The organism is Pseudomonas sp. (assembly GCF_049590575.1).
In the GTDB taxonomy this organism is placed as follows: domain Bacteria; phylum Pseudomonadota; class Gammaproteobacteria; order Pseudomonadales; family Pseudomonadaceae; genus Aquipseudomonas.
In genome coordinates, this window is record NZ_JBAWDE010000241.1 from 1 (window position 1) to 53,665 (window position 53,665).

The 53,665-nt window shown below is 59.7% G+C and carries 49 protein-coding genes; 24 read left to right on the plus strand and 25 right to left on the minus strand.

The window, feature by feature from the left end; translation table 11 throughout:
- A partial coding sequence (locus WBR57_RS16455; protein ID WP_424084735.1) for a response regulator occupies positions 1-268 on the minus strand: 268 nt, incomplete at its 3' end.
- Positions 265-3,093: an ATP-binding protein gene (locus tag WBR57_RS16460; protein ID WP_424084736.1), complete on the minus strand. Its 2,829-nt coding sequence runs from the start codon at positions 3,091-3,093 to the stop codon at positions 265-267. The genes WBR57_RS16460 and WBR57_RS16455, both read right to left, overlap by 4 nt.
- A gap of 169 nt (positions 3,094-3,262) precedes the next feature.
- Here WBR57_RS16460 and WBR57_RS16465 point away from each other — a divergent pair, with 169 nt between their 5' ends.
- From WBR57_RS16465 to WBR57_RS16475, 3 genes are all read left to right on the plus strand, one after another.
- A complete protein-coding gene (locus WBR57_RS16465; protein ID WP_424084737.1) occupies positions 3,263-4,450 on the plus strand; it encodes an MFS transporter in 1,188 nt (395 codons plus the stop codon).
- A 182-nt stretch (positions 4,451-4,632) separates the two neighbouring features.
- Entirely contained in the window at positions 4,633-5,307 is a 675-nt protein-coding gene (locus WBR57_RS16470) for a Wzz/FepE/Etk N-terminal domain-containing protein (protein WP_424084738.1), read from the plus strand.
- A gap of 343 nt (positions 5,308-5,650) precedes the next feature.
- A complete protein-coding gene (locus WBR57_RS16475; protein ID WP_424084739.1) occupies positions 5,651-6,490 on the plus strand; it encodes a lipopolysaccharide kinase InaA family protein in 840 nt (279 codons plus the stop codon).
- A 37-nt stretch (positions 6,491-6,527) separates the two neighbouring features.
- On the opposite strand, the gene WBR57_RS16480 is transcribed toward WBR57_RS16475, so the two are convergent.
- Both WBR57_RS16480 and WBR57_RS16485 read right to left on the minus strand, forming a co-directional pair.
- The gene (locus WBR57_RS16480; protein WP_424084740.1) at positions 6,528-6,740 is read right to left on the minus strand and encodes a hypothetical protein; all 213 of its coding nucleotides are present in this window, start codon (positions 6,738-6,740) and stop codon (positions 6,528-6,530) included.
- A 145-nt stretch (positions 6,741-6,885) separates the two neighbouring features.
- Positions 6,886-7,239, minus strand: a complete 354-nt coding sequence (locus WBR57_RS16485) for a DUF6124 family protein (RefSeq protein WP_424084741.1) — start codon at positions 7,237-7,239, stop codon at positions 6,886-6,888.
- 817 nt (positions 7,240-8,056) lie between these two features.
- Between WBR57_RS16485 and WBR57_RS16490 the strand changes: the two genes are divergently transcribed.
- The gene (locus WBR57_RS16490; protein WP_424084742.1) at positions 8,057-8,305 is read left to right on the plus strand and encodes a hypothetical protein; all 249 of its coding nucleotides are present in this window, start codon (positions 8,057-8,059) and stop codon (positions 8,303-8,305) included.
- A 298-nt stretch (positions 8,306-8,603) separates the two neighbouring features.
- On the opposite strand, the gene WBR57_RS16495 is transcribed toward WBR57_RS16490, so the two are convergent.
- On the minus strand, positions 8,604-9,230 hold the full coding sequence (locus tag WBR57_RS16495) for a hypothetical protein (protein WP_424084743.1): 627 nt from the start codon (positions 9,228-9,230) through the stop codon (positions 8,604-8,606).
- 385 nt (positions 9,231-9,615) lie between these two features.
- Between WBR57_RS16495 and WBR57_RS16500 the strand changes: the two genes are divergently transcribed.
- The 5 genes from WBR57_RS16500 to tal all read left to right on the plus strand — a co-directional run bounded on the left by WBR57_RS16500 (position 9,616) and on the right by tal (position 13,218).
- Positions 9,616-10,377 carry a hypothetical protein gene (locus tag WBR57_RS16500; RefSeq protein ID WP_424084744.1) on the plus strand — a complete coding sequence of 254 codons (762 nt, stop codon included), beginning with the start codon at positions 9,616-9,618 and terminating at the stop codon, positions 10,375-10,377.
- 150 nt (positions 10,378-10,527) lie between these two features.
- Positions 10,528-10,770, plus strand: coding sequence for a CopG family ribbon-helix-helix protein (locus tag WBR57_RS16505; RefSeq protein WP_424084745.1), 243 nt, complete (start codon positions 10,528-10,530; stop codon positions 10,768-10,770).
- Positions 10,760-11,044, plus strand: a complete 285-nt coding sequence (locus tag WBR57_RS16510; RefSeq protein WP_424084746.1) for a type II toxin-antitoxin system RelE/ParE family toxin — start codon at positions 10,760-10,762, stop codon at positions 11,042-11,044. The genes WBR57_RS16505 and WBR57_RS16510 overlap by 11 nt, the downstream gene beginning before the upstream one ends.
- Positions 11,045-11,129: 85 nt before the next feature.
- On the plus strand, positions 11,130-12,116 hold the full coding sequence (gene dusA / locus WBR57_RS16515; RefSeq protein WP_424084747.1) for a tRNA dihydrouridine(20/20a) synthase DusA: 987 nt from the start codon (positions 11,130-11,132) through the stop codon (positions 12,114-12,116).
- A gap of 175 nt (positions 12,117-12,291) precedes the next feature.
- Entirely contained in the window at positions 12,292-13,218 is a 927-nt protein-coding gene (gene tal / locus WBR57_RS16520; protein ID WP_424084748.1) for a transaldolase, read from the plus strand.
- 105 nt (positions 13,219-13,323) lie between these two features.
- On the opposite strand, the gene rssC is transcribed toward tal, so the two are convergent.
- Together rssC and rssB are read right to left on the minus strand one after the other, a co-directional pair.
- On the minus strand, positions 13,324-13,806 hold the full coding sequence (rssC, locus tag WBR57_RS16525; RefSeq protein WP_003172602.1) for an anti-sigma factor antagonist RssC: 483 nt from the start codon (positions 13,804-13,806) through the stop codon (positions 13,324-13,326).
- Positions 13,806-14,987, minus strand: coding sequence for a two-component system response regulator RssB (rssB, locus tag WBR57_RS16530; protein ID WP_424084749.1), 1,182 nt, complete (start codon positions 14,985-14,987; stop codon positions 13,806-13,808). Before rssB ends, rssC begins: the two co-directional genes overlap by 1 nt.
- A 276-nt stretch (positions 14,988-15,263) precedes the next feature.
- Between rssB and WBR57_RS16535 the strand changes: the two genes are divergently transcribed.
- Entirely contained in the window at positions 15,264-15,560 is a 297-nt protein-coding gene (locus WBR57_RS16535) for a PilZ domain-containing protein (RefSeq protein ID WP_424084750.1), read from the plus strand.
- A 59-nt stretch (positions 15,561-15,619) separates the two neighbouring features.
- Here WBR57_RS16535 and WBR57_RS16540 read toward each other — a convergent pair whose 3' ends face one another.
- A complete protein-coding gene (locus WBR57_RS16540) occupies positions 15,620-16,309 on the minus strand; it encodes an MlaA family lipoprotein (RefSeq protein WP_424084751.1) in 690 nt (229 codons plus the stop codon).
- A gap of 205 nt (positions 16,310-16,514) precedes the next feature.
- On the opposite strand from WBR57_RS16540, the gene WBR57_RS16545 reads away from it, so the two are divergent.
- Together WBR57_RS16545 and WBR57_RS16550 are read left to right on the plus strand one after the other, a co-directional pair.
- Positions 16,515-17,123 (plus strand): HAD family phosphatase, encoded by a 609-nt coding sequence (locus tag WBR57_RS16545; RefSeq protein ID WP_424084752.1) that lies wholly within the window; start codon positions 16,515-16,517, stop codon positions 17,121-17,123.
- Positions 17,124-17,233: 110 nt separating this feature from the next.
- Positions 17,234-17,500, plus strand: a complete 267-nt coding sequence (locus tag WBR57_RS16550) for a DUF4404 family protein (protein ID WP_065901972.1) — start codon at positions 17,234-17,236, stop codon at positions 17,498-17,500.
- 74 nt (positions 17,501-17,574) lie between these two features.
- On the opposite strand, the gene queF is transcribed toward WBR57_RS16550, so the two are convergent.
- Complete coding sequence (gene queF, locus WBR57_RS16555; protein WP_424084753.1) at positions 17,575-18,405, minus strand: NADPH-dependent 7-cyano-7-deazaguanine reductase QueF; 831 nt, start codon at positions 18,403-18,405, stop codon at positions 17,575-17,577.
- Positions 18,406-18,470: 65 nt separating this feature from the next.
- A complete protein-coding gene (locus WBR57_RS16560) occupies positions 18,471-18,989 on the minus strand; it encodes a cupredoxin domain-containing protein (RefSeq protein WP_424084754.1) in 519 nt (172 codons plus the stop codon).
- Positions 18,990-19,145: 156 nt separating this feature from the next.
- Here WBR57_RS16560 and WBR57_RS16565 point away from each other — a divergent pair, with 156 nt between their 5' ends.
- Positions 19,146-19,826 (plus strand): heavy metal response regulator transcription factor, encoded by a 681-nt coding sequence (locus WBR57_RS16565; RefSeq protein ID WP_424084755.1) that lies wholly within the window; start codon positions 19,146-19,148, stop codon positions 19,824-19,826.
- On the plus strand, positions 19,823-21,169 hold the full coding sequence (locus WBR57_RS16570) for a heavy metal sensor histidine kinase (protein WP_424084775.1): 1,347 nt from the start codon (positions 19,823-19,825) through the stop codon (positions 21,167-21,169). Before WBR57_RS16565 ends, WBR57_RS16570 begins: the two co-directional genes overlap by 4 nt.
- Before the next feature lie 101 nt (positions 21,170-21,270).
- Here the strand turns inward: WBR57_RS16570 and WBR57_RS16575 are convergent, their stop codons facing one another.
- Genes WBR57_RS16575 through WBR57_RS16585 form a run of 3 tightly spaced genes read right to left on the minus strand, consistent with a single transcriptional unit; the run spans position 21,271 to position 24,515 of the window.
- Entirely contained in the window at positions 21,271-22,515 is a 1,245-nt protein-coding gene (locus WBR57_RS16575) for a lipoprotein-releasing ABC transporter permease subunit (RefSeq protein WP_424084756.1), read from the minus strand.
- 58 nt (positions 22,516-22,573) lie between these two features.
- Complete coding sequence (gene lolD, locus WBR57_RS16580; protein WP_164487915.1) at positions 22,574-23,257, minus strand: lipoprotein-releasing ABC transporter ATP-binding protein LolD; 684 nt, start codon at positions 23,255-23,257, stop codon at positions 22,574-22,576.
- A 7-nt stretch (positions 23,258-23,264) separates the two neighbouring features.
- Complete coding sequence (locus WBR57_RS16585; RefSeq protein WP_424084757.1) at positions 23,265-24,515, minus strand: lipoprotein-releasing ABC transporter permease subunit; 1,251 nt, start codon at positions 24,513-24,515, stop codon at positions 23,265-23,267.
- A 94-nt stretch (positions 24,516-24,609) separates the two neighbouring features.
- Between WBR57_RS16585 and WBR57_RS16590 the strand changes: the two genes are divergently transcribed.
- A complete protein-coding gene (locus WBR57_RS16590; RefSeq protein WP_424084758.1) occupies positions 24,610-25,194 on the plus strand; it encodes a PilZ domain-containing protein in 585 nt (194 codons plus the stop codon).
- Between the two features lie 43 nt (positions 25,195-25,237).
- Entirely contained in the window at positions 25,238-25,960 is a 723-nt protein-coding gene (locus WBR57_RS16595) for a glycerophosphodiester phosphodiesterase (protein ID WP_424084759.1), read from the plus strand.
- Between the two features lie 42 nt (positions 25,961-26,002).
- On the opposite strand, the gene sthA is transcribed toward WBR57_RS16595, so the two are convergent.
- Positions 26,003-27,397, minus strand: a complete 1,395-nt coding sequence (gene sthA, locus WBR57_RS16600; RefSeq protein ID WP_005786183.1) for a Si-specific NAD(P)(+) transhydrogenase — start codon at positions 27,395-27,397, stop codon at positions 26,003-26,005.
- A 234-nt stretch (positions 27,398-27,631) separates the two neighbouring features.
- Here sthA and WBR57_RS16605 point away from each other — a divergent pair, with 234 nt between their 5' ends.
- Positions 27,632-28,165, plus strand: a complete 534-nt coding sequence (locus tag WBR57_RS16605; protein ID WP_424084760.1) for a chalcone isomerase family protein — start codon at positions 27,632-27,634, stop codon at positions 28,163-28,165.
- Between the two features lie 194 nt (positions 28,166-28,359).
- Here the strand turns inward: WBR57_RS16605 and WBR57_RS16610 are convergent, their stop codons facing one another.
- Entirely contained in the window at positions 28,360-29,823 is a 1,464-nt protein-coding gene (locus WBR57_RS16610; protein ID WP_424084761.1) for a glyceraldehyde-3-phosphate dehydrogenase, read from the minus strand.
- A 340-nt stretch (positions 29,824-30,163) separates the two neighbouring features.
- Here WBR57_RS16610 and mfd point away from each other — a divergent pair, with 340 nt between their 5' ends.
- The 3 genes from mfd to WBR57_RS16625 are packed head-to-tail and all read left to right on the plus strand — an operon-like array spanning position 30,164 to position 36,891.
- Positions 30,164-33,613, plus strand: a complete 3,450-nt coding sequence (gene mfd / locus WBR57_RS16615) for a transcription-repair coupling factor (protein WP_424084762.1) — start codon at positions 30,164-30,166, stop codon at positions 33,611-33,613.
- A gap of 11 nt (positions 33,614-33,624) precedes the next feature.
- A complete protein-coding gene (locus WBR57_RS16620; protein ID WP_424084763.1) occupies positions 33,625-34,191 on the plus strand; it encodes a CsiV family protein in 567 nt (188 codons plus the stop codon).
- Positions 34,192-34,200: 9 nt separating this feature from the next.
- The gene (locus WBR57_RS16625) at positions 34,201-36,891 is read left to right on the plus strand and encodes a DEAD/DEAH box helicase (protein ID WP_424084764.1); all 2,691 of its coding nucleotides are present in this window, start codon (positions 34,201-34,203) and stop codon (positions 36,889-36,891) included.
- A gap of 101 nt (positions 36,892-36,992) precedes the next feature.
- On the opposite strand, the gene nagZ is transcribed toward WBR57_RS16625, so the two are convergent.
- A complete protein-coding gene (gene nagZ / locus WBR57_RS16630; protein WP_424084765.1) occupies positions 36,993-38,003 on the minus strand; it encodes a beta-N-acetylhexosaminidase in 1,011 nt (336 codons plus the stop codon).
- A gap of 147 nt (positions 38,004-38,150) precedes the next feature.
- On the minus strand, positions 38,151-38,858 hold the full coding sequence (locus WBR57_RS16635; RefSeq protein ID WP_424084766.1) for a TetR family transcriptional regulator: 708 nt from the start codon (positions 38,856-38,858) through the stop codon (positions 38,151-38,153).
- A 263-nt stretch (positions 38,859-39,121) separates the two neighbouring features.
- Here WBR57_RS16635 and lexA point away from each other — a divergent pair, with 263 nt between their 5' ends.
- The gene (gene lexA, locus WBR57_RS16640; RefSeq protein ID WP_003172575.1) at positions 39,122-39,730 is read left to right on the plus strand and encodes a transcriptional repressor LexA; all 609 of its coding nucleotides are present in this window, start codon (positions 39,122-39,124) and stop codon (positions 39,728-39,730) included.
- A 10-nt stretch (positions 39,731-39,740) separates the two neighbouring features.
- Positions 39,741-40,214, plus strand: a complete 474-nt coding sequence (gene sulA, locus WBR57_RS16645; RefSeq protein WP_424084767.1) for an SOS-induced cell division inhibitor SulA — start codon at positions 39,741-39,743, stop codon at positions 40,212-40,214.
- Positions 40,215-40,437: 223 nt separating this feature from the next.
- Here the strand turns inward: sulA and WBR57_RS16650 are convergent, their stop codons facing one another.
- The 7 genes from WBR57_RS16650 to WBR57_RS16680 form a co-directional block, all read right to left on the minus strand.
- Positions 40,438-40,671, minus strand: coding sequence for a hypothetical protein (locus WBR57_RS16650; RefSeq protein ID WP_005786160.1), 234 nt, complete (start codon positions 40,669-40,671; stop codon positions 40,438-40,440).
- Positions 40,672-40,789: 118 nt separating this feature from the next.
- Positions 40,790-41,311: a DUF6586 family protein gene (locus tag WBR57_RS16655; protein WP_424084768.1), complete on the minus strand. Its 522-nt coding sequence runs from the start codon at positions 41,309-41,311 to the stop codon at positions 40,790-40,792.
- Positions 41,312-41,437: 126 nt separating this feature from the next.
- The gene (gene topA, locus WBR57_RS16660) at positions 41,438-44,059 is read right to left on the minus strand and encodes a type I DNA topoisomerase (RefSeq protein ID WP_424084769.1); all 2,622 of its coding nucleotides are present in this window, start codon (positions 44,057-44,059) and stop codon (positions 41,438-41,440) included.
- Between the two features lie 114 nt (positions 44,060-44,173).
- Positions 44,174-44,410, minus strand: coding sequence for a DUF1653 domain-containing protein (locus tag WBR57_RS16665; protein ID WP_101267704.1), 237 nt, complete (start codon positions 44,408-44,410; stop codon positions 44,174-44,176).
- A gap of 96 nt (positions 44,411-44,506) precedes the next feature.
- Positions 44,507-45,682, minus strand: coding sequence for an acetyl-CoA C-acyltransferase FadA (fadA, locus tag WBR57_RS16670; protein ID WP_185709378.1), 1,176 nt, complete (start codon positions 45,680-45,682; stop codon positions 44,507-44,509).
- Between the two features lie 29 nt (positions 45,683-45,711).
- Positions 45,712-47,859, minus strand: coding sequence for a fatty acid oxidation complex subunit alpha FadB (gene fadB, locus WBR57_RS16675; protein WP_424084770.1), 2,148 nt, complete (start codon positions 47,857-47,859; stop codon positions 45,712-45,714).
- 494 nt (positions 47,860-48,353) lie between these two features.
- Positions 48,354-48,791, minus strand: a complete 438-nt coding sequence (locus WBR57_RS16680; RefSeq protein ID WP_424084771.1) for a hypothetical protein — start codon at positions 48,789-48,791, stop codon at positions 48,354-48,356.
- Positions 48,792-48,896: 105 nt separating this feature from the next.
- Here WBR57_RS16680 and WBR57_RS16685 point away from each other — a divergent pair, with 105 nt between their 5' ends.
- The gene (locus WBR57_RS16685; RefSeq protein WP_424084772.1) at positions 48,897-49,349 is read left to right on the plus strand and encodes a universal stress protein; all 453 of its coding nucleotides are present in this window, start codon (positions 48,897-48,899) and stop codon (positions 49,347-49,349) included.
- Between the two features lie 186 nt (positions 49,350-49,535).
- On the opposite strand, the gene WBR57_RS16690 is transcribed toward WBR57_RS16685, so the two are convergent.
- Complete coding sequence (locus WBR57_RS16690) at positions 49,536-51,458, minus strand: ATP-binding cassette domain-containing protein (RefSeq protein ID WP_424084773.1); 1,923 nt, start codon at positions 51,456-51,458, stop codon at positions 49,536-49,538.
- Between the two features lie 213 nt (positions 51,459-51,671).
- Between WBR57_RS16690 and WBR57_RS16695 the strand changes: the two genes are divergently transcribed.
- Positions 51,672-53,600 (plus strand): transglycosylase SLT domain-containing protein, encoded by a 1,929-nt coding sequence (locus WBR57_RS16695; protein ID WP_424084774.1) that lies wholly within the window; start codon positions 51,672-51,674, stop codon positions 53,598-53,600.
- Positions 53,601-53,665 lie beyond the last annotated feature (65 nt).

Genomic DNA, 53,665 nt, shown 5'->3' on the forward strand with positions numbered 1-53,665 from the left:
GCATGCGCCGTGACGCCACGCTCATCAGCGCCAGGGCCGGCGGGGCCTGCAGGCGCGCCAGTTGCTGGATCAATTGCACGCCGTCCATCCCCGGCATCATCAGGTCGCTGAGCAACAGGTCATAGCGCTGGCGGGCCAGGCGTTGCAAGGCGCTGGCGCCGTCCCAGACCACGTCGACGTCAAAGCCGCCGATGGCCTGGAACACGTTGATCAAGTACTCATGTTGAAAGGGATGATCCTCCACGATGAGCACGCGGTAGGCACTCACAGCACGCTCCTTTGGTAGCGCTGCAGGCATTGATACAGCGCGCGCAGGGTGAAGGGCTTGACCAGGCAATGGTCCATGCCCGCGCTGAGGCAGCGCTCGGCTTCGTCGAGCATCGCGTTGGCGGTGGCGCCGATGATCGGCAGCGCGCAGCCGAGGCGACGCAGTTGCTCGGTGAGCTCGTAGCCGTTCATGCGCGGCATATTGACGTCGGTGAGGATCATGTCGAACGCGGTTTCGCCCCACAGCGACAGCGCTTCGACCCCATCCCCGGCCAGCACCACGCTGCAGCCGAGTTCTTCAAGTTGATCGCGCAGGATCAGCTGGTTGATCAGGTTGTCTTCAGCCACCAGCAAACGCAGGTTCAGGTTGAGCTTGGCCGGGGCTTCGCTGGGGACCTGCGACAGCGGCTCCTCGACGCCTTGGGCACGGCTGACCGCACGGTTAAGCGCATGCAGGTTGTTCAGGCCGATCTGCCAGCACGCGCCGGGGCCCTGGTAAACGCCATGCTCATCGGCGGCCGCCGTCACCCGTGGGCCACACCAGCGCAGCCGATGGCCGGGCTCGACCTGGCCAGGGTAAAGCTCTACCAGCACCGCGCCAGGGTCGGCCTCGACCGATTCGGGCAGGCCCAATTGCGCCCGCGCGCCCCAGCGCCGCAGCCAGCCGCCGATGCTCTCGGCCAGCTCACGCACCGGCGATACCACGTAGACCCGTTCACCCAGCAGCGGCAGCGCCCAAGGCTCATGCTCATCCTCGTGGGCAGCCACCTGCTCCAACGGCAAGGTGAAGGTAAAACTGCTGCCCAGGCCCGGCTCGCTGACCACCCGCAGCGTACCGTTCATCAAGTGCACCAGGCGCTTGCAAATCGACAGCCCAAGCCCGGTGCCCGCCACCACATTGGCATTGCCGCTGGCCTGGAAGAACGGTTCAAACAGGTACTGCTGGTCCTGCGCCGCAATGCCCTTGCCGGTGTCGACCACTTGCCACTGCAACATCGCGCGCTCGCCTTCGCGGCTCTCCAGGCGCAAGCGCAATACGATCCGCCCGCTCTCGGTGAACTTCAGCGCGTTGTTGAGCAGGTTGTTGAGGATCTGGCGGATACGCGTGACATCGCCGCGCACGCGGTCGGGCAATTGCGGGTCAAGGCAGGCGAACAGCTGCAGGCCCTTGCTCTGCGCAGCCCCGGCGTAGCCCTGAACCACTTCCTGCACCAGCTCCAGCGGCGAAAACACGTTGAGCTCCAGGGAGAGCTGCCCCGCCTCGATCTTGGACACATCCAGCACATCGCAAATCAGTTGCAGCAGGTTGGCCGACGAGCCCTCGATGGCATTCAGGTAGCCGCGCTGCTGGCTGTTGAGGTCGGTGCGCGTGAGCAATTCCAGGGTACCGAGCACGCCGTACAGGGGCGTGCGGATTTCATGGCTCATGGTCGCCAGGAACAGTGTCTTGGCTTCATTGGCCGCGTCCGCCAGCGTGCGCGCCTGCTGCAGCGCCAGCTCCACCTGCTTGCGCTCGCTGATGTCGCTGAACGCGCAGATCAGCACTTCCTCACGCTGATAGCGGGTGGGCGCGAAACTCAGGAACAGGTGGCGACCGTCGGCCATTTGCAGCTCGTCGGTGCTGCTTTGTTCGGCGTCATCAAACGCCCGACGAATCCAGTCATGGCACAGCTTCTGACGCTCGCGGCCATTGCCTAGCCATTGGCACGACAAGGGGTTTTCCAGCACCACCGCGCCGTCACTGCGGCGTAGTACGCACAGGGCGACCGGCGCGATACGGATGACCGCGCTGCTGAACGCCTCGCTTTCCACCAGCGCTTCAATGCGAAGCGCGGCCGGGATGATCAGGCGCTGATCGATGCGCCGCACCAAGCGCAGCATCAGCACACTGGCCAGTGCGCACAACAGCAGGCACACCAGCAACGGCAGCGCCAGGCTGGGCAACAGCGAGCGCAACTCCAGGCTGTAGACGATCTGCCACTGGGAATACCCCAGGTGCTTGCGGATAGCCAGGCGGTCCGGCAACCAGCGGCTGCCCTCCCAGCCGAAACTGGCCGTGGCGTGATACTGGCGCAGCGCCTGCGCGGCGGCCGGCTGATGCGGCGCGCTGCTGAAAATCAACTGGCCGGCGCTGTCGAGCAACATGAAGTCGCCGGCTTTTTCGTGCTGCAAGGCATTGATCAGGTCAGGCGCGTCGACCTCCAGGCCAAGCCAACCCGACGTGGGGCTGCGCTCATCAAGCCGAGTGAAGATATACAGCGGCGAATCCAGGCGGCTCTGTTCGGTCAGCCACAGTTCATCACTGACCGAGACGTTGCCCGTGTCCACCGCCATCAACCGGTGCAACACCGACTCCGGCACCGCGGCAGGCTCAGTCCCCACGGTATACAAGCGCTCCACCGCAGGCTGCGCGCGTTGGGGCACGTAGATCAGGTTGACCCGGTTGGCCTCCAGGTAATCGAGCGTGCGCTTGGTCAGCCACAGGCTCCAGAGGTTGCCCGCCTCGCCCAGGGTGATGTGCACTTCTTCGGTCGGTACCTGATTGAGGTTGCCGACCGGTGGCGCGATGTGGCGCACCGTCGACAGGCCCAGGGTTTTAAGCAGGGTCTGGCGGCTGACAAAAAAGCACTGCGCATCGGAAACCGCCTCATTCATGTAACTGCGCCGCAGCGAGATCTCCTCGCTGAACGCCGCACGCAGGTAACTGTAGGCACCCGCGTACACGCCCAGCACCAGCGCCAGGGCGAACAGGCGCAGCAGCTTGCGGGCAGCCTTGGGCGTCGAGAACGACGAGTCGAGGGGTTGCAGGAAATGTTTGAGTTTCATCGCCGCAAGGGTAAAGAGCCTATGGAGCCAGTTGAATGAGACGAATCTCAAAGGCCGCGGCTCTACGCGCATTGAACTCTGCGGCAAATGGCTGTTCTAGACACCTTCGCCGCGACTTGCGTAGCATCGGCGGCAGTCCTTCGTGTTATCCATCCAAACAGAGCGATCCATGTCTATCCACCAAACTCCCGGGCATGTGCTGCCCGCGCGCAGTGCCGCCAAAATGGAAGCGGCCATGGCCGTGGGCGCTTTCGCTATCGGTACCGGCGAATTCGCCATCATGGGGCTGATGCCCGACATTGCGCAGAACCTGGGTTTAAGCGAACCCCAGGTCGGCCACGCCATCAGCGCCTACGCGTTGGGCGTGATGGTCGGGGCCCCATTGCTGGCCATTCTCGGCGCCAAGCTGTTGCGCAAACACATGTTGCTGCTGTTGATGGGCCTGTATGCCCTGGGCAACCTGGCCACCGCGTTTACCCCAAGCTTTGCTTCGCTGGTGGCTTTCCGCTTTATCAGCGGCTTGCCCCACGGCGCCTACTTCGGGATTGCCGCCGTGGTGGCCTCAAGCATGGTGCCCACCGATAAACGCGCCGGCGCGGTCGCGCGGGTGATGATGGGGCTGACGCTGGCCATGTTGCTGGGCAACCCGATAGCCACTTTCCTCGGCCAATACCTGGGCTGGCGCTCGGCGTTTGCGCTGGTCAGCGCCATCGCCCTGTGCACCCTCGCCCTGGTCTGGCGCTACGTCCCCGACCGCCGTGACGAACCGCGCAGCGATCCACGCAAGGAACTGCGCGCCTTCACCAAACCCCAGGTGTGGATGGCGCTGTCCATCGGCGCCATTGGTTTTGCCGGCATGTTCTGCGTGTTCAGCTACCTCGCCCCGACCATGCTCGAAGTGACCAAAGTCTCGCCACAGTGGATTCCCTTCGGCCTCGCCGCGTTCGGCGCGGGCGGCATTATCGGCAACATCGCCGGCGGCAAACTGTTCGACCGCCTGCAATTTCGCGCGGTGGGCTGGATCCTGGTGTGGTCGATGGCCGTGCTGATTTTCTTCACCTTCGCCGCCAGCTCGCCGTGGGGCGTACTGCTCGGCATTGCCCTGGTCGGCACCATGATCTCGATGGCCGCACCGCTGCAAATCCGCCTGATGGACATCGCCCACGAAGCGCCAAGCCTGGCGGCAGCCTCCAACCACGCGGCGTTCAACCTGGCGAATGCGCTGGGCCCGTGGTTGGGCGGGATGGCGATTACGGCGGGGCTGGGCTGGACGAGCACCGGGTATATCGGCGCGGTGACAGCGTTAGCCGGGCTGGGACTTTACCTGATAGCGCGGCGGATGAAGGGCGGGAATTGAAGGGGGCTGGAAGACCGGTTATTCGATGTGAACGATTGCACACGGAGTGTGCTCTTATGGCGATATCGGAGAATGATCAGCCTGGTTAAAACAGGAATAATTCTCATCTAACGTCATGTCAGAGAACGGATCGCGTTGTGATTTATTCTCTACACTCCAGGAACGTAAATAAGGAATTTTTCGTGAGCACTTCAATGAATTCGAAAACGCGTTCCCCTGATGACGAAATAGATCTGATCCCACTTCTGCAGGCCTTATGGGCCGGCAAAATAATCCTCATCGCCACAGCAGCCGCCGGCGCGGCTGTTGCATTCGCGTTCTACGCTACGACCGCAGAACAATGGACTGCCAGTACCTACCTCACCAAATCATCGCGCTATAACTGGTATAAGGAAGTTAAGCAGGATGATCCGCCAACCAATCCAAATCAGCCGCCAATAGAAAACAGACTGTACGGCGCCATCCAAAATGATGCGTTCTTTACCGCCTTGGGCGTGATGACAGCAAAGTCTATCGACGTTAGAGAAAGCGCTCCAAAAATAGGCGGTGGCGAATCAGCTCTGTATGTAGCCTCGGCGACTGCACCCACTGGGGAACAGGCGCAAACCCGGCTGCAAGCAGCGCTTGAGAGCGCGAATAAGGAGGCAATCGCACTTAATTTGCCAGCGTCGGTCGGCGAGAACAGCATGCGTGCATTTAACACCCTGTCTGATATCAAAGTCGCGAAAATCGAGAACTCGAAAAAATCTATTCCGCTGGGCGGGTTCTTGGGCCTGATAGTGGGAAGTTTGTTTGTCCTTGGCAGATTTCTGATTCTGCAGTACAAACAAAACCAGCGTAAGCAGAATGAATTATAGAAACTCCTGCGCCAATAAAAAAATAACATAGACTAATAATGCAGCCATAAAAACAATAAACATTTTTGCGGGGAAAGTTGTTTTCATTATGAATACTTACGCAGAGTGCAAGGTGATGGCCTGAAGCCATTATTGCACTGCGGCATTTGCTTTTCACCGTAATTTTTTGCAATCCACGATAAAAACCAAAATCACATCCAGGTGACCTTGTCAACGAAAGCAGTCTACAAAACACCCTAAATCAAGGAAATTTCATCTCCAGACAGGTTACGTTCAGGTTGGATCCAAAGGACTCAGCATGTAACATGCCTGTAAGATTTTTCTGATATGACAAGGATGTGTTTTGAGCTTTCCTGATAGAAGTGTGCTTGAGAGTTTCCCAACGACGCTCAACCATCGCAACGCTACAGTGTTCACCACATGCAGCACCGACGACAGCACCCAGCAAGCGATTCAGGATCTGATCGACACTCGCCATCAGCTCAAAGACCGCGTGAGTGCACCGCTAAAGGGAATGGAGAACGACCTGTTCGCCAAATCCCAGCCGCTCGACAGCCTCAAGCCAAAACTGCGCGTCACCTTCGGCCGCGCGAAACGCGATGGCACATTCGACTGGCCGGTAGAAGAAGTCATCAACACCCACCGCGCGCAAAAGCGCGGTGCCCCCGTGGCCGGCTTATATGGGTTCGGCTACAGAAAGTCCGCACTTGGCCTGATCCAGGAATTCTTCATCTTCACCGAGATGCTCGACGGCTACGTCAGCGGCCTGGACTGGCTGCGCCAGGAACGAGACATCCACAGCCTGATCAACGTGTCGTTCAAACTGCTGCGCTCCCTGCACAGCAAGGGCGTGGTGCACATGGACTTCTGGGCCAACAACGTGATGATCGACCCCAGGCAGCCCACACGCGCCAAGGCTATCGACCTGGAAAACTGCTTCCTTACCTCATCTAACTACCTGACCGAGGTGCTGGCATTTCAATTCGGCTTCTACTACCGGCGCGAAGTTTTCCGTTTCGTGATCGAAAAAGAATACGACCGGATGGTGCTGGAGGAACTCGCCAAGTATGAGGGAATTGATCGCGAGCGCTTTGACGAGATGTACGCGGCGAGCAAGCACGAAAACATCAGCCGCCGGGCGCGGCGCGAGATTTTTCATAAGGGCACCGTGGTCACAGGATAACCCCCTCCCCCGTGGCGAGGGCGCTCGCTCCCGCCCGTCAATCGTCGTGCAAAAGCCCCGAACTGTACTGACTGAAGCTGCTACCCAGCGCACCTCCACCGAAATTCACTTTGGTGGCGTTGTTGTTGGTGCTATGGCCGTCGAACGACTGGCACCCCTCTGAAAAGCACGTACTGCTGCTCATGCCTGAACAGGCACTCAACAACAATGTGCCGGTGATCATTACGACTTGGACCAGGTTCGAGATCATTTCAGTGCCCTATGGATTGGAGGTGCAGCGAGCCTCTTCACAGCGAAGATCGTAGACCTCGTGCGCACAGAGGATCATGAAACGTTGCTGAGTGACAGGCCGGGTTCAGGTTGCCGCCTTTTTGGGTAAGGCGGCGAGCAAGTGATCAAATGATCGCAGGTGCCACCTGTTCCTGGGCTCGATCTACGAGTAGCGCGCTTAACTCGATAAGCTGCTGGATACCCAAGGCTATGGCGCGGTGGGGCTCGTCGAGGTCGAACGCCAGGGTTGAAACCATCTGGTTGGCGGAGGCGAGATTTTCGGAGGCGTTGACCAGGAGGGTTTCAGTGTCGATGTTGGGGCTGACGTGGAACAGGTGGGGACTGGGTTGCTCGGGCGGAGTGTCGTCTTCAGATGAAGGCAGGTAATGATGAATTGCTCGCTGGGCGGCGGCTTGAAGCTTGGTATCAATGGGTGCTGCATTTGAGGTACGGGGCGGATTCGGTGTGACCTTGTACATGGCGATGCTCCTTAACTATTCAGGAACTACCAAACTCACTTCCACATGAGGGTGGCAGCTGTACGCAGGTGTGGAAGACCAGGGCTAAGGACCCGGCGCACCGAAGTGCCCCGCGCACAGCCGCCGAAACACATGATACAGGCGTTAAAAACGCCGGTGGGGTGTTTATGGGCGATTGCGTCTTAGCTTGGTACGGACTTCCACATCCGACCGCTGGATTGGCAGCGGCGTGGGGAGGTTAGCTATGGGGGGTCTGAGGGGCAAGCTGAGAAAAGCGTGGGATATTTCCTAGAGGCGCCCCTAAGAAGCATCCCTGATAAACTGCACCATTCGCCCCATCGACCCAGATCCCCCAATGCCCCTACACGCCGCTCCCCTCTCCCGCCGTTTCTCCGTCGCGCCGATGATGGATTGGAAGCATTGTATCTAAGAGCCTTCAAAAACAAGGCCTACAGCTGAATCAGCTTTAGCTCGTACCATTTATGTACCATTGCAGTCCGGCCGCACCGTACCTCCGACTAGAATAGCCACCTTAGACATTAGGCAGTTTAGGCCAGAAGCAGGCATGCAGACCAAACCTGCTGCAGCCAAAAGCTGCCAATAATAACAAATAGTGCTAAGTCAAACTGCCGACGGAACCAGAGTCGATTCATAGTGTATAATTCCTTTATACGCTCATATAAACGCTGAAAATTTCAACTTAGAAACGCATAACCGGAGAAACAAGGAATATTACACATCAAGATTTTCCAGGTAATTATGCGTAAATTGGCATATGTTAAACTTTAAAACATTCAATCAACCGAGGTAATAAAGCATGATCGTAGAAAGAGCTGATTTGGGAAACGGTGGCAGTGTTGGTGTTGTGCTGACACCACTCACAGGGACCAGCTTCGAAGGTGATTGGGGCGTAGATACAGACCTTGTCCTGGTCTCACTGCTGCACCCGATCGGAAAAGCGTGCACTTATCGCAAAGGGATGGGCCATTATCGTCTGATTGATAAATTGAACCTTGAAGAATCAGATGCAATTGGTCTTTCTAATTGGCTTGATGCAAGATTATAAGGGAAGAATGCTCTCAGCCATCGCAGCCACGGCGATGGCCTTTTAGCTTCGGCGCACCTTTATTAAAATTATTAATTGTTAGGTGCACATACATTAACTTTCGACTCGTGTACACACCCGCAAAAACCAATAACATCATTGTACTGTCGAGCTGTTTCTATGGTGCCGTCTATACGAAAAGCCTGCTGTCGGCAGGCTCTTTAGGCATTTAACAAAACAGCGGTATTTACGGACTCACTCATCCACCATCTTCAACTTACCATAGCCAAACAAAGCGTCCCTGGAGTAAGTAGCGATGTTAACCTTCCATCTCATCTTTTTTTGTATTAAAGACTCGAAGCTTTTCGAAAATCCTTATCTGCAGCCATCCAAGCCTATGTTCAAAAGCCGTTGCCTCACGAAACTGGCAACCCTCTTTCCACTTTACCAACGTAACTTTATCATTAGTGGCGCCGTCATTACATGAGGCAAATAGAACACTAGCAATAGCTCCACCACCTTTCTGCATCAGCATGAACGCATGATGCCGACCTGTACCTATAGCTTCCAGGCTATTAGTTACATCTTTAAAAAGCGTTTGTTGAGATCGGACTGAGACCATCCAACAGTGTTTCACGGTAAGAATGAATAGATCGCAATCTCGCCCGGTTTTTGCTGCCATATTACTGGAGTACTTGCAAAACTGCGATCTAGATGTTTCGTGTGAAAATAGATACGCTTTCAGAGCTAGGATAATACCTAGCTCGCCAGCGCCTGCGACAGCTATAAGTGGAGATTTTTCGAAGTTTACTGAAGAAGAAGGAGTAAAAATTTTTGTTTCCAAGTAATCCCCAACTGGTATACCGGAAATCCCTAAAGCACCATCCTCCAGTGATCCATAAGTATCACCTACCAGGACACGTCGATTCCACACAATTGTCGTCATATTTTTCTCACTTTCTGCAAATTAAAAAGTCTAAGAGACATACACTAAAATCTATAAAGGTTTTGCGGGATTTATTGAGAAGATTATGGAGTCTCTACCTATTTTCCCTCAATCACCCAAACGTATCTTACCTCAGCTTAGCCAGACTTGGCCGTGTGCTGCCCTCGATGAGGGTTTGGTCAGGGTCGATTGCTTACCGTCAGACGCAAATCAACGGCTTTATCGGTGACGGATTGGCCGCACTAACAAAAATGACTAGTAAATTCGGGGCCTACGTGAGCCTCGAAAAAAAGCGCATCATTTTTGTCCCACTCTAAACTTCAGCTATCGTCACGCTTCCCCTTTTTTCCGTAGGGCACGCGGACCAAAATTCTAAGGAGGCTCAGTGAAGGACAACCTAATTTGGCTAGAAATCAAACAGGTTTGGCGACAGCTGAATGGTCAAGTACATCCTGTGATTCTTCATTATCCGGACGAAGACCATCCATATCATGGGGTAGGCACCGCATTCATCTTGGAACATAACGAACAGCTATTCGTGGTCTCTGCCCAGCACGTATTGGATAGCCAGAAGGCAAAAAGTGACGACTTTACGATTCTTATCCGAGACGCCTCTTACTCGCTCATCTTCGACCTTGAGGCCGTTTTCCGCCCCGAATACGAGCCACACTTCGATATATTGATCCGACGTGTCGCGCAGTTTCAACGTGAGCTGCTTATCAAGCAAGGGGTGTATTGGGTGGGCACAGAGTTCACAATCGCCCCACAATATTATCAAGACGCGAAAATCTTCTACGTCTTCGGATACAGCGAGGACCATCGAGAGTATGACTACTCCGAAAAGCGTATAAGTGCTTCTCTCTCCTATCTGGTAGGCACGCTGGCAAGTCCAAATCTGGAGGAGATGGTTACCCTTAACCTTGTAGATGGCTATCCCAATTCGCTCAGGGGTTTCAGCGGCTCCCCTGTAATCGCGGTTATAGAAGACCAATGGATGTTCGCAGGAATGCTGACCCTGGCCGTGAAATCGACAGGCGTGATGAACTTCATTCCGGCCCATCGTATTGTGGGGTACCTGTTAGAGCTGGACGAGATGGTGCGTTCAAACAGCGGCAACCTGAAGCAAATAGGGGACGGATTTATTTAAATTTGATGTCTACTACGACTGGCGAAAAACCGAAATTTCTATTTTTCCAGGCTACCAAATTAGCTCAAATCAGTTCACGCGACGACCTGTCGATTCAAGCCCGCACTCCACGGTGTAAGATACCCAGCAACCTTCCATATCGAGGCTGCCATGACCGGAATATCCCTGAACCTGCCGGAAGACCTGTCCAACTCCCTGGCCGATCTGGCCAAAACAAACGGCCAAACCGCGACCTACCTAGCAATGGACGTTCTACGTGACTACATCGAACATGAAAAAACACTGATCACACAGATCGAGCTGGCAGTAAAAGAAGCCGAGCAGGGCAAATTCGCCACCGATGACCAAGTTGCTGCCATGCGAGCCAGGCGTTGGAGTCGCAATGCAGGTTGAGTGGCTTGAAAAAGCACTCAAAAACCTGGAAGACGAAGCAAACTACATTGCGCTTGAAAACCCAAAGGCTGCTGACGACTTCTCCGATGCTATCTTTGCCAGCGTCGATAAACTTGCTCAGTTTCCCTCGATGGGCCGCGAAGGTCGGGTCAAGCAGACCCGAGAATGGGCAGTGCCTAACTGGTCCTATCTGATCCCATATCGGATTCACGGTGATCGTCTTCAGATCCTCGGCGTATTCCACACGCGACAACGTCCCCGCACAAAATGGTGAAACGTACGCAGCACGCTTCCTCTCCGACACCCGTTGTACATCCCTGATAAACTGCACCATTCGCCCCATCGACCCAGATCCCCCAATGCCCCTACACGCCGCTCCCCTCTCCCGCCGTTTCTCCGTCGCGCCGATGATGGATTGGACCGACCGTCACTGCCGGTTCTTCCTGCGCCTGCTCTCCAAACATGCCCTGCTCTACACCGAGATGGTCACCACGGGCGCGATCCTGCATGGCGACCACGAGCGTTTCCTGCGCCACAACGAGGCCGAGCACCCGCTTGCCCTTCAACTGGGCGGTAGTGTCCCGGCGGATTTGGCCGCGTGCGCGCGCATGGCGGAGGCGGCCGGGTATGACGAGGTAAACCTGAACGTCGGCTGCCCGAGTGATCGGGTGCAGAACAATATGATCGGCGCGATCCTGATGGCGCACCCGGCGTTGGTGGCCGATTGTGTGAAGGCGATGCGTGATGCGGTGTCGATTCCGGTGACGGTGAAGCACCGCATCGGGATCAATGGTCGGGACAGTTACGCCCAGCTGTGTGATTTTGTCGGGCAGGTGAAGGAGGCAGGGTGCACCAGTTTTACCGTGCACGCGCGGATTGCGATTCTGGAGGGGCTGTCGCCGAAGGAGAATCGCGACATTCCTCCTTTGCGGTATGACGTGGCGGCGCAGTTGAAGCGGGACTTTGCCGACCTGGAGATTATTCTCAATGGCGGGATCAAGACGCTGGAGCAGTGCCACGAGTATTTGCAGGTATTTGATGGGGTGATGCTGGGCCGTGAGGCTTATCACAATCCGTATTTGCTGGCAGAGGTGGATCAGCAGTTGTTCGGTAGCGCGCAGCCGGTGATCAGCCGCGCGGAGGCGTTGGCGCAGTTGCGGCCTTATATTGCTGAGCATTTGGCCACTGGCGGGACGATGCATCACATCACACGGCATGTGCTGGGGTTGGGAACGGGCTTTCCGGGGGCGAGGAAGTTTCGTCAGTTGTTGTCGGTGGATATTCACAAGGCGACAGATCCGTTGGCGTTGCTGGATCAGGCTGGTGAGTTGTTGGAAGGTCGCTGACTGTCATTCGGTTTGAACCTGCCGAGCGTTTTGCCCTCCTATTTAGCACCAAGGCCGGTCATTTGAGCGGCCATCTCCAGGTTGTTGCCCTCGCAAACGATCGAACGCATTTGCGCCCTTGAGCGCCTGCCGGCGCTCGGGTAATGTCACCAGACCCATAGGACAGAGCACGCCCATGACTTCCAAGCTGGAACAACTCAAGCAGTTCACCACCGTTGTAGCCGATACCGGCGACTTTTCCACCCTCGCCAAGCTCAAGCCGCAAGACGCCACCACTAACCCCTCCCTGTTGCTCAAGGCTGCCTCGATCCCAGGCTATGCCAAGCTGCTGGATGAGTGCGTGAAGGACTGCAACGGCGACGTAGGCCTGGCCAGCGACCGTTTTGCGGTGGCGGTGGGTCAAGAAATCCTCAAAGTCGTACCGGGCCGTATCTCCACCGAGGTGGATGCGCGCCTGTCGTTCGACACTGACGCCGTACTCAAGCGTGCGCACCGTCTGATCGACCTGTATGACAAAGCCGGCGTGAGCCGCGACCGCGTACTGATCAAGATCGCCTCCACCTGGGAAGGCATCCGCGCCGCCGAGAAGCTGGAGAAAGAAGGCATCCAGACCAACTTGACCCTGCTGTTCTCCTTTGCCCAGGCCGTCGCCTGCGCCGAAGCGGGTGTGTTCCTGATTTCGCCGTTCGTGGGCCGCATCTACGACTGGTACAAGAAGGCCAATGGCAACGACTACACCGGTTCCGATGATCCGGGCGTGCAGTCGGTGACGCGCATCTACAACTACTACAAGGCCAATGGCTACAAGACCGTAGTGATGGGTGCAAGCTTCCGCAACCTCAGCCAGATCGAAGAGCTGGCCGGGTGTGATCGCCTGACCATCAGCCCTGATCTGCTGGAAAAACTCGCGGCCGATGAAGGCAAGCTCGAGCGCAAGCTGTCGCCGGGCCATGCCGGTGAAGCACGGGTGCATTTGACTGAAGCGCAGTTCCGTTGGGAGTCCAACGAGGATGCAATGGCGACCGAGAAGCTGGCCGAGGGCATCCGTCAGTTTGCTCGCGACCAGGAGAAGCTGGAAGCGTTGCTGACTGCCAAGCTGTAAGGCAATCGACAACAAAAAGGGCGGCACCCTCGCGGGTGCCGCCCTTTTTTGTGTTTCGCTGCTCTCAAGCCCGCTACCACATTTGGACGGGGTTTCAACTGGGGATCAGTGGCGTTCCAGCGCGTTGACGAGGTCGTGGAAGGCTTCGCGATTGGACTCGTTCAGCCCCATCAGGATCTTGTGCGCTTCCAGCACCTTGACCCGCACCACTTCCTCGGACTGGTCCTGGGATGGCAGGTCGGTCAGGCATTCCGGGCAAGGGATCGGGCGGTCAACGATGTTGAACACCTGGTCGAAGCCCATGGACTGCAGCAGCCGGGTAATGTCTTCGTGGGTGGTGACGACGGTCGGCAACAGGCCGACCTTCTGCCGAGACAGAATGGACAGCTTGGCCAACAGCCCAAGGGTGGTGCTATCGATGCTGCGGGTTTCGGTCAGATCGATCACGATCGCCGAAAAATTCAACGCTGTGAAAATCCGCTCAATCGTCGCATCCAGCGCCGAACACAGGGTCAGGCGCACTTCACCGACAAATTTCAGGACGAAGGTCCCGTCTTGCTCGGCGAATTGGATTCTTCCGGTACTCATCAAAGATTCCTGCTCAACACCAATAGGGCGATATCATCCGGCATCTCCCCCAGCGTGGCCAATCCAAAAACCTGCCGCAGGCCATCCAGGCTGCCGCCCGCCGACTTGACCTTTTGGGGCAAGGCAGCTTCTTTCTCTTTGAGTGTAGGCTCTGGAAGAAGGTCCAGGATACCGTCGGACATCAGCGTCAGGCTAAACGTCGGCGGCAGCTCCAGAATGTGGTCTTCGTAGGTGGCTTCGTTGAACAAGCCAACCGGCAGACCACGCCCTTCCAGGTAGCGCACACTGTCTGGAGTGTACAAAACCGGCATCGGCAGGTGACCGCCGATGCTGTAGGTCAAAAGACCCGTTTCCTCATCAATCACGCCGCCAACCATCGTCACGTGCTTGCCCAGCTTGCAGCTGATCAGGCCTCGGTTGATGTGGCCCAGCACCTCGGAGGGGGTGAACTCCGGCAAGGTGCCATTGCGTTTGGACTCGAACAACAGCCGTGTGGTCATGAACTTCAACAACACGGTGACAAAAGCCGAAGACGCGCCATGGCCGGATACGTCGGCCAGGTAGAACGCAACGCGCCGCTCATCCACCCGAAAATAGTCGACAAAATCACCCGACAGGTACAACGACGGGATGATCTGGTGGGCAAACCTGAATTCATCGATGCTCCACGGGCTGACCGGGAGCATGTTCATCTGCACCTGGCGACCGGCGTTCTGGTCTTCCTGGAGCAGGTTGAGGCTGGCTTCGAGTTCGCGGTTGGCGGTTTCGAGCTTTTCGCGGTAACGCTGGTTTTCCAACAACAGGCGTGCACGATCCAGGGCACGGCGTACCGAGTGCTCCAGTACCGCCAGGTCTTCCAGGGGTTTGATCAGGTAGTCGGCGGCCCCCAGGCGCAAGGCCTCGACGGCATCGTTCATCACCCCGGCACCGGACACGACAATCACCGGCGTCTGCGGAGCTCGCTCGGTCACCTGGCGAATCAGCTCCAGGCCACCCATCTGGGGCATGCGCAGGTCGCAGATCACGAGGTCGGGCTTGTCGCGCTCGAACACCTGGAGACCCTGTTGGCCATTGCTGGCCTGCAGAACGCTGAAGCCACTGTCTTCCAAATAGGCTGCGAGGCTCGCGCGCACTACTTCGTCGTCATCGATTATCAGCAGCGTGGCACTGGTTTTTTGCATGTGGGCAAACGGCGCCAGAATTAGGTTGGCGTAGGTGGCTCGACAATGGCCGGGCTCACGTACTGGATTCGCTTTCTAGCCTCTCTGTCCTACAAAACGCGGGATTTTTACCCACGCACAACGGTAAAGCAGAGGTGCCCTTCTAAGGCGCAGACGGTACTCCCATCCGCCAGGGGTTTCAAGCTCATGCCGATGGTCGCCGAGCGTCTTTACATCGCAAATCACCGGGAGTTATAAGAACAGGCACGACCACAACACAAAGTAAGGATGGAACCTGTGAGCGAACACGAGCGCGACTACGCCGAAAAACGCGATTTCATCCGCATGCGTGTGGATGCCGATGTATCTTTGATCCACGCCGGGCAGGAGATTGCCGGGGTCTGCGTGGACCTTTCCAGCTCCGGCATGCAGGTGCAGGCACCCCGCCAGTTTCAGGTGGGTGACCAACTGACCGTGCGCATCGATTCGGAGCACGCTGCCCTCAAGGGCTTGGAGGCCGACACCGAGGTGGTGTGGACGAAAACCAGCGGTGAGGACCAGCATCTGGGCCTCAAGATCCTGAAAATGCGCTGAACGGCGCACACAAAAAAGGCGACCCCAGGGTCGCCTTTTTCATTTCATGACGTTACAGCTTAAAAGTCGTCGACAACCTTGCCATCCTTGACCTTGAACTCGCGGTTCTGCAGGTAGGCGTTGCGGATAAAGGTGTATTTGTCGCCGGTGATCAGCTTCTCGCTGTCGAGCAGGCTGGCGCGGGTATCGACGATGCCCAGGCCCATGACGCTATTGCGCAGGGAAACATCGTCCATATAACGGTAAGGCTGGGTGTAGCTGTCTACATATTTGGAGGGCGCGTCACGCAGGGTGCTTGGACCGAGCAGCGGGATCATCACGTATGGGCCACTGCCTACGCCCCAGTAGCCCAGGGTCTGACCGAAGTCTTCATCGTTGCGCTGCAGCCCCATTTTGGTGCCGACATCAACCAGGCCCAGCACGCCAAACGTGGTGTTGACCAACAAACGAGCCGTGTCCACACCGGCGTTGTAAGGCTTGAGTTGCAGCACGTTGTTGGCCAGGTTGCCCACATCGCCGATGTTGCGGAAGAAGTTGTGCACGCCGTCCTGCACAAATTGCGGGGTCACAAACTGATAGCCCTTGGCCAATGGTTTGAGGGCGTAGGTGTCAACGGTGTCGTTGAAGGTGAAGATCGGGCGATTGACGCTTTCCCATGGATCGTCTTCCGACGCTGCATGTGCGGCGAACGGGGCCAATAACACGGTGGCACACACCGACAGCTGAGCGAAGTAGTGGCTCCAGCGCATAGCTTTTGCTCCTTGGATGGTCTGTCATGGGCGCTATGCCCTGAATAAGGCCGTCAGTATATGACGTAAGTGTCGAATTAGGCAGTACACAGGAAACGCCATACAAAAAATGCACAAAATTCCCACAATTACGCGACCAACTCGGATCTGTCATCGACTTGTCATCAGGGCCCGATAGCGTCAGGGCTATTTCAGGGACGTCGACATGCCTCACGCCGAGATTGCCATCGCCAGCGCGCCTGCGTTGACTGCCGTTCTGTTCGGGCTGAGTGGCTGCCTGGTCGACTTCGGTTCCCAGGCCCGCACCGATTACCCCTCCCCCGACTCCCAGGCCACACCGGGCGCGCTGAAAATTCTGCGCAGCCTGAAGGAGCAAGGCGTTCCCTGTGCCTGGCTGGATGAACTGCCTCCCTCGGTAACCACCCCGCTGGCCGCCACGCTCCCCGGCTGGCTCAAAGCCGCCTCCCCCTCCTCAATCCGCTGGCCCGCGCCCCATGCCTGCTGGCAGGCGTTGATGGAATTGAACATAGAACGCCTGGAAGGCTGCGTGCTGGTAAGCGGCGAGCCGCGCCTGCTGCAATCAGGGCTGAACGCCGGGTTGTGGACCATCGGCCTGGCCTCCTGCGGCTCGCTGTGCGGACTGGCCCCCGAGCAGTGGCAGGCGCTGAGCGAGCAGGAGCGCGAATACAAACGTGGCAAGGCCACCGTGGCGTTGTACGGGTTGGGCGTGCACTCGGTGATCGACCACCTCGGCGAGCTCGGCACCTGCCTGGCGGACATCAGCCTGCGCCGGCTCAAAGGCGAAAAGCCCTGACAGAGATCATGCACAGTCGGCGCCGGTGGATTAATCTACAGGTCAGCCCGTAGACCTTTCTCGGCATGCCGCGGTCTATGCCAGTGCCTATCGATAAAAGGAAGAACGTCATGCCTGATCGCAAAAAACTGGAAGAACAGGTCGAAATCCTGCGCGGGCAGTTGGAACAGGAGCCGCCGCTGCCGGAAGAAAAACGTGAAGCGCTTGAGGCCTTGATTGCCAAGTTTGAATTACAGCTTGAACTGGAACCTGCCACTCAGACACCCAGTATTTCCGACGATGTGAATCAAGCTGCCATAGAGTTCGACGCCGATCACCCGGTGATTTCCGGGACCCTGCGCAATATCATGATCACGCTTGGAAACATCGGGATCTGACCCGAACCCAAGCCAGGCACACACCCAAAATGTGGGAGGGGCAAGCCCCCTCCCACATCTGTTTTGTGTGCAGGCTACTGGCGGGCTAGACGCAGGTTCTGGAACGCCATGTCCTCGGTGCTGCGATACGGGTTTATATCCAGCCCGCCACGCCGCACATACCGCGCATACACGGTCAGTTTTTCCGGTTTGAGCAGGCGCTGCAGGTCGAGAAAAATCCGCTCCACGCACTGTTCATGAAAGTCCGAGTGCTGGCGAAAGCTCACCAGGTACTCGAGCAGGCTGGCGTGATCCAGTGCCGAACCGCGGTACGCCACCGCCACGCTGCCCCAATCGGGCTGACTGGTAACCGGGCAGTTGGATTTAAGCAGGTGGCTGTGCACGCTCTCCTCGACAATGCGCGAGTCATCGCAACGCAGCAGTTCCGGACGCGGGTGTTCATAGTTGCTGACGCTGATCTCCAGGTCGTCGATGCAAACGCCCGGCATGGCCTGCACACCTTCGGTTTCCACCTCGGCCAGGCTGCGGATGCGCACGCTGACCGGTTTGCCGGCAGCCGCGCTGAGGTCGGTGCGCAGGGTGGCTTCCAGGCTTGCCGTATCGGCAAACGCAGTCTGGTTGAGCGAATTGAGGTACAGCTTGAACGACTTGGATTCGATGATGTTCGGCGAATCGGCCGGGATGCTGAATTCACCGATGGCCACCACCGGCTTGCCCGACGGCAGCAGCCAGGACAACTCGAAGCAGTTCCAGAAATCCACGCCTGTGTAAGGCAGGGTCTCGGCGCTCAGGCCCAGCTCGGCCCATTTGGCGGCGCGCGGAATCGGGAACAGCAACGAAGGGGTGTAGGTAGAGATGTATTCACTGGACTTGCCCAGCGGCGAATGTTCGGCTGCGGGATGCATGGCGGAAACCTGGCTAAATAAACCCCGCCAGTCTACCAGCCTTTGCCCCCGCCCTTAACAAACGCTCACTCAACGGTCAGTTTGCCGACCATGCCTGCCTGGTAATGCCCGGGAAGGTTGCAGGCAAACTCAAGGCCCGTGGCCTTGGTGAAGGTCCAGGTCAGCTCGGCGGTTTTACCGGGCTCCACCAGCACGCTGTTTGGATCGTCATGCTTCATGCCACCCATGGCGCCTTGCCCCATGGCACTGTGATCCATCTTGCCCATGCCGGTGGCGGTGAGCATCCCGCTGGCCTGCATCTGCAGCATTTCCTTCTGGTGTCCGGCGTGCATGGCCGCGTCGCCGAGGTTGAACTCGTGCAGCAACTGGCCTTTGTTGACCAGCACAAAGCGCACGGTCTCACCGGCTTTCACGTCCAGGGCCTTGGGCGAAAAGGAAATGTCCTGCAGGGTAATTTCCACCGTGCGTGTGGCCTTGCTCGCCGGCGCGGCCTCGCCGAATGCATAGGTCTGGGCCGGGTCTGCCGCCGCACCAAAACTCAGCGCCAACAGGCAGCCCGCCAACAACAGAGATTTATGCAACATCTCGATTCTCCAAAAGTGTGGGAACAGCTAGGGTTGCACTCTAAGATGGCGCCGCTGCCAGCCAGCTGACCGCAGGATTACAACTTTGTCAGGTTACGTCCTTACCGTGCCCCCCGGGGTATAACCCTAGCCGTGACCCGTTGCCAAGAGCCGCCCATGAAACTGCTGATCGTCGAAGACCAACCCAAAACCGGCCACTACCTGCGCCAGGGCCTGGCCGAGGCAGGCTTTACCACTGAACTGGTGGCCGACGGCAGCAGCGGCCAACACTTGGCGTTGACCGGTGACTACGACCTGCTGATCCTCGATGTGATGCTGCCAGGCCGTGACGGCTGGCAAATCCTGCAAGCCGTGCGCAGCGCAGGCCTGGACATCCCGGTGTTGTTCCTCACCGCCCGGGATGCCGTGGAAGACCGCGTGCACGGCCTGGAGCTGGGCGCCGACGACTACCTGGTCAAGCCCTTCGCCTTCTCTGAGCTGCTGGCGCGCGTGCGCAGCCTGTTACGCCGTGGCGGCAGCGCGCCGCAGGAAACCGCACTGCAATTGGCCGACCTGCGCCTGGATCTGATTCGCCGCCGTGTCGAACGGGGCGGCCAACGCATCGACCTCACCGCCAAGGAATTTTCCCTGCTGGAACTGCTGCTGCGCCGTCAGGGTGAAGTGCTGCCCAAGTCGCTGATTGCCTCTCAGGTGTGGGACATGAATTTCGACAGCGATACCAACATCATTGAAGTGGCGATCCGCCGTTTGCGCCTGAAGATCGACGATCCCTACCCCACCAAGCTGATCCACACCGTGCGCGGCATGGGCTACGTATTGGAGGCACGGTGCAATTGATCCAGCGCCTGTCCCTGGCCAGCCGCCTGGCATTGTTGTTCGCCGGCTGCACCGCGGTGGTCTCGCTGCTGGCCGGCGTGCTCTTCAACCGGGCCAGCGAGGCGCACTTCATGGAGCTGGACCAGCAGTTGCTCGACAGCAAACTGGTAGCGCTGCGCAGCACGTTGCAGGGTGTGGACACACCGCAGCTATTTGCCCAACGGGAAGCGCAACTGCGCATCGAGCTCAATCGCCAACCCGACCTGGCTGTGCGCATCACTGCCGCCGGCCAGCGATGGTTTGACGGAACGGCGGGCGTCAACCTGCCCGACTCCCCAGGCCTGCACAGCCTGCAAAACGCCGGCAGCGCTTACCGCGTGTACAACGTGCCGTTGATTGCGGGCCGTGCCGATTCGCCGCAACTGAGCCTGGTGCTCGACATCACCCATCACCAGCACTTCCTGCAGCGCATGCAGCATCTGATCTGGCTCACCGTCAGCCTCTCGGCCCTGGCTACCGCCTTGCTCGGCGCCTGGGCCGCACGCAGCGGGTTGCGGCCATTGCGGCGCATGGGCGAAGTGGCGGCCAGTGTGTCCGCCCACTCGCTCACGCAGCGTTTGCCTGAGCAGCCTATGCCCGCAGAACTGGAAGAACTCGCGCAAGCCTTCAATGCCATGCTCGGCCGTCTGGACGATGCCTTCCAGCGCCTCTCGGCCTTCTCTGCCGATATCGCCCATGAACTGCGCACGCCGCTGTCGAATTTGCTGACCCAGACCCAGGTCATCCTCACCCAGCCACGCCCGCTGGAGGATTACCGGGAGGCGCTGCACAGCAACCTGGAAGAGCTGCAATGGATGGCCCAGCTGGTCAACGACATGCTGTACCTGGCCAAGGCCGATCATGGTTTGCTGATGCCTAAGCGTGAACCGTTGGCGCTGGCGGACGAAGTAGATGCGGTGTTGGAGTTTTTCGCCCTGCTCGCCGAAGAGGCGCAGATCACCCTGGTACGCGAAGGCACAGCCCACGTCGCCGGCGACCGCGGTATGTTGCGTCGGGCACTGTCGAACCTGCTGGATAACGCGCTGCGGTTTACCCCGGCGGGGGGCGAAGTGCGGGTGCGGATGGACGATGGCGTGAGGCTGGCCGTCGAGAACACCGGGGACGGGATTCCAGCACAGTTGTTACCGAAATTGTTTGACCGATTCTACCGCGCCGACCCGTCGCGCCATGCAGGCAGCAGTGAACATGCGGGGCTGGGGCTGGCGATTACCCAGTCGATTGTGCGGGCGCATGGAGGGAGGATTTGTTGTGAGTCTGAGGCGGGGTGGACAAGGTTTGTGATTGAGTTGCCAAAGTCAGCTTGATGCAAGCCGGGCTTGCCCTATCGGGGGCCAGCTCCCACATTTTGAGGTGTGAACACATTCAAATGTGGGAGCTGGCTTGCCTGCGATAGCGGTGTCAGGCCTTACGAATACCTGAGAGCATGCGCCGGCTCAATCTTCGCCGCGCGATACGCCGGGTAGATCGTCGCCAGAAAGCTCAGCACAAACCCGGCCGAGCAGATCAACAACACATCACCGCCTTGCAGCTCAGAAGGCAGGTTGCTGACGAAATACACGTCTGAACTGAAGATGTGCTGCCCGCTCACGCGCTCCACCCAGCCCACCAATTCACTCACGTTCAGCGCGGCGATCACGCCGAGGATGCCGCCGATCAAGGTGCCGACGACTCCGATCACCGTGCCCTGCACCATGAAAATCGCCATGATCTGCCGGGGCGTGGCGCCGATGGTGCGCAGGATCGCAATGTCCGCGCCCTTGTCGTTGACCACCATGATCAGCGTGGCGATGATGTTGAACGCCGCCACCGCGACGATCATCAGCAACAGCAGGCCGATCATGGTTTTTTCCATCTTCATCGCGCTGAACAGGCTGCCCTGGGTGTGGGTCCAGTCATCAGGCTTGTAGCCCGTGCCCAGGCTGGCGGCGATGTCCGATGAGACCTTGGGCGCCGCATACAGGTCTTTCACCGCCAGGCGCACGCTTTGCACCTGGTTCGGCTGCCAGTGCTGGATCTCTGCGGCGTCAGCCATGTGGATCATGGCCATGGAGCCATCCAGCTCGGCGCCGACCTTGAAGATCCCGACCACGTTCAAGCGCTGCATGCGCGGAGTGATACCACCCGGCGCGGTGCTGATTTCCGGCACGATCAGGGTCAGCTTGTCGCCGACATTCAGGCGGAAACGCCGTGCGGTGATTTCACCCACCACCACGCCGAACTCACCCGGCTTCAGGTCTTCCAGTTTGCCGCGCACAATGTGCTGGGCGACGATCGACACCTTGCCCTCCTGGGCCGGGTCGATACCGCTGATCTCGATCGGCTGCATCGCGCCCTTGTAGGAGAACATGCCGTCCATCTGCGTGAAAGGTACTGCAGCGGTCACTTGCGGGTTCTTCATCGCCGCCGCGGCCACCGGCTGCCAATCATCAATCGGGTTAACGCCGACGATGGTGGCGTGGGGCACCATGCCGAGGATGCGCGAGCTCATTTCGCGCTGGAAACCGTTCATCACCGACAACACCACGATCATCGCCAGCACGCCCAGGGCGAGGCCGATCATCGAGGTCATCGAGATAAACGAAACAAAACGGTTGCGGCGCTTGGCGCGGGTATAGCGCGTGCCGATGAAAATCGATAACGGTCTGAACATTCGCGGGCACCGTTGAAAAAATAGAAAACCCGGCGTCGGGCGCCGGGCTTGAAACAGGTCAGATGGCGACCAGATGACCTTCCTGCAGGTGCAACACACGGTCCATCTGGCGGGCCATGCTCATGTCATGGGTCACCACCAGGAACGCGGTGCGCATCTGGGTGCTCAGCTCCAGCATCAAGTCCTTGATGCCCTGGGCGGTGTGAGAGTCGAGGTTGCCGGTCGGCTCATCAAGCATCACCAGGCCTGGGTTGTTGACCAGGGCACGGGCGATGGCCACACGCTGGCGCTCACCGCCGGACAGTTCGGCCGGCTTGTGCTCCAGGCGGTGGCCAAGGCCTACGCGCTCGAGCAGGGCCTTGGCGCGCTGGCGTGCCTGCGGGATCGCGGTCTTGCCGATCAGCAGCGGCATGCACACGTTTTCCAGGGCGGTGAATTCCGGCAACAGGTGGTGGAACTGGTACACAAAGCCCAGCGAACGGTTGCGCAGTTGGCCGCGAGCCTTCTCGCCGAGGGCCGACAGCTCTTCGCCCGCCAGCCACACGCTGCCCTGGGACGGCGTATCGAGGCCGCCCAGCAGGTTGAGCAAGGTACTTTTACCGGAACCGGAACTGCCGACGATCGCTACGCGCTCGCCGGGGTGCAGCTCAAGTTGCAGGTTGGACAGCACCACAACCGATTCAGGGCCTTCCTCGTAGGATTTGCCCAGGTTGCGGCAGCTCAGGATTGCTTTTTCACTCATGCCCGATTCACTCATAACGTAAGGCCTGTGCTGGCTGGGTACGTGCCGCGCGCCAGGCTGGATACAGGGTGGCAAGGAAACTCAGGACCAACGCGGCAGCGCCTACCATCAACACGTCCTGGCTCTGCACCTGGGACGGCAAGTAGTCGATGAAATAAACGTCGGAGTTCAAGAATTTATGGCCGATCAACACCTCAAGGCCGGCAATCGCGGCACTGACGTTCAGTGCGGCGAGGATGCCGACGGCGGTGCCGATCAAGGTACCGACCACGCCGATCACGGTGCCCTGCACCATGAAGATCGCCATGATCTGCCCCGGCGTGGCACCGAGGGTCCGCAGGATCGCGATGTCGCCCTTCTTGTCGTTCACCACCATCACCAAGGTGGAAATGATGTTGAACGCGGCCACGGCAACGATCAGCAGCAACAGCAGGCCGATCATGGCTTTTTCCATGCGGATGGCCTGGTACAGGTTGCCGTGGGTCCGGGTCCAGTCGCGGGCGTAGTACTGGGACTCACCCAGGTGCTGGGCGATTTCCCAGGCGCCGCGCGGTGCGTCGAACAGGTCGTTGAACTTCAGGCGCAGGCCCTGCACCTGGTCTGGCTGCCAGCGATGCAGGCGGGCCAGGTCGGTGAGGTTGGTCAGGCCCAGGTAGCCGTCGATCTCGCCGGCGCCCACGTGGAAAGTGCCGACCACGGTGAAGCGCTTCATGCGCGGGAACATGCCGGCCGGGGTCACGGTGACTTCCGGGGCGACGAAGGTCAGCTTGTCGCCGACGCCCACGCCGAGCTTGGCCGCCGCCTTGTCACCGATGACGATGCCGAAGCTGCCGGGCGCGAGGTCACCGAGTTTGCCCTGCAGCATGAACTTGTCGATGATCGAGACCTTGCGCTCCTGGACCGGGTCGATGGCATTCAGCAGAATTTTCTGCACCTTGCCGTCGTGGGTCAGCAGCCCCTGCATCTGGGTAAATGGCGCAACGGCCAGCACTTTGGGGTTCTGCTTGACCTTGTCGGCCAGGCTTTGCCAGTCGCTGATGGGCGCGTCGGCCTCGATGGTCGCGTGGGGCACCATACCCAGCACGCGGGTGCGCATCTCATGATCGAAGCCGTTCATCACCGACAGCACCACGATCATCACGACCACGCCCAAGGCGAGCCCGATCATCGAGGTCAAGGAAATGAACGACACAAAATGATTGCGGCGCTTTGCACGGGTATAACGCGTGCCGATAAATACGAAGAGAGGTCTGAACATGTCGGGGCTTGTTCGGAGGAAAAGAAGACGTCCCGGTGGCGGGGTCTGGTAAGCAGCTTTACACTCAGACCATTACCGTTACCTGGGGTTCGCCATGTCGACATTAGATGAAGAAGAGCGCCGCGAATACTACCGTATCGACGACATGATCGCACTTCAAATCAAAAGCCTGTCTGCCCCCGAAGCGGCGAGCAAAGAAGTATTGCTGGATGATTCGCCGCTGTTCAATCTGCTCAGTGAACTGCACCTGAGCGAATTCGAAGCCCAGCACCTGTTGCGCCAGCTCAGCGAGAAGGATCGCACCCTCGCCGCGTTCCTCAGGGTCCAGAATAAACGTGTGGATCTGCTCAGCCAGATCATGGCGCGTGGCCTGCTGGATGAAGTCGGCGCACCGCAACCGGTGATCATTTCCGAAGGCGGCATCGACTTCCAGCACCCTGCCCCTCTGGCACCCGGCGCACACCTGGCGGTCAAGCTGGTGCTGATGCCCCAGGCGCTCGGCCTGCTGCTGCGCGCACGGGTCACCCATTGCGACCCCAAGGGCACGGGGTTTGACGTGGGTACGGAGTTCGAGTCCATGACCGACGCCCAACGCCAATTGCTCGCGCGCTATATCCTGCAGAAACAAGCCCAGGAGCGGCGCCTGGCGCGGGAACAGAGCGACGCCCAAGACACCTGAATCGTATTCACCCCGCCAGCCGACCTGGCGCAAAGGAGCAACTGTGACCCTGATTTACGGCCACCGCGGTGCCAAAGGCGAAGCACCGGAAAACACCCTGACCAGCTTCCAGGAATGCCTCAAGCACGGCGTACGCCGGTGCGAACTGGATTTGCACCTGTCCATGGACGGCGAGCTGATGGTCATCCACGACCCCACCCTCAAGCGCACCACCGACCGGCGCGGCAAGGTCGTCGAGTATTCGGCGGCGGACCTGGTGAAGATGGACGCGCGCAAAGGCGGCCCGGGTTGGGTCAAGCCGTGCCCGATCCCGCGCCTGGAAGAACTGTTCGAGCAATGCGACTTCGATCACTGGCAACTGGAAGTCAAAAGCGCTTCACGCACCCGCGCCGCGACTACCGTGCTGGCAATTCGTGAGATGGCTGTGCGTCATGGCTTGATGGACAAGGTCACGGTGACCTCAAGTTCGCGGGAAGTCTTGAAAGCTGCGATTGAACTCACGCCGGACCTGTCGCGCGGCCTGGTGGCCGAATACGCCTGGCTCGACCCGTTGAAGGTCGCGCAGAACTATGGCTGTGAGTACCTGGCGTTGAACTGGACGCTGTGCACCCCCGAGCGTCTGGAAAAAGCCCAGCGTCAGGGTTTGCACGTGTCCGTGTGGACAGTCAACGAACCCGCGCTGATGCGCAGGCTCGCCGACTTCGGCGTAGATAGCCTGATTACAGACTTTCCCGGTTTGGCCACTGCCACCCTCGAGAATTACTGAAATCGGTCTCCCCGGCCGGCTCAGGCCACCGGCCGGAGCCGCTCAAAAAAGCCGGTTGAGGCCGTCGTAGGCCGCTACCCGATAGGCTTCGGCCATGGTCGGGTAGTTGAACGTGGTGTTCACAAAATACTTGAGGGTATTTTGCTCACCCGGCTGGTTCATGATCGCCTGGCCGATGTGCACGATTTCCGACGCCTGGTAGCCGAAGCAATGCACGCCGAGCACTTCCAGGGTTTCGCGGTGAAACAGGATCTTCAGCATGCCTTGCGGCTCACCGGCGATCTGCGCACGTGCCATGCTCTTGAAGAACGCCTTGCCCACTTCATAAGGCACCTTGGCCTTGGTCAGTTCGTGTTCGTTCTTGCCGATCGAGCTGATCTCCGGAATCGTGTAGATCCCGGTCGGCACGTCGTTCACATAACGCCAGCTGCCGTTGTCGACAATGCTGCCGGCGGCCGAGCGGCCCTGGTCGTGGGCGGCACTGGCCAGGCTTGGCCAGCCGATCACGTCACCGGCGCCGTAGATGTTGGTCACGCAGGTGCGGTAGTTCTCGTCCACTTCGATCTGGCCACGGCTGTTGACCTTGACCCCGATGTTTTCCATGCCCAGCTTGTCGGTGTTGCCGGTACGACCGTTGCACCACAGCAAGGCATCGGCCTTGATCTTCTTGCCGGACTTGAGGTGCAGGATCACCCCGTTGTCCAGGCCTTCGACCCGCTCGTACTCTTCGTTGTGGCGCACGGTGATGTTGTTGTTGCTGAAGTGATAACTCAACGCCTGGGAAATTTCCGAGTCGAGGAAGCTCAGCAGCTGGTCACGGTTGTCCACCAGCTCCACCAGTACACCCAGGCCGCTGAAGATCGAGGCGTATTCACAGCCGATCACGCCGGCGCCATAGATGATCAGTTTGCGCGGGGTGTGGCCCAGGCTGAGGATGGTGTCGCTATCGTAGATACGCGGGTGGTGGAAATCGATATCCGCCGGGCGATACGGCCGCGAACCGGTAGCGATGATGATGTGCTTGGCCACCAGCTTCTCGACCACGCCGTTGGCGCAGACCACTTCGACGGTTTGCTCGTCGGCAAAGCTGCCGGTGCCGAAGAACAGGTCGACGCGGTTACGGGCGTAGTAACCGGTGCGCGACGCGACTTGTTTGGAAATGACTTTCTCGGCGCTTTTCAGCACGTCCGGGAACGAGAACCAGCGCGGCTCGCCAATCGCCCGGAACATCGGGTTGGTGTTGAATTGCATGATCTGGCGCACGGAGTGACGCAACGCCTTGGACGGGATGGTACCCAGGTGGGTGCAGTTACCGCCGACCTGGCGACGGCTATCGACCATCGCCACCTTGCGCCCCGCTTTGGCGGCGTTCATTGCCGCACCTTCTCCAGCCGGGCCGGAACCCAGTACCACCACGTCGTAGTTGTAGACAGCCATGCGTACTCCTCAGAACAGGCCAGGCGCACGGTTGAACGCCTGGCTAAATCATGCCGCGGCCAGCGGGCATGAAGGACAATTTGGCTCAAGTGTGTGAACCGGGGCACAGTCTATATAAGGCTCAACGCCGCGCACATTAACCCTTGGTCGCGTCGTAGGCCAGTCTTGCCTTTACTACAGAAACACGAAACAGGCATTACACTGCTGGCACGCACCTTTACAGGACGAGCCATTATGCGGCATGTGGTTTTCTGTTTAATGATGATTTTTTCGGTGGCGGCGCAGGCGAGTGAGGCGGATCGGCTCCGGCAAGCCGATTTCCCTGCGCAATCCTATGAGCTGGCGTTGAAAAACCAGGCAGTGCTCACCTACCTCTGGGCCGATGTGTACGCGGCGGCACTGTACGCACCGGCGGACATCAGCGTGAAACAGGCATGGTCCGAGCAAAAGCCGCTGCGCCTGGCGCTGTATTACTTTCGCGACATCGACCGCAACGATGTGATCAAGGCCGCCACGGCGACCCTGGAGCGCCAGCAGGCCGGCGCCCGACTGAAGCCCGAGATAGACAAACTGCACGCCAGTTTTCGCAACATCCGCAGCGGTGATCGGTATGCCCTGGATTTTCGTCCGGGCCGCGGCTTGAACCTGGAGATCAACGGCCAGGTGGTGTTCAGCAGTCGCGACGACGCGCTGGCCAGGGCCTATCTGGGGATCTGGCTGGCGCCCAAAGGCTTGTCTGAGGAGTTGCGTGACAAACTGCTCAAGTAAGTAAAGCAGCCTGTCAGGCAAACCTGTGTTCACTGAGCCACCGCTATCGGGGGCAAGCCCCTCCCACACTTTTGAATAGGTTCACAAATCAACATGTGGGAGGGAGCTTGCTCCCGATGAGGCCATTGCTGACAACCCACCAGCCATAAAAAAAGCCCCGAATCAGTCGGGGCTTTTTCATTCACTGCAAAGGCTTAGCGCGGGAACGCAGGCGGGTTGACGCCGGCCATGTCTTCCATCACGCGAACCACCTGGCAGCTGTAGCCGAACTCGTTGTCGTACCACACGTACAGCACAACACGGTTGTCCTGGCTGATGGTCGCTTCAGCGTCCACCACACCGGCGTGGCGCGAGCCAACGAAGTCGGTGGACACCACTTCCTGTGAATTGACGTAGTCGATTTGCTTGTGCAGATCGGAGTGCAGCGCCATGTAGCGCAGGTACTCGTTCATCTCTTCGCGGGTGGCGGCGTTCTCAAGGTTGAGGTTGAGAATGGCCATAGACACGTTTGGCGTCGGCACACGGATCGCGTTGCCGGTCAGCTTGCCGGCCAGCTCAGGCAGGGCCTTGGCAGCCGCGGTGGCAGCACCGGTCTCGGTGATCACCATGTTCAACGCGGCGCTACGGCCACGGCGATCGCCTTTGTGGAAGTTGTCGATCAGGTTCTGGTCGTTGGTGTACGAATGAACGGTTTCGACGTGACCGTTAACGATGCCGAACTTGTCATTCACAGCCTTCAGCACCGGCACGATGGCGTTGGTGGTGCAGGACGCGGCGGACACGATCTTGTCGTCAGCGGTGATTTCGGCGTGGTTGATGCCGTGCACGATGTTCTTCAGCTTGCCTTTGCCAGGCGCGGTCAGCACAACGCGGTCGATACCCGGGCAAGCCAGGTGCTGGCCCAGGCCCTCGGCGTCGCGCCATACGCCGGTGTTGTCCACCAGCAGGGCGTCCTTGATGCCGTACTGGGTGTAATCCACCTCGGACGGGTTCTTCGCGTAGATCACCTGGATCAGGTTACCGTTGGCGGTGATGGTGTTGTTTTCTTCGTCGATGACGATGGTGCCGTTGAACGGACCGTGTACCGAGTCACGACGCAGCAGGCTGGCGCGTTTGGTCAGGTCGTTCTCGGCGCCTTTGCGCACGACGATAGCCCGCAGGCGCAGGCCGTCGCCGCCACCGGTTTTTTCGATCAGGATGCGTGCCAGCAGGCGGCCGATACGACCGAAGCCGTACAGCACAACGTCGGTGCCTTTGCGGGCTGCGGCGTTTTGCTGGCCCACCACATCGGCCATTTCTTCACGCACGAACTGCTCGGCAGTACGGCCGGCGCCTTCCTTGCGGAATTTGTAGGCCAGCTTGCCCAGGTCGACCGAAGCCGCGCCGAGCTTGAGCTCGCTCATGGCTTTGAGCAGCGGGAATGTTTCGTGGACGGAGAGTTCGCTGTCGTCGGCGGAACGGTGACGCGCAAAGCGGTGGGCTTTGAGAATCGCGATGACAGACTGGTTGATCAGGCTGCGGCCATAGATCGAGCTCACCACATTGTTATTGCGGTACAGCTGACCGATAAGCGGAATCATCGCTTCAGCGAGCGCTTCACGGTCGATCCATTCACCAAGACACTGGTCGGGCTTCTGAGTCACGGGAACCTTCCACATGTAGGGGCAGAAAAAAGGGGCTACATTATGCCGCCCGACCGCCCTCGGGGCAATGCGCGCCAGGCAACAAAAAGCGCTTGCGAAAAAATCATACCCCGCTGCAGCCCAGTAAATACGCGGGTTCCAGAAGACCATCAGTTGAGCGACCTCGCTGACTTGTCCGTAACCCTCCGAAAACCTCACGCTTTTTGGCACTACATATTGAGTCAAAACACGCCATTGTTTGTCTTAGCCACTACATTTCCTACAAACCGTAATAGGCTCAGTCAGCAACTGACAGGCGGCACCTCTGGCCGCTACAATTACCGACTTTGTCGCAACGCTTGGAGCTCAACCTTCCGTGCCCGTTCTGCGTCTACCGCTTCTCCCTGCCGCGGCAGGTAAACAGCACTGGGGCAACCTGCCCGGTGCCGCCCTGAGCCTGGCCATTGCCGAGGCTGCCAGCGCAGCCAAGCGCTTTACCCTGCTGCTCACCGCCGACAGCCAAAGCGCCGAGCGGCTGGAGCAGGAGCTGAGCTTCTTCGCCCCTGATTTGCCGGTGCTGCATTTCCCGGACTGGGAAACCCTGCCCTACGATCTGTTCTCGCCGCACCAGGACATCATCTCCCAGCGCATCGCCAGCCTGTACCGCCTGCCGGAACTGGCTCACGGCGTGCTGGTGGTGCCGATCACCACGGCCCTGCACCGCCTGGCGCCGACCAAGTTCCTGCTGGGCAGCAGCCTGGTGCTGGATGTCGGCCAGAAACTCGACGTGGAACAGATGCGCACGCGCCTGGAAGCCAGCGGCTACCGCTGCGTCGACACGGTGTACGAGCACGGCGAATTTGCGGTGCGCGGCGCGTTGATCGACCTGTTCCCGATGGGCAGCAAGTTGCCCTACCGCATCGACCTGTTCGATGACGAAATCGAGACCCTGCGCACGTTCGACCCGGACAACCAGCGCTCCATTGATAAAGTCGAGTCGATCAAGCTGCTGCCGGCGCGGGAATTCCCGCTGCAAAAGGACGCGGTCACGCGCTTCAAGGCACGCTTTCGCGAACGCTTCGACGTCGACTTCCGCCGCTGCCCGATCTTTCAGGACTTGAGCAGCGGGATTACACCGGCCGGTATCGAGTACTACCTGCCGTTGTTCTTCGACGAAACCTCGACCCTGTTCGATTATTTGCCGCAGGACACCCAGGTGTTCTCACTGCCAGGCATCGAGCAGGCAGCGGAAAACTTCTGGAACGACGTGCGCAACCGTTATGAAGAGCGCCGCGTCGATCCTTCGCGTCCTTTATTGCCACCTGCCGAACTGTTCCTGCCGGTGGAAGACTGCTTCGCCCGCCTGAAAAACTGGCCGCGCGTCGTCGCCAGCCAACAGGACGTCGATGCCGGCAGTGGCCGCGAGCGCTTCCCGGCGACGACGCTGCCGGATCTGTCGATCCAGGCCAAAGCTACCCAGCCGCTGGAAGCCTTGTCGAATTTCCTCGGCGACTTCGACGGTCGCGTGCTGTTCACCGCCGAATCCGCCGGTCGCCGCGAAGTGTTGCTGGAGTTGCTGGAACGCCTGAAGCTGCGCCCGAAAACCGTCGACAGCTGGCCGGACTTTGTCGCGAGCAAAGAGCGCCTGGCGATCACCATCGCACCGCTGGACGAAGGCCTGCTGCTGGACGACCCGGCCCTGGCGCTGATCGCCGAGAGCCCGCTGTTCGGCCAACGCGTGATGCAGCGCCGGCGCCGTGAAAAACGCGCCGACGCCAACAACGACGCAGTGATCAAGAACCTCACCGAGCTGCGCGAAGGCGCGCCGGTGGTGCATATCGACCACGGCGTCGGCCGCTACCTGGGCCTGCAGACCCTGGAGATCGACAACCAGGCCGCCGAATTCCTCACCATGGAATACGCCGAGGGCGCCAAGCTCTACGTGCCAGTGGCCAGCCTGCATTTGATCGCGCGCTACACCGGCAGCGACGACGCCCTGGCGCCATTGCACCGCCTGGGCTCCGAGACCTGGCAGAAAGCCAAGCGCAAGGCCGCCGAACAGGTCCGCGACGTCGCCGCCGAGCTGCTCGACATCTATGCACGCCGCGCCGCCCGCGAGGGTTACGCGTTCGCCGACCCGAAAGCCGACTACGCCACCTTCAGCGCCGGCTTTGCCTTCGAAGAAACCCCGGACCAGCAGACCACCATCGAAGCCGTGCGCGCCGACATGCTCGCGCCCAAGCCGATGGACCGCCTGGTCTGTGGCGACGTGGGCTTCGGCAAGACCGAAGTGGCAATGCGCGCCGCCTTTATCGCGGTGCACGGTGGCAAGCAAGTGGCGATCCTGGTGCCAACCACCCTGCTCGCCCAGCAGCACTACAACAGCTTTCGCGACCGCTTTGCCGACTGGCCGGTGAGCGTGGAAGTGATGAGCCGCTTCAAATCCGCCAAGGAAGTGAATGCCGCCGTCGCCGATTTGGCAGAGGGCAAGATCGACATCGTGATCGGCACCCACAAGCTGCTGTCCGACGATGTGAAGATCAAGAACCTCGGCCTGGTAATCATCGACGAAGAACACCGCTTCGGCGTGCGCCAGAAAGAACAGCTGAAAAACCTGCGCAGTGAAGTCGACATCCTCACCCTCACCGCCACGCCGATTCCGCGCACGCTGAACATGGCCGTGTCGGGCATGCGCGACCTGTCGATCATCGCCACGCCGCCGGCACGTCGTTTGTCGGTGCGCACCTTCGTGATGGAGCAGAACAAAAGCACGGTCAAGGAAGCGCTGCTGCGCGAGTTGCTGCGTGGCGGTCAGGTGTACTACCTGCACAACGACGTGAAGACCATCGAGAAATGCGCCGCCGACCTCGCCGAACTGGTGCCGGAAGCGCGCATCGCCATCGGCCACGGGCAGATGCGCGAGCGCGAACTCGAGCAGGTGATGAGCGACTTCTACCACAAGCGCTTCAACGTGCTGATCGCCTCGACCATCATCGAGACCGGCATCGACGTGCCGAGCGCCAACACCATCATCATCGAGCGTGCGGATAAATTCGGCCTGGCGCAGCTGCACCAGCTGCGTGGCCGCGTCGGGCGCAGTCACCACCAGGCCTATGCCTACCTGCTGACGCCGCCACGCCAGCAAATCACCGGGGACGCCGAAAAACGCCTGGAAGCAATCGCCAATACCCAGGACCTCGGCGCCGGTTTTGTACTGGCCACCAACGACCTGGAAATCCGTGGCGCCGGCGAACTGCTCGGCGACGGCCAGAGCGGTCAGATCCAGGCCGTGGGCTTCACCCTGTATATGGAGATGCTCGAGCGCGCGGTGAAAGCCATCCGCAAGGGCGAGCAACCGAACCTCGACCAGCCCCTGGGCGGCGGGCCGGAAATCAACCTGCGCTTGCCGGCGTTGATCCCCGAAGACTACCTGCCGGACGTACATGCGCGGCTGATCCTGTACAAGCGCATCGCCTCGGCCACCGACGAAGAAGGCCTCAAGGACCTGCAGGTCGAGATGATCGACCGCTTCGGCCTGCTGCCGGAACCGACCAAGAACCTGGTGCGCCTGACCCTGCTCAAATTGCAGGCCGAGCAGCTGGGTATCAAGAAGGTCGACGCCGGACCGCAGGGGGGGCGCATCGAGTTCGAAGCGCAGACGCCGGTGGACCCGCTGGTGCTGATCAAGCTGATCCAGGGCCAGCCCAACCGCTACAAGTTCGAAGGGGCTACGCTGTTCAAATTCATGGTGCCGATGGAACGTGCCGAAGAACGCTTTAATACATTGGAGGCGTTGTTCGAGCGCCTCATCCCGAAAACTGCTTGAAGGACGCCCCAATGCGCCTGTTCCGCATTTTGAGCCTGTTGTTGGTGGTCGTGGCACCTTCGGCGTTCGCCGACAGCCCGTACCAGGTGGAAATGATCCTGGTGCGCCAGAACGCGGAGCCGGTACTCAATAGCCGTGCGGCCCCGGAAGACTGGGATGCCGGGGCGGTGCGCCTGGGGGATAGGTTGAGCCCGCCGCGCCTGGGCACTATCGTCGACAAGCTGCGTGCCGACTCAAGCTACACCGTGCTCGCGCACAAGGCGTGGGAGCAGAACCTGGGCGAGCAGCCGGTCAAAATTGCCATCACCGATGGCCAGGAGCAGTTCGGCCAGTTCCCTATCGAGGGCGTGTTAAACCTGCAATTGGGGCGTTTTACCGACATCGATGCGAACTTCTGGATCAACCAGTTCGACGCCAACGGCAGCGTGATCGCCAGCGAACACTTGAGCCAGACCGATGTGCGCACCAAGAACAACCAGCTCAACTACCTGGACGGCGGCCACCTGGCGCTGCTGATCAAGATCACTTCGCTGACCGCCAAGCCACCCAGCGCGCCACCGCCCGACATTCAGGACTGATCCAGCGCCATGCCCCTGACGTCGTCGTTGACCAAACCCCTGGCCCCTTCGTGGGCCAATCGCTTTAAAGAGCAGAGCCTTGAGCGCGGGCGGCGGTATGCGCTGGAGAACCGCGTGCGCATCGTCGAGTCCGGCGACAGCACCATCGTCGCCAGTTGCGAAGGCTCGGGCGGCAACGTATACCGGCAGACCATTGCGCTGCGCGAATCGGCCAAGGGCACGCTGATCCTGGTCGACAGCCGTTGTACCTGCCCGGTGCACACCAACTGTAAACACATCGCCGCGGTGTTGCTCAAGGTCCAGGAAACCCTGGCCTACCCGGCTGCGGCACAGGATGCCGAGCTGCTGGAAAAACTCCAGGCCGTGCTGGATAACCGCGTGGTGCTGCCACAAGTGGTGATGGAAGATGTGCGGCCCGTGCCGCGCCTGTGGCTGGCGAGTGTCGAATTCAGCGCGTTCGAACCCCGCAACGGCAAGATGCAGCGCTATATCCAGCACCGTGCGGCACTGTCGTTCAACTACCTGGGCAACTACGTCAGCGGGCAAAAGAACGCCGATATCATCGTGCGCCAGGAAACCCAGAGCCTGCGGATCAAGCGTCACCCCGAGCTGGAACAGCCGTATCGCGAGCAGCTGCGCCTGCTGGGTTTCAAGATCGCCACACGCCAGAGCAAGGCACTGCCGGAAAGTGCCGGTGAGCTGTTCGAGATGGTCAACGACAGTGCCTGGCTGAACTTCACCCTCAATGCCTCGCCCACGCTGCGCGCCGAAGGCTGGGAGCTGCAGATCGATGAGGAGTTCGGCTTCGACCTGAGCACGGTCGATGACTGGTACGCGACGGTCGATGACGGGCCTGAGCGCGACTGGTTCGACCTGGAACTGGGGATCATCGTGAATGGCGAGCGCCTGAGCCTGCTGCCGATCCTGCTCAACCTGATGCGTTCGCACACCGAGATCCTCAACCCGGAAAAACTCGCGCGGCGTCGCGACGACGAACTGATCCTGGTAAATATCCCCGGCCTGCCCAACGGCCACGGCCCGCTGCAAGTGGCCTTGCCCTACGGTCGGCTGAAACCGGTGCTGGCCACGCTTGGCGAGTTTTACCTGCAGGAACCCGGCACCACCACGCTGCGCCTGGCCAAGGCCGATGCGATCCGCCTTAACCCGCTGGATGAGGTGCCCCTGCAATGGGAAGGTGGCGAGAAGATCCGCAACTTTGCCCAGCGCCTGCGTGACATCAAGGACTTCACCTGCGTCGCGCCCGACGGTTTGAACGCGACCTTGCGCCCCTATCAGCTGGAAGGCTTGAGCTGGATGCAATCGCTGCGGCAACTGGACGTCGGCGGGATTCTTGCGGATGACATGGGCCTGGGTAAAACCCTGCAGACCCTGGCGCATATTCTTACCGAGAAAGCCGCAGGGCGCCTGAACCGACCGTGCATGGTAGTGATGCCCACCAGCCTGATCCCCAACTGGCTCGACGAAGCGGCGCACTTCACCCCGCAACTCAAAGTCGTGGCGCTGTACGGCGCAAGTCGTAAGAAACATTTCGCCAACCTGCAGGACTATGACCTGCTGCTGACCACCTACGCGCTGCTGCCCAAGGACATCGAGCAACTGGCTGCCCTGCCCTTGCATGTGCTGATTCTCGACGAAGCCCAGTACATCAAGAACCCCAATAGCAAGGCAGCCCACGCGGCGCGCGAGCTGAACGCGCGACAACGCCTGTGCCTGAGTGGCACGCCGCTGGAAAATCACCTGGGCGAACTGTGGTCGCTGTTCCACTTCCTGCTGCCGGGCTGGCTGGGCGACGTTAAAAGCTTCAACCGTGATTACCGCGTGCCCATCGAAAAACGCGCCAGCGACGTGCGATTGCAGCACCTCAACGGTCGGATAAAACCTTTCCTGTTGCGCCGTACCAAGGAACAGGTGGCCACGGAGTTGCCGCCCAAGACTGAGATCATCCATTGGGTCGACCTCAACGAGGCCCAACGCGACGTGTACGAAACCATGCGCCTGGCCATGGACAAGAAGGTGCGCGACGAGATCACCCGTAAAGGCGTGGCGCGCAGCCAGATCATCATCCTTGAAGCGCTGCTCAAGTTGCGCCAGGTGTGCTGCGACCTGCGCCTGGTCAACGACGCCACCCTGCCCGCCCGTGGCAGCAGTTCGGGCAAGCTCGACAGCCTGATGGAAATGCTCGAAGAGTTGTTTGCCGAAGGGCGGCGGATCCTGCTGTTCTCCCAGTTCACCTCGATGCTGAGCTTGATCGAAGCCGAACTGAAAAAACGCGGCGTCGCCTACGCCCTGCTGACCGGCCAGACCCGCGACCGGCGCACGCCGGTGAAAGACTTCCAGAGCGGCAAGCTGCAGATTTTTCTGATCAGCCTGAAGGCCGGTGGCGTGGGGTTGAACTTGACCGAGGCCGACACCGTGATCCACTACGACCCATGGTGGAACCCGGCCACGGAAAACCAGGCTACCGACCGCGCGTACCGTATCGGTCAGGAGAAGCCGGTGTTCGTGTACAAGATGATTGCGCGGGGCACGGTGGAGGAGAAAATCCAGCACCTGCAGAAGGAAAAGTCCGACCTGGCGGCCGGCGTGCTGGATGGGCGTACCACCGGGGATTGGCAGTTGGGCAACGAAGACATCGAGGCATTGTTTGCGCCGTTGCCCAATAAGCAAGAGAAGCGTTGACGGTTAGATCGCCATCGGGGGCAAGCCCCCTCCCAGATTTGATCGCATTCACAAATCATAGCGTGGGAGGGGGCTTGCCCCCGATGGGCGCGGCGCGGTCGTCAGTCGATCAACTGAGCATCCCGCAACGCACCAAGCGCCGCCAACCAACGCGGGTCCTGCTTGTACTCCGTCGAAGCCACCGCCTGCCCACGCATCCGCGCAATCCGTGCCGACGGCGTCACCTTCATGCGCTGCGCCGCCGTCAGTGCCAGTTCGGCAGCCGCACGGTCGTTGCACACCAGCCCCATATCGCAACCGGCAGTCAGCGCCGCTTCAATCCGACTGGCCGCATCGCCGACCACGTGCGCGCCAGCCATCGACAGGTCATCACTGAAAATCACCCCGTCAAATTGCAGCTCACCGCGCAGAATGTCCTGCAACCAGCGGCGCGAGAAACCGGCAGGTTGTGCGTCGACCTTCGGGTAAATGACGTGCGCGGGCATCACCGCCGCCAACTGCTTGCTCAGGCGTGCGAAAGGCACCAGGTCATTTGCGCGAATCTGTTCCAGGCTGCGTTCGTCATTCGGAATCGCGACGTGGGAATCGGCTTCAGCCCAGCCGTGGCCCGGGAAGTGTTTACCGGTGGCGGCCATGCCAGCGCTGTTCATGCCGCGGATAAAGGCACCGGCGAGTACAGCCGCGCGCTCGGGGTCGCCCTCGAAGGAGCGGGTGCCCACCACGGCGCTGCGCTGGTAGTCCAGGTCCAGCACCGGGGCGAAGCTCAGGTCCAGGCCCACGGCGAGCACCTCGGTGGCCATGACCCAGCCGCATTGCTCGGCCAGGTACTCGGCATTCGGGTTATCCGCCAATGCACGCATCGCCGGCAAGCGCACGAAGCCTTGGCGCAGGCGCTGCACGCGACCACCTTCCTGGTCGACGGCCAGCAGCAAGTCAGGGCGAACGGCACGAATCGCTGCGCTCAACTCACGCACCTGGCGCGGATGCTCGATATTGCGCGCAAAAATGATCAGGCCGCCCACCTCAGGCTGGCGCAACAGGTGGCGATCCTCTGCCGTGAGCCAAGTACCCGCCACATCGACCATCAAAGAACCTTGCAGCGCAGCAGTCATAAACCTTCCTTAAATAACGCACACAACCCGTTGCCCTCACGCGGCGCCAATCGGCGGCGGGTGAACACAACGGGTTGCGAGTAAATAGCTGAAATCGACATGGCGGCTAGCTTAGCGGATGCAAGCGACCGCGCACACCCGGTACGTTCACACCTTGGCGACAGCCGGTGTGGATTTGCTGCGCGGGCGCAACTGGGCGGCAGCCATGGCCTGATCGGTCACCCCGGTCTCGGCGCGCATGCCAGCGGCGAGGAACGGCACCATCAAGCGCATCACCTGTTCAATCGAGGTATTGACGCCGAAATCGGTCTCGGCAATCGCGCGCAACGCCTTGATCCCGGACATGCTGAACGCCGCGGCACCGAGCATGAAGTGCACGCGCCAGAACAGCTCGATCGGTGGAATACGCGGCGCAGCTTCGTTGACCAGCAACATATAGCGACGAAAAACCTTGCCGTACATGTCTTCCAGGTAACGGCGCAAGTGACCCTGGCTCTGGCTGAACGCCAGGCCCAGCAAACGCATGAAGATTGAAAGGTCATTGCCGCTGCGCGGCTGCACCACCAGCGCTTGCTCCACGAGGATTTCCAGCAGGTCTTCCAGGGTTGGCTTGTGATCGGCCTTGGCCTGGCGGCGCTCGAGCTCACGGTCGAGACTGGCGCAGAACGGCCCCAGGAAGCGCGAGAACACCGCCTGGATCAGGGCCTTTTTCGAGCCGAAATGGTAGTTCACCGCCGCGAGGTTGACCCCGGCCTTGCTGGTAATCAGCCGCAATGAGGTTTCAGCAAATCCTTTTTCCGCGAACAATTGCTCGGCAGCATCGAGAATGCGTTCAACGGTTTCCGACTGGGCCATGGCTACTCCGCCTGACAAACACTTGTTTGAAACATACGTTTCAGGGTGTGTCTTGTCAAGCCTGCGAGTCCGTTTTCCGGCCGGGCAGTCATCTATTTCGTCGCTATTTAATCACATCCTCCGCGGTCTGTAGGCAGCGCCATATATGCCTTGTAGGACTGTTGCCGAACGACCGTCCAGCGGACCCACCAAAAAGGATGATTGCCAAGCGCAGTTCACTGTATATAATCCCAGTCACTGTATAAAAAGACAGAGCGATCAACATGCTAAAACTGACGCCACGCCAAGCTGAGATTCTGGCTTTTATCAAGCGCTGCCTCGATGACAACGGCTACCCGCCGACACGAGCGGAAATTGCGCTGGAACTGGGTTTCAAGTCTCCCAATGCTGCCGAAGAACACCTCAAGGCCCTCGCGCGCAAAGGCGCGATCGAGATGACCCCGGGTGCTTCACGCGGTATTCGCATCCCTGGCTTCGAAGCCAAGGCCGACGAATCGACCCTGCCGATCATCGGCCGCGTCGCCGCCGGTGCGCCGATCCTGGCGCAGCAGCACGTCGAAGAGTCCTGCAACATCAACCCGACCTTTTTCCATCCTCGCGCCGACTACCTGCTACGGGTACACGGCATGAGCATGAAAGACGTGGGGATTTTCGATGGCGACCTGTTGGCCGTCCACACCACGCGCGAAGCCCGCAATGGCCAGATCGTCGTCGCGCGTATCGGCGATGAAGTCACCGTAAAACGCTTCAAGCGCGAAGGCAGCAAGGTCTGGCTGTTGGCCGAGAACCCCGAGTTCGCCCCGATTGAAGTGAACCTGAAAGATCAGGACCTGGTGATCGAAGGTTTGAGCGTAGGCGTCATTCGCCGCTAAAGGAGGCATCATGCAGCTCGTGCACACCCCACAACACACACAACTGTCGCTGTTTGAGGCCTTTATGGCCCAACCTCTTGCGCCGATCCTCAAGGAAGCGGTCGAGGCCCCTTGGGGCTCCGAACCCGAGGCGTTCAGTGAATTGTCGTTGCGCGGTGCAGCTGGGAGCTGCCTGAGCCTATTGGCACCGATCCTTCGCGAACTGAGCGAGGACCAGGACGCGCGCTGGCTGACGCTGATCGCCCCGCCCGCCAGCCTGACCCAGGCCTGGCTGCGGGACGCCGGCCTCAACCGCGAACGCATTCTGCTGCTGCAACCGCGCGGCATGCAAAGTGCCCAGCAGTTGACCTGCGAAGCCTTGCGCCTGGGCCGTAGCCATACCGTGGTGAGCTGGCTCAACCCGCTGAACGCAACGGCCAAGCAGCAGTTGATCAGCGCCGCGCGAACGGGCGATGCGCAAAGCTTGAATATTCGGTTGGGATAAACGACATACCTCTGTCGCTGCGCAGGGCCTCTGTGGCGAGCGGGCTTGCCCTACATTGGGCTGCAAAGCGGCCCCAAAACCAAGCACCGTGGAATACCTGATACACCGCATAACATCATCTAAGGCCGCTTCGCAGCCCAACGCGGGGCAAGCCCGCTCGCCACAGTAAACGCGCTCGCCAAATCAAGCCCGCCGCCGTAGCAAATCCACATACCCATAAAACTCAGTGAAGAACCCGCGGCCCATCGTCCTTCTCCGGCTCGCCTTCCGCCAGCCGACCCGCCATCTGCACGCCGACGCTCAACATAGCCTTCGCCACTTCCACGTGCTGGCCTTGCAGAAACACTTTGGCGTCTTCAGAAAAATCCAGGATAACCAGAGAACCCTCGTCCTCAGCCCGGCGCAGCTCGATTCGGCCGTCAGGCAACTCAACAATTTCCAGAAAGGACGTTGGCATAAAAGTCTGTTCTCCACGAAAGGCCGGGATTATATCAGTCATCCGCCCGGCCTCGCTGAGGATCTGAACAGGTTTCTTTACGGCTTGATGAACGGTGCGCTCTGAATCTCTCTCGCCATCAGCACTCGTTCAGGCCTTCACGAAAGCGCAAGGCCATCTTTTTCAATTCCTGGCGCCAGCCTTCCAGCTCTTCACGGCTCAAGGGCTTTGGCTCTTCCTCTTCCAGCGCTACCGCCACGATCAGCGGCTGGGTCACATCACCCTTGGGTACATGGGGAATGCGTGGCGGCTGGAACATATCCGCATGCGCCTTGAGCAAGCGCGCGATCCAGCTGTCGGGGCTCTGGGCCATTTCCACCAGCTCCGCCAGTTCGGGAATGGCCATGGCCTCCAGCACTTCGCGGTTCATGATCATTTCCGCGCGAGGCGAACCGGCCTGCGGCAATCGGTAGAACCCTGCAATCTCATGGCACAACCCTAATAAGGCGCCGTACAGGTGGAACAATGCTGCCTCACGCCCCGCCTGGACCAGCGCGATGGCATTCATCTCCTTCCCTTCCTCGGCGCGGCCAAGGGCTTCCAGGGACAAACCCGCGAAGTAAATTTTCTGATTGGTACGGGTATAGAGTTCGTTGGCCATAACGGCAATCTCCACAACGAATAGGCGTGATGCTGGCTTAACAGTGTCACGGATCAGCCGAGATGACTGCAAGCGCAAAAAAAGGCCGCCTGGGAAGGCGGCCTTTGTATATCGCAGATTAGACGATCAAGCGCCCTGGCGCTTGTCCTCGACCTTCCACTTGCCACCATCGTAGAAGGCTTTCCAGCCCGTAGGCTTGCCGTCCACTTCGGTCTGCACGTACTGCTCCTTGGTCTTGCGGCTGTAGCGGATCACGGCTGGGCGACCGTCGGGATCCTTCTTCGGCGCTTCACACAGGAAGTGGTACTTCGGATCGATCTCGTCCTTGTGCGGCACGATTTCCAGCACCAACGGCGCACGGGTCTCGCGGTTTTTCGGGAACTGGCTGGCCGCCAGGAACAGGCCCGAAGCGCCGTCACGCAGGATGTAGGTGTCGTTGACCTTCTCGCACTTGAGTTCAGGCATCTTCACCGGGTCCATCTTCGGCGGCGCCGCGTCACCGCTTTTCAGCAGTTTGCGCGTGTTCTTGCACGTCGGGTTGGTGCAACCGAAGAACTTGCCGAAACGGCCGGTCTTGAGCTGCATCTCGCTGCCGCACTTGTCGCATTCCAGGCTCGGGCCTTCGTAGCCCTTGATGCGGTAGCTGCCCTCTTCGATCTCATAGCCGTCGCAATCCGGGTTGTTACCGCAGATGTGCAACTTGTGTTTCTCGTCGAGCAGGTAAGCGTCCATCGCCGTGCTGCAGATCGGGCAGCGGTGCTTGCCACGCAGTACCAGCGACTCGGATTCACCCTCGTCGTCGGCGGCGATTTCATCGCCCGGCACCAGGTTGACGGTGGCCTTGCAGCGTTCTTTCGGCGGCAGGCTGTAGCCCGAGCAACCGAGGAACACGCCGGTGGACGCGGTACGGATCTGCATCGGGCGGCCGCAAGTCAGGCACGGAATGTCGGTCATCACCGGCTGGTTGGCGCGCATGCCGCTGTCAGGGCTTTCGGCTACTTCGAGTTTTTTCTTGAAGTCACCGTAGAACTCGTCGAGCACGTTTTTCCAGTCACGCTCGCCCTGGGCCACGTCATCGAGGTTCTCTTCCATGCCGGCGGTGAAGCCGTAGTCCATCAGGTTAGAGAAGCTCTCGGACAGGCGTTCGGTAACGATATCGCCCATCTTTTCCGAGTAGAAACGACGGTTGTGCAGCGCGACGTAGCCACGGTCCTGGATGGTCGAAATGATCGCCGCATAGGTCGAAGGACGACCGATCCCGCGTTTTTCCATTTCTTTCACCAGGCTGGCTTCCGAATACCGCGCCGGCGGCTTGGTGAAGTGCTGGGACGGGTCGAGCTTGATCAGCTTCAGCGTGTCGCCCTGGGCCATGTCCGGCAGCACGTCGTCATCGCCTGGCTTGGCGATTTGCGGCATCACACGGGTGTAGCCGTCAAACTTGAGGATACGGCCTTTTGCACGCAGCTCGAAGTCACCGGCGCCCACGCTCACGGTGGTGGACAGGTATTGCGCCGGCAGCATCTGGCACGCCAGGAACTGGCGCCAGATCAGCTCGTAGAGGCGCTCAGCGTCGCGTTCCATGCCACTCAGCTTGCTTGGCTCGGTGTTGGCGTCGGAAGGACGAATCGCTTCGTGAGCCTCCTGCGCGCCTTCTTTGCTGCTGTAGACGTTCGGCTTCTCCGGCAGGTACTTCTTGCCGAATTCGCTTTCAATATAAGTGCGCGCCATCGCCACCGCGTCCTGCGACAGGTTGGTGGAGTCGGTACGCATATACGTGATGTAGCCGGCTTCGTACAAACGCTGAGCCATCATCATGGTTTTCTTCACGCCGAAGCCCAGGCGGTTGCTCGCGGCCTGTTGCAGGGTGGAGGTGATGAACGGCGCCGACGGCTTGCTGCTGGTCGGTTTGTCTTCGCGCTTGACGATGCTGTAGCTGGAAGCCTTGAGCTTTTCCAGCGCAGCCATGGCCTGAGCTTCGTTCAGCGGCTTGAAGGCCTCGCCTTTTTCGCGGGCCACTTCAAAACGCACGTTGGCGCCCTTGGCGGTGCCGAGGTCAGCGTGGACTTCCCAGTATTCTTCAGGGTTGAACGCACGAATCTCGCGCTCACGCTCCACCACCAGCTTTACCGCAACCGATTGCACACGGCCGGCGGACAGGCCGCGGGCGATCTTGGCCCACAGCAGTGGCGAGACCATGTAACCGACGACGCGGTCGAGGAAACGCCGCGCCTGCTGGGCGTTGACGCGGTCGATGTCCAGTTCGCCCGGTTTGGAGAAGGCTTCCTGGATGGCTTTCTTGGTGATTTCGTTGAACACCACGCGCTTGTAGCGGCTGTCATCACCGCCGATGGCTTCCCGCAGGTGCCAGGCAATGGCTTCCCCTTCGCGGTCCAAGTCCGTCGCGAGATAGATGGTGTCAGCATCCTTGGCGAGCCGGCGCAGCTCTTCGATGACCTTTTCCTTGCCCGGAAGGATTTCGTACTTGGCCTTCCAGCCATGATCCGGGTCCACACCCATGCGCGAGACCAGCTGCTTGCGCGCTTTCTCTTTAGGCGTGAGTACCGGACCTTCGCCCGCAGCCGCCTTGCCGCGCTTGGCGGCGGGCTCCTTGCTGGCGCTAGCCGAACCGCTGGTGGGCAGGTCTCGGATATGGCCGATACTCGACTTCACCACGTACTCGTTACCCAAGTACTTGTTGATGGTCTTGGCCTTAGCCGGGGATTCCACAATGACCAGCGATTTGCCCATGGATCGGAAAATTCCTGAATTCGAGAAGTGAAAGGCAGTTGGCGCCTGTCGCGGCAACGCTATATATAGTGGCAACAAGGTGAGGTCAAGCGCAGCATTCTGCGCGGCCTGCCGTTATTGCCCTGAAAAAACACTGGGTTCGGCCTGAACCAAAGCAAAGCGCGGGACCTGCTCGCCGTCAACTTCGACGGTCTCCAGGAACATGCTCAATGGGCGTACCCAAAAGCCGTAATCGCCATACAGTGCTTGGTAAAACACCACTTCCTCTTCGGTCTCGGAGTGCCGTGCCACGTTAAAAACACGGTACTGCGGCCCCTTATAATGTTGGTAGAGCCCGGGTTCGACTTTCATGCTCTGGCCCTCTTACAAAATTTGTTGAAAAAAATATTAAAAATTCCAAAAAACAAAAACCGGGGCACTGGGCCCCGGCTTCCGTCAACCCGACGCTTAGACGCGTTCGAAGACGGTGGAAATGCCTTGGCCGAGACCAATGCACATGGTTGCAACCCCAAGGTTGCCGCCATTTTGCTTCATCACATTGAGCAAAGTGCCGGAAATGCGAGCACCAGAGCAACCAAATGGGTGGCCCAGGGCAATCGCACCGCCGTGCAGGTTAACCTTCTCATTCATCTTGTCGAGCACTTTCAAATCTTTCAGCACTGGCAAGGCCTGTGCGGCGAAAGCTTCGTTGAGCTCGAAGAAGTCGATATCGGAGATGGTCAGGCCCGCGCGCTTCAAGGCTTTTTGTGTCGCCGGTACTGGACCATAGCCCATGATTGCCGGGTCCACACCTGCGACGGCCATCGAACGAATCACCGCCAGCGGCTGGATACCCAGGTCCTGGGCACGCTGCGCCGACATCACGATCATGCACGAGGCACCGTCGGTGATTTGCGACGAAGTACCGGCTGTCACGGTGCCGCCCTTTGGATTGAAGGCAGGCTTGAGGGCCGCGAGGCTTTCCAGGGTGGTGTCCGGACGAATGGTCTCGTCGTAGTCGAACAGTTTCAGGAATCCGTTCTCGTCGTAGCCGTTCATCGGGATGATTTCATCCTTGAACTTGCCTTCCAAAGTCGCCTTGTGGGCCAACTGGTGGGAACGCAGGCCGAAGGCGTCCTGGGCTTCGCGGGTAATGCCGTGCATTTTGCCGAGCATTTCTGCGGTGAGGCCCATCATGCCCGAGGCTTTTGCCGCGTAGAGCGACATGTGCGGGTTAGGGTCGACGCCGTGCATCATGCTCACGTGGCCCATGTGCTCCACGCCGCCGACCACGAATACATCACCGTTACCGGTCATGATCGCCTGGGCGGCAGTGTGCAGTGCGCTCATCGACGAGCCGCACAGGCGGCTGACGGTCTGGCCGGCCGCGGTGTGCGGGATCTGGGTCATCAGCGACGCCATGCGCGCGATGTTCCAGCCCTGCTCCAGGGTCTGGTTAACGCAGCCCCAGATCACGTCTTCGACTTCGTTCGGGTCGACCTTGACGTTGCGTTCCAGCAGCTTGCTGATCAGGTGCGCCGACATGTCTTCGGCGCGGGTGTTGCGGTGCATGCCGCCCTTGGAGCGGCCCATTGGCGTGCGACCGAAGTCGACAATCACCACGTCTCTTGGATTCAAGCTCATAAATATTCTCGCTCTAGTCGTCTGGGCGCTTAACCGAAGAAGCTCTGGCCGTTTTTGGCCATCTCACGCAGCTTCGCGGTCGGGTGGTACAGCGGGCCCAGATCAGCGTATTTGTCAGCCAGGGCAACGAACTCGGCCACACCGATCGAATCGATGTAACGCAGCGCACCACCACGGAATGGAGGGAAACCAATACCGTACACCAGGCCCATATCGGCTTCAGCGGCGGTTTCGACGATGCCGTCTTCCAGGCAACGCACGGTTTCCAGGCACAGGGCGATCATCATCCAGTTGATGATGTCTTCGTCCGACACCTCACGCTGCTCGTAGATGACCGGCGCGAGCACTTCGTGCACCGAAGGGTCGGCGACTTTCTTCTGCTTGCCCTTCTTGTCGGCCTCGTAGGCATAGAAGCCCTTGCCGTTCTTCTGGCCCAGGCGCTTGGCCTCGTAGAGCGCGTCGATCGCCGAGCGGCGCTCGTCTTTCATGCGGTCCGGGAAGCCTTCAGCCATGACGTCGCGGCCGTGGTGGCCGGTGTCGATGCCGACCACGTCCATCAGGTATGCCGGGCCCATTGGCCAGCCGAATTTTTCCATGACCTTGTCGATGCGCACGAAGTCCACACCGGCGCTGACCAGCTTGGCGAAACCGCCGAAGTACGGGAACAGTACACGGTTGACCAGGAAGCCCGGGCAATCGTTGACCACGATCGGGTTCTTGCCCATTTTCTTGGCGTAGGCAACGGTAGTGGCCACGGCCAGTTCGCTGGACTTCTCGCCACGGATCACTTCCACCAGCGGCATCATGTGCACCGGGTTGAAGAAGTGCATGCCGACGAAGTTTTCCGGGCGCTTGAGCGCCTTGGCCAGCAAGCTGATGGAAATGGTCGAGGTGTTCGAGGCCAGGATGGTGTCGTCTTTGACCTGGGCTTCGACTTCGGCCAGTACGGCTTGCTTGACCTTCGGGTTCTCGACAACCGCTTCGACCACCAGGTCGACGTGGCCGAAATCGCCGTAGGACAGCGTAGGACGAATACCGTTAAGCACTTCAGCCATTTTCGCTGCGGTCATGCGACCTTTATCAACGCGGCTTACCAGCAGCTTGGCGGCTTCCGCCAGGCCTTGCTCGATACCGTGCTCGTTGATGTCTTTCATCAGGATCGGCGTGCCCTTGGACGCCGACTGATAGGCGATACCGCCGCCCATGATCCCGGCGCCGAGTACGGCAGCCTGTTTCACGTCTTTGGCGATTTCATCGTAGGCCTTGGCCTTTTTCTTCAGTTCCTGATCGTTCAGGAACAGGCCGATCAGGCTCTGGGCAGCCGAAGTTTTCGCCAGTTTGACGAAACCTGCGGCTTCCACTTCCAGGGCTTTGTCGCGACCGAAGTTCGCAGCCTTCTGGATGGTCTTGATCGCTTCAACCGGCGCCGGGTAGTTCGGGCCGGCCTGGCCAGCCACGAAACCTTTGGCGGTTTCGAACGACATCATTTGTTCGATAGCGTTGAGCTTGAGTTTTTCCAGCTTCGGCTGACGCTTGGCCTTGTAGTCAAATTCGCCGCTGATGGCGCCTTTGATCAGGTTCAGAGCAGCTTCGGCCAGTTTGTCCGGGGCAACCACAGCGTCGACAGCGCCGACTTTCAGCGCGTCTTCAGCACGGTTTTCTTTACCGGCGGCGATCCACTCGATCGCGTTGTCGGCGCCGATCAGGCGCGGCAGGCGCACGGTGCCGCCGAAGCCCGGGTAGATGCCCAGCTTGACTTCAGGCAGACCGATTTTGGCAGTGGTCGACATGACACGGAAGTCTGCAGCCAGGCACATTTCCAGGCCGCCGCCCAGCGCGATGCCATTGATCGCGGCAACGGTTGGCACGTTGAGGTCTTCGAAATCGCTGAAAATCTTGTTGGCTTCGAGGTTGCCAGCCACCAGCTCGGCATCGGGCAGCTTGAAGTTGTCGACGAATTCGGTGATGTCAGCGCCGACGATAAACACGTCCTTGCCGCTGGAGACGATCACGCCCTTGACCGAAGCATCTGCTTTGATGGTGTCTACGGCCTGACGCAATTCATTCAGGGTTAGACGGTTGAACTTGTTGACGGACTCACCCTTGAGGTCGAATTTCAATTCGACGATGCCACTTTCAAGAGCCTTAACCGTGATGGCTTTACCTTCGTAAATCATCAACTGATCTCCACGATATGGAAGCTGAACAGTACACATTGGACGCTGGCCTCTGGTTGGACATTGATAGTTGCGTCAATGCTCATGCCAATCCGCCAGGCACACCCGCCAATGCGATAGTCGGGATTCTGTATGAGCGGTCTGACAGACAAACGCTCAATTCATACGCCCGTTTGATTTGGGTACGCCACCTTCATCCAATTCCGGGCAATTGTCAATCGCCCGAAAGGCTAGGAAAAACGCGACTTTCCAGTCATTTCAGAACCCCGGCCATAAGCCCGTGCTTCATCAATAATTAAATATTCATGAAATCAATAATAGAAAAGATGTGGGAAAAGGCTGTACAGAATCGGATATGCCGCTAGGCTAGCCACAACCGTAACGCGCCTGGATGAACATCCGACGCGGGTACCACAGATTGACCGGCCTGCCTGGCCAACTCCAGCCCGATGATAATGTCGGGCTTTTTATTGCCTGGCGTTTGCGGGTTGGCCTCAGGCCAGGGCTTTGAGCAATGTATCAATAGCCTTCAACACGCTCGCATCGCCCTTCTCGCCCCAGTACAAGGCGATCATTTGCTTGTCGGCCTCGACCTTGTAGACGTTGTCCGGCAGCGTCGCAAAATGCGGCAACAACTTTTCATCGACGCACACTTCGCGCCACTGATTGACCCATACCCCCGGTTCCAGTTGCCAGTAGCTCCAGAGCGCCGGCGCGCTGCCCCGCCGTGGCCGGCAATACTGCGCGCAAGGGCTTGGCGGCTCCTGCTTGAGCCAGTGCGGCCACTCCTGGGGCGCCAGTTGCATGGCCAGGCCGATGCGGCGCGCCTCCATGCGCAGGGCCATGCGCCCACTTGAATGGCGCGACGGGCGCAGCCATGCCAGGGGGCTCAGAACCACCACAAGGATTGACACCACTATCCAGACCGTCATATGTGTACTCCCGAATTTCTAGATGAGCGGATTTGACCTGACGCAACCGCATCCGCTTGAAAGCAGCCATACTGAATCTATTGCAGTCCCCTGGAGGAACGCGCCATGCCCAACGAATATTCCTACAAACATATCCTGGTCGCTGTCGATCTGACCGAGGAGTGCGACCCGGTTATCAAGCGCGCGCAGGCTTCAGCAATCGCCAATGGCGCCAAGCTGTCACTCGTGCATATCGTCGAGCCGATGGCCATGGCCTTTGGTGGGGACGTGCCGATGGACCTTTCGCAATTGCAGCAACAGCAATTTGATCAGGCCAAAGAGCGCCTGGATCGCCTGATCCTCAAATACCCGCATCTGCAAAAAGATGACTGCCACCTCACGTACGGCCAACCGCGCCAGGAGATCCACCATCTTGCCAAGGAAAAGGCTTGCGACCTGATCGTGGTTGGCAGCCATGGCCGGCACGGCCTGGCGCTGCTGCTGGGCTCTACTGCCAACGACGTACTGCACGGCGCACCGTGTGATGTGCTGGCGGTGAAGCTGGTAAAAAACACTTAAGAACAACGAATATCAAATGTGGGAGCGGGCTCGCTCGCGAAAGCGGTCTTTCAGTTGACGCAGTTGGCGACTGATGTACCGCTTTCGCGAGCAAGCACGCTCCCACATTTTTTGATCGTCTTGTCATATAAAAAACCCGGTACCCCATGAAAATGAGCACCGGGTTTTTTAATGCACTGCAATCACTCAGGCATCCAGCTCAGCCCAACGCTCCATCAGCACTTCCAGCTCCTGGTTCAACGTCTCCAGGGAAGCGATGACCTTGGCGGTTTCGGCCGCCGGGCGCAGGTAGAAGCCTGCGTCAGCCATGTCTGCTTCTACCGCGGCGATCTGCTGTTCCTTGGCGTCGATATCGCCCGGCAAGGCTTCCAGCTCACGCTGCAGCTTGTAGCTGAGTTTCTTCTTGGCGGCCGGGGCGGCTTCCGCAGCCGGTGCAGCAGCAGCGGCCACCGGGGCAACTACCGCCGAGGTCAAGTCGGCTTTGCCGGACTTGCTCTCGGTCACGCCCAGCAGGCGCGGTGAACCGCCCTGGCGCAGCCAGTCCTGGTAACCACCGACGTATTCACGCACCTTGCCTTCACCTTCGAAGACCAGGGTGCTGGTGACCACGTTGTCGAGGAATGCCCGGTCGTGGCTGACCATCAGCACGGTGCCGTTGAAGGTCAGCAGGACCTCTTCCAGCAGCTCGAGGGTTTCCACGTCGAGGTCGTTGGTCGGTTCGTCGAGGACCAGCAGGTTGGCCGGTTTGCTGAACAACTTGGCCAGCAGCAGGCGCGCACGCTCACCACCGGACAAGGCCTTGACCGGCGTGCGCGCACGCTGCGGGCTGAACAGGAAGTCGCCCAGGTAGCTCAGCACGTGGCGGCTCTGGCCGTCGATGTCGATAAAGTCGCGGCCTTCGGCCACGTTGTCGATCACGGTTTTTTCCAGGTCCAACTGGTGACGCAACTGGTCGAAGTAGGCCACGTCGATGCGCGTGCCCTCTTCCACGGTGCCGCTGGTCGGCTGCAAGCCATTGAGCATCAGCTTGAGCAAGGTGGTCTTGCCGGTGCCGTTGGCGCCGAGCAGGCCAATGCGGTCGCCGCGCTGCAGGACCATCGAGAAGTCCTTGATCAGGAACGGGCCGTCCGGGTGATGGAAGCTGACGTTCTCGAGCACCATCACTTGCTTGCCGGACTTGTCGGCGGTATCCAGCTGGATATTCGCCTTGCCGGTGCGCTCGCGGCGCTCGCTGCGCTCGACACGCAGGGCTTTCAAGGCCCGTACGCGGCCTTCGTTACGGGTGCGGCGGGCCTTGATGCCCTGGCGGATCCAGACCTCTTCCTGGGCCAGCTTCTTGTCAAACAGCGCGTTGGCGGTTTCTTCGGCCGACAGCGCGGCCTCTTTGTGCACCAGGAAGCTGGCGTAGTCGCCATTCCAGTCGATCAGGCCGCCACGGTCCAGTTCGAGGATGCGCGTGGCCAGGCTCTGCAGGAACGCACGGTCGTGGGTGATAAACAGCACGGCGCCCTGGAAATCCTTGATGGCTTCTTCGAGCCAGGCGATTGCGCCGATGTCCAGGTGGTTGGTCGGTTCGTCGAGCAGCAGCAGGTCCGGCTCGGACACCAGCGCCTGGGCCAGCAGCACGCGACGACGCCAGCCGCCGGACAACTCGGCGAGGGTTTTGTCGGCCGGCAGTTGCAGGCGGCTCAGGGTGCTGTCGACCAGTTGCTGCAGGCGCCAGCCGTCACGGGCTTCGAGGTCCTGCTGGACGTGCATGAGCTTGTCCAGGTCTTCTTCGGTGACGCAGTTCTGCGCCAGGTGATGGTATTGCGCAAGCAACTCACCGACGCCGTCGAGGCCTTCGGCAACCACGTCGAACACTGTCCGTCCGTCGGCCACCGGCAATTCCTGCGGCAATTCGCCGATCTTGAGGCCTGGCGCGCGCCACACGGAGCCGTCATCGGGCTTCTGGTCGCCTTTTACCAGCTTCATCATGCTGGACTTGCCGGTGCCGTTGCGGCCGATGATGCACACCCGCTCACCACGGGCGATCTGCCAGGACACCTTGTCCAACAACGGCATAGCGCCGAAAGCAAGGGACACATCGCTGAATTTGAGCAGGGTCATACGCTTCTCCAAAAACTGGGCGCGCATTCTACCTGACTTGCGCCAGGGATGCGGTCGGCATTTTCGCTATGGACACGTTCTGAAGGACATTTCCAACAGACTTGAACCAACCGGCCGGCAAAGCTTTCGCCGGCCGCTGGCAAAAGGCTAAGCTAGGGGCAATCAGTGTCGGCAGTGCCGGTGCTAGTCGTGATTTCTCTGCACGGACGTCTCATGCGCAGTCGCCTTTTCAACTTTTTATCTTGTCTGCTTCTTTCCGCCACCGCCGTTCAATCCGCCCAGGCCGTGGACCTCACCACCCAACGCCAATATTACGATGAAGCCAAACGTGCGTTGGCCAAGGGCGATACCGGCCCCTACATGCAATACAGCCAGGCCCTGGCCGATTACCCGCTGACGCCGTACCTGGCCTACGACGAACTGACCGCGCGCCTGAAGACCGCCAGCAACCAGGAAATCGAGCAGTTCCTCGCCAAGAATGGCGACCTGCCCCAGGCCAACTGGATGAAGCTGCGCTGGTTGCGCTGGCTGGCCGAGCGTGGCGACTGGCAGACCTTTGAAAAGTACTACGATGCCAAGCTCAATTTCGTCGAGCTGGACTGCCTGCATGGCCAGTTCCAACTGACCCACAACCTGAAAGCCGAAGGCTACAAGACCACCGAAAAACTCTGGCTGACCGGCAAATCCCAACCGGCCGCTTGTGATGCCACGTTCGCCCAGTGGGCGGCCGATGGCCAGCTCACCGAACAGAAAATCTGGGACCGCGCCAAGTTGGCCGCCGAGGCGCGTAATTACCCGCTGGCCAACAGCCTGGTGAAAACCCTGCCAACCCTCGGCGCCCAAGGCCGCCTGATGGTCGACGTGGCGCAGAAACCCGACATGCTCAGCGACCCATCACGCTTCCTGCCGGCCAACGAGGCGATGTCTGACGCCGTCGGCCTGGGCCTGCGCCGGCTGGCACGCCAGGACCCGGACAAGGCCATGGCCCTGCTCGACGGTTACGCCAGCAGCATGCACTTCTCGCGTGACGAAAAAGTGTCGATCGCCCGGGAAATCGGGCTGACCCTTGCTCGCCGCTACGACCCGCGCGCGCTGGAGGTCATGACCAAATACGATCCCGAGCTGCGCGACAACACCGTCTCCGAATGGCGCCTGCGCCTGCTGCTGCGCCTGGCGCGCTGGGAAGATGCCTACCAGTTGACCCGCAAGCTTCCACAAGACCTGGCCACCACCAACCGCTGGCGTTACTGGCAGGCCCGCAGCCTTGAGCTGGCCGAGCCGAAAAACCCGCAGCCGCTGGTGCTGTACAAAAACCTCTCGCAGGAACGTGATTTCTACGGTTTCCTCGCCGCTGATCGCTCCAAGGCGCCGTACCAGCTGAAGAACAAGCCGCTGGTGATGAGCCAGGCGCTGGTCAACAAGGTCCGCAACACCCCGGGTGTACGGCGTGCGCTGGAGTTTTATGCGCGCGGCCAGATCGTCGATGGCCGCCGCGAGTGGTACCACGTCAGCCGCCACTTCAACCGTGACGAAATGGTCGCCCAGGCCAAGCTGGCCTATGACATGAAGTGGTACTTCCCGGCGATCCGCACCATCAGCCAGGCGCAGTACTGGGATGACCTGGATATCCGCTTCCCGATGGCCCACCGTGACACCCTGGTGCGCGAAGCCAAGGTACGTGGGCTGCACTCCAGCTGGGTGTTCGCCATCACCCGCCAGGAAAGCGCCTTTATGGACGATGCACGTTCCGGCGTCGGCGCCAGCGGCCTGATGCAGTTGATGCCCGGCACCGCCAAGGAAACCGCGCGCAAGTTCAGCATTCCGCTGGCCTCACCGGCCCAGGTGCTGGACCCGGACAAAAACATCCAGCTCGGCGCCGCCTACCTGAGCCAGGTGCACAGCCAGTTCAACGGCAACCGCGTGCTCGCCTCCGCCGCCTACAACGCCGGCCCCGGCCGTGTGCGCCAATGGCTGCGCGGTGCTGATCACCTGAGTTTTGACGTGTGGGTGGAAAGCATCCCGTTCGACGAAACCCGCCAGTACGTGCAGAACGTGCTGTCCTATTCGGTGATCTACGGGCAGAAGCTCAATTCGCCCCAGCCGCTGGTGGATTGGCATGAGCGGTATTTTGACGATCAGTAACCCCGACTGACCAAGAACCTCTGGCGAGCGCGCTTGTGGTGGCGAGCAGGCTTGCCCTGCGTTGG

Bases quoted from the DNA above. Each gene is read 5' to 3' on its own strand.
- tal (WP_424084748.1), top strand. From the start codon at position 12,292: ATGACTTCCAAGCTGGAACAACTCAAGCAGTTCACCACCGTTGTAGCC.
- lolD (WP_164487915.1), bottom strand. From the start codon at position 23,257: ATGAGTGAAAAAGCAATCCTGAGCTGCCGCAACCTGGGCAAATCCTAC.
- WBR57_RS16665 (WP_101267704.1), bottom strand. From the start codon at position 44,410: ATGAAAGTCGAACCCGGGCTCTACCAACATTATAAGGGGCCGCAGTAC.
- WBR57_RS16510 (WP_424084746.1), top strand. From the start codon at position 10,760: ATGCAGGTTGAGTGGCTTGAAAAAGCACTCAAAAACCTGGAAGACGAA.
- WBR57_RS16590 (WP_424084758.1), top strand. From the start codon at position 24,610: ATGTCGACATTAGATGAAGAAGAGCGCCGCGAATACTACCGTATCGAC.
- WBR57_RS16625 (WP_424084764.1), top strand. From the start codon at position 34,201: ATGCCCCTGACGTCGTCGTTGACCAAACCCCTGGCCCCTTCGTGGGCC.
- WBR57_RS16480 (WP_424084740.1), bottom strand. From the start codon at position 6,740: ATGATCTCGAACCTGGTCCAAGTCGTAATGATCACCGGCACATTGTTG.
- WBR57_RS16605 (WP_424084760.1), top strand. From the start codon at position 27,632: ATGCGGCATGTGGTTTTCTGTTTAATGATGATTTTTTCGGTGGCGGCG.
- topA (WP_424084769.1), bottom strand. From the start codon at position 44,059: ATGGGCAAATCGCTGGTCATTGTGGAATCCCCGGCTAAGGCCAAGACC.
- WBR57_RS16575 (WP_424084756.1), bottom strand. From the start codon at position 22,515: ATGTTCAGACCGTTATCGATTTTCATCGGCACGCGCTATACCCGCGCC.
- WBR57_RS16620 (WP_424084763.1), top strand. From the start codon at position 33,625: ATGCGCCTGTTCCGCATTTTGAGCCTGTTGTTGGTGGTCGTGGCACCT.
- lexA (WP_003172575.1), top strand. From the start codon at position 39,122: ATGCTAAAACTGACGCCACGCCAAGCTGAGATTCTGGCTTTTATCAAG.
- WBR57_RS16610 (WP_424084761.1), bottom strand. From the start codon at position 29,823: ATGTGGAAGGTTCCCGTGACTCAGAAGCCCGACCAGTGTCTTGGTGAA.
- WBR57_RS16505 (WP_424084745.1), top strand. From the start codon at position 10,528: ATGACCGGAATATCCCTGAACCTGCCGGAAGACCTGTCCAACTCCCTG.
- WBR57_RS16550 (WP_065901972.1), top strand. From the start codon at position 17,234: ATGCCTGATCGCAAAAAACTGGAAGAACAGGTCGAAATCCTGCGCGGG.
- rssB (WP_424084749.1), bottom strand. From the start codon at position 14,987: ATGCAAAAAACCAGTGCCACGCTGCTGATAATCGATGACGACGAAGTA.
- sthA (WP_005786183.1), bottom strand. From the start codon at position 27,397: ATGGCTGTCTACAACTACGACGTGGTGGTACTGGGTTCCGGCCCGGCT.
- fadB (WP_424084770.1), bottom strand. From the start codon at position 47,859: ATGATTTACGAAGGTAAAGCCATCACGGTTAAGGCTCTTGAAAGTGGC.
- queF (WP_424084753.1), bottom strand. From the start codon at position 18,405: ATGCATCCCGCAGCCGAACATTCGCCGCTGGGCAAGTCCAGTGAATAC.
- WBR57_RS16585 (WP_424084757.1), bottom strand. From the start codon at position 24,515: ATGTTCAGACCTCTCTTCGTATTTATCGGCACGCGTTATACCCGTGCA.
- WBR57_RS16465 (WP_424084737.1), top strand. From the start codon at position 3,263: ATGTCTATCCACCAAACTCCCGGGCATGTGCTGCCCGCGCGCAGTGCC.
- sulA (WP_424084767.1), top strand. From the start codon at position 39,741: ATGCAGCTCGTGCACACCCCACAACACACACAACTGTCGCTGTTTGAG.
- WBR57_RS16460 (WP_424084736.1), bottom strand. From the start codon at position 3,093: ATGAAACTCAAACATTTCCTGCAACCCCTCGACTCGTCGTTCTCGACG.
- nagZ (WP_424084765.1), bottom strand. From the start codon at position 38,003: ATGACTGCTGCGCTGCAAGGTTCTTTGATGGTCGATGTGGCGGGTACT.
- WBR57_RS16540 (WP_424084751.1), bottom strand. From the start codon at position 16,309: ATGCGCTGGAGCCACTACTTCGCTCAGCTGTCGGTGTGTGCCACCGTG.
- WBR57_RS16655 (WP_424084768.1), bottom strand. From the start codon at position 41,311: ATGGCCAACGAACTCTATACCCGTACCAATCAGAAAATTTACTTCGCG.
- WBR57_RS16545 (WP_424084752.1), top strand. From the start codon at position 16,515: ATGCCTCACGCCGAGATTGCCATCGCCAGCGCGCCTGCGTTGACTGCC.
- WBR57_RS16565 (WP_424084755.1), top strand. From the start codon at position 19,146: ATGAAACTGCTGATCGTCGAAGACCAACCCAAAACCGGCCACTACCTG.
- WBR57_RS16685 (WP_424084772.1), top strand. From the start codon at position 48,897: ATGCCCAACGAATATTCCTACAAACATATCCTGGTCGCTGTCGATCTG.
- WBR57_RS16650 (WP_005786160.1), bottom strand. From the start codon at position 40,671: ATGCCAACGTCCTTTCTGGAAATTGTTGAGTTGCCTGACGGCCGAATC.
- fadA (WP_185709378.1), bottom strand. From the start codon at position 45,682: ATGAGCTTGAATCCAAGAGACGTGGTGATTGTCGACTTCGGTCGCACG.
- dusA (WP_424084747.1), top strand. From the start codon at position 11,130: ATGCCCCTACACGCCGCTCCCCTCTCCCGCCGTTTCTCCGTCGCGCCG.
- WBR57_RS16485 (WP_424084741.1), bottom strand. From the start codon at position 7,239: ATGTACAAGGTCACACCGAATCCGCCCCGTACCTCAAATGCAGCACCC.
- WBR57_RS16695 (WP_424084774.1), top strand. From the start codon at position 51,672: ATGCGCAGTCGCCTTTTCAACTTTTTATCTTGTCTGCTTCTTTCCGCC.
- WBR57_RS16490 (WP_424084742.1), top strand. From the start codon at position 8,057: ATGATCGTAGAAAGAGCTGATTTGGGAAACGGTGGCAGTGTTGGTGTT.
- WBR57_RS16495 (WP_424084743.1), bottom strand. From the start codon at position 9,230: ATGACGACAATTGTGTGGAATCGACGTGTCCTGGTAGGTGATACTTAT.
- WBR57_RS16690 (WP_424084773.1), bottom strand. From the start codon at position 51,458: ATGACCCTGCTCAAATTCAGCGATGTGTCCCTTGCTTTCGGCGCTATG.
- WBR57_RS16560 (WP_424084754.1), bottom strand. From the start codon at position 18,989: ATGTTGCATAAATCTCTGTTGTTGGCGGGCTGCCTGTTGGCGCTGAGT.
- WBR57_RS16680 (WP_424084771.1), bottom strand. From the start codon at position 48,791: ATGACGGTCTGGATAGTGGTGTCAATCCTTGTGGTGGTTCTGAGCCCC.
- WBR57_RS16635 (WP_424084766.1), bottom strand. From the start codon at position 38,858: ATGGCCCAGTCGGAAACCGTTGAACGCATTCTCGATGCTGCCGAGCAA.
- rssC (WP_003172602.1), bottom strand. From the start codon at position 13,806: ATGAGTACCGGAAGAATCCAATTCGCCGAGCAAGACGGGACCTTCGTC.